Source organism: Paenibacillus thermotolerans, from assembly GCF_028745515.1.
Lineage (GTDB): Bacteria > Bacillota > Bacilli > Paenibacillales > YIM-B00363 > Paenibacillus_AE > Paenibacillus_AE thermotolerans.
The window spans coordinates 1-57,671 of record NZ_JAQZSG010000004.1 but is presented as its reverse complement, the minus strand read 5'-3'; the positions used below and the strand labels follow the sequence as shown (position 1 = coordinate 57,671).

The 57,671-nt window shown below is 53.8% G+C and carries 56 protein-coding genes, 1 rRNA gene and 1 pseudogene (1 of these 58 running past the window's edge); 5 read left to right on the top strand and 53 right to left on the bottom strand.

Annotated features, from left to right (window positions below; all coding sequences use genetic code 11):
- From PT964_RS05105 to PT964_RS04950, 32 genes are all read right to left on the bottom strand, one after another.
- Nucleotides 1-73 carry the 5' end (the start) of a hypothetical protein gene (locus PT964_RS05105; RefSeq protein ID WP_274362256.1) on the bottom strand. 1,838 nt of this gene lie to the left of the window's left edge, so only the first 73 of its 1,911 coding nucleotides appear in the window; the start codon lies at nt 71-73; its stop codon lies beyond the left edge, outside the window.
- The gene (locus PT964_RS05100; protein WP_274362255.1) at nt 70-663 is read right to left on the bottom strand and encodes a hypothetical protein; all 594 of its coding nucleotides are present in this window, start codon (nt 661-663) and stop codon (nt 70-72) included. The genes PT964_RS05105 and PT964_RS05100 overlap by 4 nt, the downstream gene beginning before the upstream one ends.
- A complete protein-coding gene (locus PT964_RS05095) occupies nt 653-3,493 on the bottom strand; it encodes a DEAD/DEAH box helicase (RefSeq protein ID WP_274362254.1) in 2,841 nt (946 codons plus the stop codon). The genes PT964_RS05100 and PT964_RS05095 overlap by 11 nt, the downstream gene beginning before the upstream one ends.
- 176 nt (nt 3,494-3,669) lie before the next feature.
- Nucleotides 3,670-4,119, bottom strand: a complete 450-nt coding sequence (locus PT964_RS05090; protein ID WP_274362253.1) for a pentapeptide repeat-containing protein — start codon at nt 4,117-4,119, stop codon at nt 3,670-3,672.
- Between the two features lie 52 nt (nt 4,120-4,171).
- Nucleotides 4,172-4,543: a VOC family protein gene (locus PT964_RS05085; protein WP_274362252.1), complete on the bottom strand. Its 372-nt coding sequence runs from the start codon at nt 4,541-4,543 to the stop codon at nt 4,172-4,174.
- Between the two features lie 29 nt (nt 4,544-4,572).
- Complete coding sequence (locus PT964_RS05080) at nt 4,573-4,857, bottom strand: VOC family protein (RefSeq protein WP_274362251.1); 285 nt, start codon at nt 4,855-4,857, stop codon at nt 4,573-4,575.
- Nucleotides 4,854-6,041 (bottom strand): extracellular solute-binding protein, encoded by a 1,188-nt coding sequence (locus tag PT964_RS05075; protein ID WP_274362250.1) that lies wholly within the window; start codon nt 6,039-6,041, stop codon nt 4,854-4,856. The genes PT964_RS05080 and PT964_RS05075 overlap by 4 nt, the downstream gene beginning before the upstream one ends.
- A 20-nt stretch (nt 6,042-6,061) precedes the next feature.
- Nucleotides 6,062-6,433, bottom strand: coding sequence for a VOC family protein (locus PT964_RS05070; RefSeq protein ID WP_274362249.1), 372 nt, complete (start codon nt 6,431-6,433; stop codon nt 6,062-6,064).
- 232 nt (nt 6,434-6,665) lie between these two features.
- On the bottom strand, nt 6,666-7,022 hold the full coding sequence (locus PT964_RS05065; protein ID WP_274362248.1) for a VOC family protein: 357 nt from the start codon (nt 7,020-7,022) through the stop codon (nt 6,666-6,668).
- 10 nt (nt 7,023-7,032) lie between these two features.
- Complete coding sequence (locus PT964_RS05060; protein WP_274362247.1) at nt 7,033-7,527, bottom strand: GyrI-like domain-containing protein; 495 nt, start codon at nt 7,525-7,527, stop codon at nt 7,033-7,035.
- Between the two features lie 59 nt (nt 7,528-7,586).
- Nucleotides 7,587-8,030: a pentapeptide repeat-containing protein gene (locus PT964_RS05055; protein WP_274362246.1), complete on the bottom strand. Its 444-nt coding sequence runs from the start codon at nt 8,028-8,030 to the stop codon at nt 7,587-7,589.
- 33 nt (nt 8,031-8,063) lie between these two features.
- Nucleotides 8,064-9,065: a hypothetical protein gene (locus PT964_RS05050; RefSeq protein WP_274362245.1), complete on the bottom strand. Its 1,002-nt coding sequence runs from the start codon at nt 9,063-9,065 to the stop codon at nt 8,064-8,066.
- A gap of 33 nt (nt 9,066-9,098) precedes the next feature.
- Nucleotides 9,099-9,860, bottom strand: coding sequence for an RNA polymerase sigma factor (locus PT964_RS05045; RefSeq protein WP_274362244.1), 762 nt, complete (start codon nt 9,858-9,860; stop codon nt 9,099-9,101).
- An 81-nt stretch (nt 9,861-9,941) separates the two neighbouring features.
- On the bottom strand, nt 9,942-10,616 hold the full coding sequence (locus tag PT964_RS05040; RefSeq protein WP_274362243.1) for a class I SAM-dependent methyltransferase: 675 nt from the start codon (nt 10,614-10,616) through the stop codon (nt 9,942-9,944).
- Between the two features lie 188 nt (nt 10,617-10,804).
- Nucleotides 10,805-12,169, bottom strand: a complete 1,365-nt coding sequence (locus tag PT964_RS05035) for a DUF6382 domain-containing protein (RefSeq protein WP_274362242.1) — start codon at nt 12,167-12,169, stop codon at nt 10,805-10,807.
- Between the two features lie 10 nt (nt 12,170-12,179).
- Nucleotides 12,180-12,716: a prepilin peptidase gene (locus PT964_RS05030; RefSeq protein ID WP_274362241.1), complete on the bottom strand. Its 537-nt coding sequence runs from the start codon at nt 12,714-12,716 to the stop codon at nt 12,180-12,182.
- A 5-nt stretch (nt 12,717-12,721) separates the two neighbouring features.
- Entirely contained in the window at nt 12,722-13,306 is a 585-nt protein-coding gene (locus PT964_RS05025) for a TadE family protein (RefSeq protein WP_274362240.1), read from the bottom strand.
- Between the two features lie 28 nt (nt 13,307-13,334).
- Nucleotides 13,335-15,266: a hypothetical protein gene (locus tag PT964_RS05020; RefSeq protein ID WP_274362239.1), complete on the bottom strand. Its 1,932-nt coding sequence runs from the start codon at nt 15,264-15,266 to the stop codon at nt 13,335-13,337.
- Nucleotides 15,160-16,179 (bottom strand): hypothetical protein, encoded by a 1,020-nt coding sequence (locus PT964_RS05015; protein ID WP_274362238.1) that lies wholly within the window; start codon nt 16,177-16,179, stop codon nt 15,160-15,162. The genes PT964_RS05020 and PT964_RS05015 overlap by 107 nt, the downstream gene beginning before the upstream one ends.
- A complete protein-coding gene (locus PT964_RS05010; RefSeq protein ID WP_274362237.1) occupies nt 16,179-16,388 on the bottom strand; it encodes a Flp1 family type IVb pilin in 210 nt (69 codons plus the stop codon). Before PT964_RS05010 ends, PT964_RS05015 begins: the two co-directional genes overlap by 1 nt.
- A 14-nt stretch (nt 16,389-16,402) precedes the next feature.
- Entirely contained in the window at nt 16,403-17,125 is a 723-nt protein-coding gene (locus PT964_RS05005) for a type II secretion system F family protein (RefSeq protein WP_274362236.1), read from the bottom strand.
- Nucleotides 17,126-17,181: 56 nt separating this feature from the next.
- Nucleotides 17,182-17,877 carry a type II secretion system F family protein gene (locus tag PT964_RS05000; protein WP_274362235.1) on the bottom strand — a complete coding sequence of 232 codons (696 nt, stop codon included), beginning with the start codon at nt 17,875-17,877 and terminating at the stop codon, nt 17,182-17,184.
- 35 nt (nt 17,878-17,912) lie between these two features.
- The gene (locus tag PT964_RS04995; RefSeq protein WP_274362399.1) at nt 17,913-19,103 is read right to left on the bottom strand and encodes a TadA family conjugal transfer-associated ATPase; all 1,191 of its coding nucleotides are present in this window, start codon (nt 19,101-19,103) and stop codon (nt 17,913-17,915) included.
- The gene (locus PT964_RS04990; protein ID WP_274362234.1) at nt 19,103-20,179 is read right to left on the bottom strand and encodes a CpaE/TadZ family protein; all 1,077 of its coding nucleotides are present in this window, start codon (nt 20,177-20,179) and stop codon (nt 19,103-19,105) included. Before PT964_RS04990 ends, PT964_RS04995 begins: the two co-directional genes overlap by 1 nt.
- 84 nt (nt 20,180-20,263) lie before the next feature.
- Entirely contained in the window at nt 20,264-21,916 is a 1,653-nt protein-coding gene (locus PT964_RS04985) for a serine/threonine protein kinase (protein WP_274362233.1), read from the bottom strand.
- Between the two features lie 118 nt (nt 21,917-22,034).
- Nucleotides 22,035-23,099: an SAM-dependent methyltransferase gene (locus tag PT964_RS04980; protein ID WP_274362232.1), complete on the bottom strand. Its 1,065-nt coding sequence runs from the start codon at nt 23,097-23,099 to the stop codon at nt 22,035-22,037.
- Nucleotides 23,060-23,842: an ABC transporter ATP-binding protein gene (locus PT964_RS04975; protein ID WP_274362231.1), complete on the bottom strand. Its 783-nt coding sequence runs from the start codon at nt 23,840-23,842 to the stop codon at nt 23,060-23,062. The genes PT964_RS04980 and PT964_RS04975 overlap by 40 nt, the downstream gene beginning before the upstream one ends.
- Nucleotides 23,843-23,913: 71 nt before the next feature.
- Nucleotides 23,914-24,747: a deoxyribonuclease IV gene (locus tag PT964_RS04970; protein WP_274362230.1), complete on the bottom strand. Its 834-nt coding sequence runs from the start codon at nt 24,745-24,747 to the stop codon at nt 23,914-23,916.
- Nucleotides 24,716-25,570, bottom strand: coding sequence for a bifunctional DNA-formamidopyrimidine glycosylase/DNA-(apurinic or apyrimidinic site) lyase (gene mutM, locus PT964_RS04965; protein WP_274362229.1), 855 nt, complete (start codon nt 25,568-25,570; stop codon nt 24,716-24,718). The genes PT964_RS04970 and mutM overlap by 32 nt, the downstream gene beginning before the upstream one ends.
- Before the next feature lie 41 nt (nt 25,571-25,611).
- The gene (locus PT964_RS04960; RefSeq protein ID WP_274362228.1) at nt 25,612-26,517 is read right to left on the bottom strand and encodes a DMT family transporter; all 906 of its coding nucleotides are present in this window, start codon (nt 26,515-26,517) and stop codon (nt 25,612-25,614) included.
- Nucleotides 26,518-26,546: 29 nt separating this feature from the next.
- The gene (locus tag PT964_RS04955; RefSeq protein ID WP_274362227.1) at nt 26,547-27,809 is read right to left on the bottom strand and encodes a ribonuclease H-like domain-containing protein; all 1,263 of its coding nucleotides are present in this window, start codon (nt 27,807-27,809) and stop codon (nt 26,547-26,549) included.
- Nucleotides 27,806-30,091: a DEAD/DEAH box helicase gene (locus PT964_RS04950; protein WP_274362226.1), complete on the bottom strand. Its 2,286-nt coding sequence runs from the start codon at nt 30,089-30,091 to the stop codon at nt 27,806-27,808. The genes PT964_RS04955 and PT964_RS04950 overlap by 4 nt, the downstream gene beginning before the upstream one ends.
- A 171-nt stretch (nt 30,092-30,262) precedes the next feature.
- Here PT964_RS04950 and PT964_RS04945 point away from each other — a divergent pair, with 171 nt between their 5' ends.
- A complete protein-coding gene (locus PT964_RS04945) occupies nt 30,263-30,607 on the top strand; it encodes a type IV pilus modification PilV family protein (RefSeq protein ID WP_274362225.1) in 345 nt (114 codons plus the stop codon).
- Between the two features lie 16 nt (nt 30,608-30,623).
- On the opposite strand, the gene PT964_RS04940 is transcribed toward PT964_RS04945, so the two are convergent.
- Both PT964_RS04940 and PT964_RS04935 read right to left on the bottom strand, forming a co-directional pair.
- Nucleotides 30,624-31,397 carry a prepilin peptidase gene (locus PT964_RS04940; RefSeq protein ID WP_274362224.1) on the bottom strand — a complete coding sequence of 258 codons (774 nt, stop codon included), beginning with the start codon at nt 31,395-31,397 and terminating at the stop codon, nt 30,624-30,626.
- Between the two features lie 23 nt (nt 31,398-31,420).
- A pseudogene (locus tag PT964_RS04935) lies at nt 31,421-31,733 on the bottom strand (ATPase, T2SS/T4P/T4SS family); the annotation flags it as partial.
- 186 nt (nt 31,734-31,919) lie between these two features.
- Between PT964_RS04935 and PT964_RS04930 the strand changes: the two are divergent.
- Nucleotides 31,920-32,234: a YbjQ family protein gene (locus tag PT964_RS04930; protein WP_274362223.1), complete on the top strand. Its 315-nt coding sequence runs from the start codon at nt 31,920-31,922 to the stop codon at nt 32,232-32,234.
- A gap of 71 nt (nt 32,235-32,305) precedes the next feature.
- On the opposite strand, the gene rnz is transcribed toward PT964_RS04930, so the two are convergent.
- Both rnz and metH read right to left on the bottom strand, forming a co-directional pair.
- Entirely contained in the window at nt 32,306-33,235 is a 930-nt protein-coding gene (gene rnz, locus PT964_RS04925; protein WP_274362222.1) for a ribonuclease Z, read from the bottom strand.
- A gap of 1 nt (nt 33,236) precedes the next feature.
- Nucleotides 33,237-36,683, bottom strand: a complete 3,447-nt coding sequence (gene metH, locus PT964_RS04920; protein ID WP_274362221.1) for a methionine synthase — start codon at nt 36,681-36,683, stop codon at nt 33,237-33,239.
- Nucleotides 36,684-36,849: 166 nt separating this feature from the next.
- Between metH and PT964_RS04915 the strand changes: the two genes are divergently transcribed.
- Entirely contained in the window at nt 36,850-37,392 is a 543-nt protein-coding gene (locus PT964_RS04915) for a 1,2-dihydroxy-3-keto-5-methylthiopentene dioxygenase (RefSeq protein ID WP_274362220.1), read from the top strand.
- Between the two features lie 48 nt (nt 37,393-37,440).
- Here PT964_RS04915 and PT964_RS04910 read toward each other — a convergent pair whose 3' ends face one another.
- The 4 genes from PT964_RS04910 to PT964_RS04895 form a co-directional block, all read right to left on the bottom strand.
- On the bottom strand, nt 37,441-38,232 hold the full coding sequence (locus tag PT964_RS04910) for an HAD family hydrolase (protein ID WP_274362219.1): 792 nt from the start codon (nt 38,230-38,232) through the stop codon (nt 37,441-37,443).
- Between the two features lie 6 nt (nt 38,233-38,238).
- Nucleotides 38,239-38,748: a hypothetical protein gene (locus PT964_RS04905; protein WP_274362218.1), complete on the bottom strand. Its 510-nt coding sequence runs from the start codon at nt 38,746-38,748 to the stop codon at nt 38,239-38,241.
- Between the two features lie 5 nt (nt 38,749-38,753).
- Nucleotides 38,754-38,939 carry a DUF896 domain-containing protein gene (locus PT964_RS04900; RefSeq protein WP_274362217.1) on the bottom strand — a complete coding sequence of 62 codons (186 nt, stop codon included), beginning with the start codon at nt 38,937-38,939 and terminating at the stop codon, nt 38,754-38,756.
- Between the two features lie 126 nt (nt 38,940-39,065).
- Complete coding sequence (locus PT964_RS04895) at nt 39,066-39,404, bottom strand: LysM peptidoglycan-binding domain-containing protein (RefSeq protein WP_274362216.1); 339 nt, start codon at nt 39,402-39,404, stop codon at nt 39,066-39,068.
- A gap of 186 nt (nt 39,405-39,590) precedes the next feature.
- Here PT964_RS04895 and lexA point away from each other — a divergent pair, with 186 nt between their 5' ends.
- Entirely contained in the window at nt 39,591-40,211 is a 621-nt protein-coding gene (lexA, locus tag PT964_RS04890; protein WP_274362215.1) for a transcriptional repressor LexA, read from the top strand.
- 95 nt (nt 40,212-40,306) lie between these two features.
- Here lexA and glnA read toward each other — a convergent pair whose 3' ends face one another.
- The 8 genes from glnA to PT964_RS04850 all read right to left on the bottom strand — a co-directional run bounded on the left by glnA (nt 40,307) and on the right by PT964_RS04850 (nt 49,746).
- Entirely contained in the window at nt 40,307-41,635 is a 1,329-nt protein-coding gene (gene glnA / locus PT964_RS04885) for a type I glutamate--ammonia ligase (RefSeq protein ID WP_274362214.1), read from the bottom strand.
- A gap of 72 nt (nt 41,636-41,707) precedes the next feature.
- A complete protein-coding gene (locus PT964_RS04880; RefSeq protein ID WP_274362213.1) occupies nt 41,708-42,127 on the bottom strand; it encodes a MerR family transcriptional regulator in 420 nt (139 codons plus the stop codon).
- Nucleotides 42,128-42,211: 84 nt separating this feature from the next.
- Nucleotides 42,212-43,465, bottom strand: a complete 1,254-nt coding sequence (locus PT964_RS04875) for a methionine gamma-lyase family protein (RefSeq protein ID WP_425262673.1) — start codon at nt 43,463-43,465, stop codon at nt 42,212-42,214.
- A gap of 40 nt (nt 43,466-43,505) precedes the next feature.
- Nucleotides 43,506-44,783, bottom strand: a complete 1,278-nt coding sequence (gene hflX / locus PT964_RS04870; RefSeq protein WP_274362212.1) for a GTPase HflX — start codon at nt 44,781-44,783, stop codon at nt 43,506-43,508.
- A gap of 184 nt (nt 44,784-44,967) precedes the next feature.
- Nucleotides 44,968-45,630 carry an HD domain-containing protein gene (locus tag PT964_RS04865; protein WP_274362211.1) on the bottom strand — a complete coding sequence of 221 codons (663 nt, stop codon included), beginning with the start codon at nt 45,628-45,630 and terminating at the stop codon, nt 44,968-44,970.
- 73 nt (nt 45,631-45,703) lie between these two features.
- Nucleotides 45,704-47,230: a murein biosynthesis integral membrane protein MurJ gene (murJ, locus tag PT964_RS04860; protein WP_274362210.1), complete on the bottom strand. Its 1,527-nt coding sequence runs from the start codon at nt 47,228-47,230 to the stop codon at nt 45,704-45,706.
- A gap of 48 nt (nt 47,231-47,278) precedes the next feature.
- The gene (locus PT964_RS04855) at nt 47,279-47,989 is read right to left on the bottom strand and encodes a response regulator transcription factor (RefSeq protein WP_274362209.1); all 711 of its coding nucleotides are present in this window, start codon (nt 47,987-47,989) and stop codon (nt 47,279-47,281) included.
- A 68-nt stretch (nt 47,990-48,057) separates the two neighbouring features.
- Entirely contained in the window at nt 48,058-49,746 is a 1,689-nt protein-coding gene (locus PT964_RS04850; protein ID WP_274362208.1) for a DUF6044 family protein, read from the bottom strand.
- Between the two features lie 167 nt (nt 49,747-49,913).
- On the opposite strand from PT964_RS04850, the gene PT964_RS04845 reads away from it, so the two are divergent.
- Nucleotides 49,914-51,776, top strand: coding sequence for an LTA synthase family protein (locus PT964_RS04845; RefSeq protein WP_274362207.1), 1,863 nt, complete (start codon nt 49,914-49,916; stop codon nt 51,774-51,776).
- Between the two features lie 74 nt (nt 51,777-51,850).
- Here the strand turns inward: PT964_RS04845 and PT964_RS04840 are convergent, their stop codons facing one another.
- The 5 genes from PT964_RS04840 to rrf all read right to left on the bottom strand — a co-directional run bounded on the left by PT964_RS04840 (nt 51,851) and on the right by rrf (nt 57,552).
- Nucleotides 51,851-52,399, bottom strand: a complete 549-nt coding sequence (locus PT964_RS04840; RefSeq protein ID WP_274362206.1) for a hypothetical protein — start codon at nt 52,397-52,399, stop codon at nt 51,851-51,853.
- Nucleotides 52,400-52,420: 21 nt separating this feature from the next.
- A complete protein-coding gene (locus PT964_RS04835; RefSeq protein WP_274362205.1) occupies nt 52,421-54,406 on the bottom strand; it encodes a TolB family protein in 1,986 nt (661 codons plus the stop codon).
- Nucleotides 54,399-54,908, bottom strand: a complete 510-nt coding sequence (locus PT964_RS04830; RefSeq protein ID WP_274362204.1) for an RNA polymerase sigma factor — start codon at nt 54,906-54,908, stop codon at nt 54,399-54,401. Before PT964_RS04830 ends, PT964_RS04835 begins: the two co-directional genes overlap by 8 nt.
- Before the next feature lie 123 nt (nt 54,909-55,031).
- Nucleotides 55,032-56,507, bottom strand: a complete 1,476-nt coding sequence (locus PT964_RS04825; protein WP_274362203.1) for a protein adenylyltransferase SelO — start codon at nt 56,505-56,507, stop codon at nt 55,032-55,034.
- Nucleotides 56,508-57,435: 928 nt separating this feature from the next.
- Nucleotides 57,436-57,552: ribosomal RNA gene (gene rrf / locus PT964_RS04820) — 5S ribosomal RNA — on the bottom strand.
- Between the last annotated feature and the right edge of the window lie 119 nt (nt 57,553-57,671).

The window sequence follows — 57,671 nt, the reverse complement described above, 5'->3', positions numbered from 1 at the left end:
TTTTGTCCATGAAGGATGCGTTTTTGTAGGCATGGATAAACCGTCGAAGCCAGCCTTCCGTGACACGGTTCAACTGGGAGACTCCCCTTTCCTGCTGCGCGTGTATATCGTTTCAAGCCACTCCGCGAACGCGACGTCCCGGTTCCAGAACGGCGGGTCCTCGGCATGCGGCGCGATCGGGGACGCTGCAGGCGTTTCCTGCCCGATGCGAAGCGGGAGCTCGCTCTCGTATTCCGGCGGCTCCGAGTGCGTTCGAATCATTGTGCGTCTTCGCTGATGTACGGCTTGCGAAGCATCCTCTAAGCTAAAGCCGCGTACGTCGAGCCAAGTCCAAGGCTTGATCTTAGCTTGCTCGCGCAAGCGGAATAGAATCGAAACGGCATGTCTGCAAGGCTGGTTCCTCCCGCAATTGCAGCTGGACTGCCAGCCGTCCTCCGCCGCTCCGGCAGCTTTCCGGTCTTGCTCCGTCATCGCGCCTGTCAACCATCGCCCGTAGAGAAACGCGTCGGAGGACAGCGAGTCAACGATGCGTTCCTTCTCTTCTGCGGTGTACTGCGGAATCGTCCACTTCGCCGTATATTTTCTTGACGGTGCGTCTTCGATTTCGCCTTCGACGATCCCGGGAGCGATCAGCAGTTCCGGTTTGACGATGTTATCTCGCATACGTGCCTCCAAGCTCCGTTTCGTCCTCGAACACGATTTCTTGCCGAAGCGTGAGCAGCTGTTTCAATTCGTCGTCGTTCCACTCCGTCAGCCAACGCTCGCCGGAGCCGACAACGCCTTCGGAAAGCCGCTCCTTCTCCTGGAGCAGCCTGTCGATCGACTCCTCCAGCGTGCCTTTCGTAATCAGCTTCCATATTTCAACGTCGGACTTTTGGCCGATCCGGTAAATGCGGTCCGTCGCCTGCCGCTCCGCCGCCGGGTTCCACCAGCGGTCATAATGAATGAGCCGGGTCGCTCTCGTCAGGTTTAGTCCGAAGCCGCCGGTTTTCAGCGACAGAACGAGGACGGCCGGGCCGTCTTCCTCTTCCTGGAACGATCGGACGATGCGTTCCCGTTCCTTGGCAGGCGTCCGTCCGGTAATAACTTCAATGCGTTCGGGACGCGTGCGCTCCAAATATTGCTTGAGCAAATTAGCCATTGCGGCGTATTGGGTGAAGATGACGCACCGTTCCCCGCTCTCTCTCGATTCGGCGAGCAGCTCCGTAAGACGCAGCAGTTTCCCGGAATCCGGCTTTCCGATCGTCGGCCGCTTCAACGCGTGCGCCGGTTCGTTGCAAATTTGCTTCAGCCGCGTAATCGCCGAAAGAATGGCTCCTCTTCGCGCCATGCCCGACGCGGTTTCCAGCGTGCGCGCCAATCGGTCCACTTCGCTGCGGTACAGCTCCGCTTGGGTTTTCGTTAAAGCGCACAGGCTCGTAAGCTCAAGCTTCTCCGGAAGATCGTTGATGACGGCAGGATCGGTTTTTACCCGGCGAAGGACGAACGGCTGAATGAGCTTGTGCAGCTTTTCCGCCGTTGCTTCGTTCCGGTGGCGTTCGATCGGCACCGCGTATTTCGACTTGAACGAGCGCTCCGAGCCCAAGTAACCGGGGTTGATCCATTCGAAGATGGACCACAGATCGGACAGCCGGTTCTCGATCGGCGTTCCGGTCATGGCAATCCGGTGAGCGCTCGCTAGCGTTCGGACGAAGCGGGCAAGCTGGGTGCCCGCATTCTTAATATATTGCGCCTCATCGAGCGTCACTGCGTCCCATTGGACGGCTGCAAACGATTTCCGGTCCCTCAGCGCGGTGGAATAGGACGTCAGCACGACGTCATGCGCTTCCGCTTTCGCTTGGAAGGACGCACCTTTCGCCCGCTGCGGGCCGTAATGCAGGTGTACCGACAGCGAAGGCGCAAACCTTTCCAGCTCCCGTTCCCAGTTGCCAAGCACCGATGTCGGGCAAATCAGCAGCAAGGGCGACGGTGTTGCCGACGTTGCTGGCGTCGTCGGCGACGTGCGGCGGCTGTAAAGCGCATAGGCGATCCATTGCACCGTTTTCCCCAAGCCCATATCGTCGGCGAGGCACGCTCCGAAGCCGAGCTCTCTCAGCCGAATCAGCCACGTAAAGCCTCTCCGCTGATATTCGCGAAGCGAGCCTTTGAGCTCCGGCGGCTGGGGCAGAACGGGGTCGCGAGCCGTTTCCGTCCCAGCGTCCGGCGTCCGAAGCGATTGCAGCGACCGAATATACGATTCCAGCCTTTCGTTTGCAAAAATGCCGGTGATCGGCATATCGCCACTGGTCGCGCTTCGTCCGCGCGTTTGGTTCGATGTCCTTGCTTCTCCCATGTCTTGGGACAGCGCCAAGTGGATCATTTCCGCCCATGAAAGCTCGCCGGCACGATCGTTGCCTGCGGCAAACCGACGAACGGCATCCTTTACCTTGGACGTAAGGCGAAACCACTTTCCGTTATGCTGCTGCATCGGCAGCGATGCGTTTACAATCGCTTCGAGCTGCCGCTCATCCGCCGCTTCGCCGCCGATCGTCAGCTCGCTCCGGTACGACAGCAGGGTGGACAGCCCCAGATGCGCGCGTGCGGCCGGGGACGGCTCGGCGGTATCGCCGGCTGCGGGAAATGCGCCGCCTGCGTTGGCCGGCGGCTCCGTCACGCGGAGCGCCACGCCGATCGGCGCAGGCTGCTTCCACCAGTCGGGCAGGAAGACGGTGAAGCCTTTCAGCTCGAGCTCATGCGCACCGTGCTCGAGCAGCTCCGCCGCCTCCTCCGGGGCGAGGCGGCAATGCTTCGGCGCGTAAGCCGGGGCTGCGCGAAGGAGCGGCGGGTACACCGCCGCCGCGCTCGCGAGCCCGGCCGCGAGCCGGGCGCTTGCCGCCGGGTACGTCCGGCGGCGAAACACCGGGTCGGCCGCCGGGGCCGACCAAACCGCCTCCGCCGGGATGAACGATCCCGGCGCGTCCTCCGGCTGCAAGCCGGGCTCGAGCAGCCATGCCGCACCGGGAACCTCCGGATCGGCCGGTTCCCGCAGCACGAAGGCGATCCGGTACTCGGCCGTCCGCCTGGATTCTACGACGGCGTCGTTCCACGCCTCCATATCCTCCGCGATCCACTCGAGACCGGATGCGTCGGCCCGCTCGTCGCCGAGCAAGCCGGCGACCCACACCTCCAGCGGCGTATGCGGCACGCCGTATCTCGGACGAAGCGCCTCATACGCTTCTTTCCTCGCCCGCTCGCCGAGACGCTCGCGAACGGCCCGGTCCACGGCGTCTTCGATCCGCCGCTTTACCGCTTCCGCCGGCAAGGAATCGGATCCGTTCCAAGTCGCCCACAGCTCCGCAACTTCCGGGTCGCCCCACAGCGGCTTCCACATCCCGCGCAGCGAACCGGAGGCCGAATCGCCCGAATCGTCGACCGACGGAACAAACAAGCCTAATTTCACAATTTGTTCGGCCAAATATTCAACTGTATGTGTATTTCGGCTAGCCGTTGGCACTGGCACAACTCCCGAAAAAAAAGGTAAAAGGTGTAACTAATAGCATACCAAACGGAAAGCCGTCCCCGCAACGCGACCGCCGCTTGCTCGTTTAATGCATAATTAAACCGCCCTCTACAGGAGGGCGGCAGTTGGCAATATATTAAGACGGTCTGACCTCGCTATTGATTTTCACTTTACTTCTTTACTGACTCCAACAACAGTTTAATATCGACTCCGTCAATTTTCAAACCTTCTATATTGCAATTGTTGATCTCGACTCCCGACAAATTGCACGAATCGAAGACGGCCGTGCTCAAATCGCTAGTTTTGAATACAACCGGCTCAACGTTCACCCATCCGTCCGTACCGGGTTCTTCGTCCAACCGGCTCGATTCCGCATCCGGTCTAATAATATTTTCAATTACGGTCCCGCCCATTTGAATCATGTTGATATGTACGTTTGAGAAATAAATGTGCTCCCACTTCGATTCTACAAAGTTCACGTGACCGAACGTAGTGTTTCTCATATCGACTCCGCCGAACTCCGCGCCTTGAAACGTTATCATTCCGAACTTTTCATTCCGATGATCCTCCAGCTCAAATCCGGATTTTCGGTCGATCATCGTTTTCGTCGTTCTTTCCATTTTACACCATTCCTCCGGCTTTCATCGCATACTTGGAACAATCTATTAACTATTAACTATGAACAAGGAACATATTGCCGTCTGCATCGTAAAACTTAAAAAACCGCGACCACTCGTCGCTTTCCTTATCGGTGACCTTCACCTGATGCGATACCATCACGGCGTATAAATCGTCGATCCTTTGGCTTGTGAAAGTGACGATTTGCTGCGGTTCGTTGTTTACGATGATGTTGCATCGGCTGCCGCTATCCGCCTTAACGAGGATAATAAACGGCCCCTCTTCGATCTCCAATCTGGCAACGCCTTCTTCCTCGTCGACAAACTGCTGCCGGAAACCCAGAACCGTAGAATACCAATCCGCAGCTTGTTTCACATCGGAAACCGGGATTTTGAAATAATGCACCTTATTAATGAGTGATTGCACATAGGTCTCTCCTTATATAATTGCAGTTATTACTTCGAACGATCGCATTGAACGTTAAACATATTCCCGTCCAAATCAAAAAAATTCAAAAATGCATTCCCTTCCCCATCGTCAACGATCGGCTCCGTTACTACAGCATGAAGCTTCAAATGGCTATAAAGCTTTTCAATATCGGCAGTCTGAAATCCAATTACATTGTGCTTTTTCCCGTTGACGGTAAAATTCGCTTGAGTATCGTCGTCCGTTTTAAACCATGCAGCCGATGTAGGGATGTTTTTCACCGGTATTTCATTATAAAGAATTCTATCGATCATACATCCACTTCCTTTTTAAGCATAAGCTCCAACGCTTTGTCCAACTTCGCTGCAAGCAAATCCAATGTTTCTTGCACGTCTGCGCCATGGAATGCGATTTGGGCCAAAGCCGGATTCACATGCTGATTCAATAGCTGGCAGTAAGCAGCAGTAGCCGCCGGCGGAAGCGGTCCGCCGTAGTCCAACTCTTTCAAAATCAGTTGTCGGAACGGATTCCGATCATGCCCGACATCCGCGAATACGGAGCGAAGCGGGGCTATAAACCCTTCCGTCACCAGTCGGGTAAGCTCATTGTTCGTACAAGCCAATTCCTTTAGCAGCTGCCAAGCAAGCTCCGGGTGCTCCGAACGTGCGGGAATGCCGAACCCGCTAACCCAAGGTTCGTTGATTCGCTTCCCTTCGCGGAACGACGGCAATCCGGCGATGCCAAGGTTGTCGTTCAATTTCGGCTCAAGCTCATGCAGCATAATATAATAATCCAAAATGATACCGCATTCATTATTGAGCAAGTCGCTGTTTTTGAAATAATCCTGCGTTGCCTGCGCCACCCGGTGCTTATGAACGAGATCCGCCGCCCAGGTAACGGCTTTTACGGCTTCCGGGCCGTTCGCATAACCCGAAGACTTTGTTCGGTTCGGATTCGTCCAATCCGTACCTGAAGTGAGCAGTAGAAGGCCGATATATTCGTGGTGGAACGATATGCGGACTGCGTACCGATCCTCACCGGCACTCACATTCGCCGATTGCAATCGTACGGCGGCGTCCTGCAAGCACTCCCAATTCCAACCTTCCTCAGGATACGGGACTCCGGCCTTATCAAACCAAAGCTTGTTATAAAATATCCCCTTCATGGTCGCATTCAGAGGTACTGCACCGTACTTTCCTCCAAATTCTACAAACCGAACAATCGACGGGTGAAATAATTCGCTCTCGGCACCCAGCCAACGATTCAAATCAAGCAACAACCCATCGCTATGGCAGTCTGCCAGATCACCGTTAAACAGTTGCACTATGTCGGCCGGTCGGTTATTGGAATACAAACAATCGCGGATTTCCCCGTTTTCCAAGACTTCTACAATGACCTGAGCTTCCGGATGGGAAGACTCGAAGCGGCGGGCGATCGCCTCTACAGCTTCACGCTGCCACGATTCGTCGATCAGCACCTTCAATTCCGTCTTTATCAAACGTATCGCTCCTATTCATGCTAATTGTCAACGATCATGATCCGATTCCCGTCCAAATCTTCGAACACGAAAAATGACACGTCGCTGAAATGTACAATGTCCCTCGCCTTTCCTCCCGCTTCAGCAACCGCAGCCTTCGCTTTTTCCAGGTCGCTTGCCTTCAATGCAAATAACGGGTGTTTGAGCGGCTCCCAGCCTTCCTCCGGGTTACTGTCCAATACGATGTTCGGAGATTGAATATCCACATTATAAAGGGATCCATAGGGTCCCGGTTTTGCGGGAAGTCCGAAAATATCGCTATAAAACCGCACGGCTCTCTCCATGTCGCTTACCGGGATAAAAACAAAGTGGATTCCGTTTTGAATCGTCGTGCCCTGTTCGGGCTCAATCATTTTTGAATCTCCCGGTGTTCGATGAAGTTGTTCCACGGTTCTCCCCCCTAATATCATCTTTAACGATTGAGGCAATGCATTAGGCCGATAGCCTTCCTCAGGCTTCTTGCGTTTAGGAAATTGGTTCATATCCGTTCCCCCGAAAAGTTCTGGATCATCCATTTGCCCCATTGTAACAAAAGCGTTGTCGCAGCAAGTGCACTTTTTTATCAGGTTTGCCTTCTTGAACCGGTTACGGTTTTAACGGACCGCCGATACAAAATCGATAGCCGTCAAGATCGTAGACAAGAAATTCCCTCATCCCGTATGGTTGGTTGACGGGCTCCGCATCGACCGTAGCCCCTCGTGCCTTGAAATCTTCATAGACTGCGTCCGCGTCATCGACCCAAATATAGGCATCCATATATCCGTTTACGGTATGGTTGGGGCGAATGATCGATTTATTTTCAGCTTGTTTCAGCAGGAAGCTGATTCCGTCTCTTTCGGCAAATTGTCCGTCAATCGTAAAGCCGAGCCGATCCCGATAATATTGTTGGGATTTTTCCACGTCAAGTACGAGCAAGCATTGCGAAGCATTGTTCAGGCGCATAAGCGGCCTCCTATTCTTTTATAGTGACGATCGGCGCGTAAATTTCAAAGTCAAAATGATTGATTTCGTCGGCCGGAATGTCAAAAGGATTCGTAGGGTTCAGTCGGTTCGCCTCAAAGCTATAGGAACCCAAACGATAATCTCTTTGGTAGGAGCTTTCCTTAAACCAGTCGTTCAGATCGGAATACGTTTTATCCATTTGTTCCCGGTCGCCGTATACGCGAATGGTTGCATACGTGCGTGCCGGCAAAGTTAAAAGCTCCAATGCGTCCGGCACCTGAACATCGGAAGCTACCTCGACGCCCACCCAAAGCTCCTTCACGCCCGTTTCCCATTGCCATTCCGGCACGAATACAATACCGACTTCGCGGTTTACCCGTTCCACGCTATTTTCTTGAATGATCCTTTGGACTTCTTTCCAGGCGGTCCGAACATCTCGGCCGTTTTGCGCGCTTTTCAAAACGACGGCTTTCACTGCAGGTCTTGTTACAATCGATACGATCAATTTCCCATCCTCCTCGGAACGAAAATAGGCTCGGCAGCTTCCCTCCGAGCCCGCATTCATTACTCTGCTTTCTGTTTCAGCAAATCTTCGATCAATACGCCGTTGATTCGCAACCCTTCGATATTGCAATCGTTCAAGTTCACATTGCTTAAATTGCAACCGGTAAACGAGCTGTTCGGAATTTGCAAATTTTCAAACGCAACAGGCTGTTCCGCCCCTGCGTTGCGGATCGTAAGACCGCTTATATTGGCCCCGTCGATCGTCAGCCGGCTTAAATTGGCGTCGCTGATCGAGCCGTCTCTCATGTTCATGTCGTTAAAGCGGCAGTTGCTCAAATCCGCATACGTAACCGAAACATGCGGCAACGAAATATCGTGAAACGTAACGTTTGCCGCGCGGCAATCGTTAAACTCCGAATGGGAAATATCCGAGTTTTTCACAACCAGCTTCTGTCTAGGTTCTCTTTTATCCGTTATCTCGATCACAGCTTCATTTTCGCTCATGGTTTATTGCCTCTCCTTCATCAACTTTTTGATTTAATGAATCCACTGCTCCGACCAATACGCTTTCATAAAATCCAGCAGCTTCTCCAATACCTGAACGCCCATTTCTTCTTCCGCTTTAGCCATCCTCAGCAGCGTAACCGCCCGATCGGCGACAGCCGGGTCATTCGGCCGGCCGCCCTCCGGAAACGGGAACATCTCCCGCAGCTCGACGAGAGCGGCGGCTGCCTTCTCATAATGCGGCGCCGCCTCCGAAGCGTGTGCTCGCACCGTTCGCTCCACAATGTTCGAGCCGTTCCAACGAATTGCGAGCTCGCACAGAAACTGAACGGCAAACTCGCGGGCATCGCTTATGACCGCCGTGTTGTATGCGTTTCCAAACGGGTCCGCCTTCCTTTCCTCCATGCAGGCAATCCAAGCATCGTATCCGGCTAAGCCGATAAAGTACTTGCCTTGGAAAACATGCTGCCATTCTCTCCCACGCGCGTGGTCGACGATCATGTCCAGCGCCATCCGCAGCGTTTCGTATTTTGAGTGGGGCAGGCTCTCGTTAATCGTCGTGACCCACAGCATATTTCTGCTTTCGACGAAATCGGTGTAGGAAATCGTGCCTTCCTTCGAGACATCCTTCGCATGAAAAACCTTGTTGTCGTCGTCGTACCCGTAGATTAAGCCGAATTCCGGGATAAACAAGTCAAAGCTGATCGCGGGAATGCCTCGGTCTACCGAGTCATGAATTAATGCGAGCACCTTTTCCACTTTTTCCGGCGTGAACGGCTTCTCCGTATCGGACAAATTGCTGATAAAGCCGAGATTGCACAAATTTCTGCGAATCAAGTAACCGCCGGGAAACATCGTAGGACCGGCGACATCGATATGATCGGGGTCGATGTTGATCCGAAACGCATGCCCGGAAATGCCCATCACGTCGACCAGCGAGTAGTGTCGCTTGTCCGTATAGGCGACCGCAGCGTGGATTGAGGCGGCGGCAGACGTATTTGTTTTGGTCCAATCCTTGGTTCGCAACCCGCTCATCCTTCTCCTCCTATCAAGATAAAAGTTAAGGTCTTACAACTGCGGAGGGGGTAAAATATGGACTCGTTTATGGCCAAGCTCCGCCCGGCGCTTCACATAGACGCTGATGGAAACTCGTATTCTCTCCTTCTGCACTTTGCCTCTGGAACGGGATAAAAGATTGTAGACGTTCGCGGTAGAGGTGCCGAACATTTCCGCAATTTCCGCGGGCGACAGCTCACCGAAAAAGTGGGCTTCAAATATAGCTCTCTCCCGTTTGCTTAGGCATTGAAGCAGTTCACGAAGATTTTCGAGCAGCTCATACCGGAGCAAGCCTTTGACAGGGTCGGCGCTTTGCTTGGCCTCTTCGGCGGCGGAACGGGATAACCGGAACAAAATACGGTCGACATTGCTCCAGTCGTCCGCGCCCGCGTCGGCAGTCCTGCCGCTTTCATTCTCCGTCCCGCCGCTCGCAATTCCGAGAGCCGTGAAAGGGCGTTCTTTCCCGTACGGTCCGCCGCGGCGAAGCTTCATATACGCTTGATTGCGAATGATTCGGTTCAGCCACGGTAAAAATCTGCCGGTATCGATTAAATTGCCGAGATGCAAAAATGCGCGGATCAACGCTTCCTGTACGATGTCCTCGGCAAGATAAGCATCCCGCGCGATCGAGTTGGCCCAGCCGAACGCCTGCGCCCGATGCCTGCGAACGAGCTCGCTGAAGGCGTCTTGGTCCCCTTTGCGGGCACGTTCGACTAGCTCGTTATCGGTTTCCGGGTGTGAGTGAGCAACATCCGGCATTAGCTCCAAAACCATAAATCCGCATAACCTCCTCCTGACCCTCTATCTACTGGATGCCGCAAGCGGTAGATATCTATCATTTATTCAATAATTTATTTATTTTTTATAACCTAGTGCACCGAAATGACTGATTACCGAGTGATAAGCTGTTTCATAGCCGGGCTCGAGGACGCGTTTTAATTCAAACCCGGTTTTCATAAAATCATTCAAATATTGCGCAACGGACCGGTGATACGCCCCTAATGTAGAGCGAAGGGTTCCGCTGCCGTGCGATTTCCAAAACTGAGGGGCATATTGGTACACTTTCCTAGCCCCATCTTCAAGCGGATGACTGAAGGGAGATTGGAAGCACGGATGCATAACGATCCAGATCATGATCCCTCCGCTTTTCAGGATGCGGTAGCTTTGATTAAATACCGCATGATGATCGGGAACGTCCATTAGCATGACGCTTGAAGTCACGATATCAAAGGATTCGTCCGGGATCGATTGAAGTGTCATAGCGTCGTCATGAATCCAGTTCACTTCGCCGGTAAGCGATTTAGCCAGCGATAATAATGCTTTGCTGTAATCGACGCCTGTAAGATACGCCCCCCGTTGGCTTAAAGCATGTGCGAGCTCCCCTTGCCCGCAGCCGAGATCGCAAATTGTTTTGTCTTTCAGTTCCGTTTCAAGGCTAAGCTCATGAATAATATAACCGTATACTTTTCGCGGGCCGCCTTGCTTCACCATAGCATCGTACTGTTCGGCAAAACCATCGTAATGAATCATCTGACATCGCCCCCAAACGGTGTTATCGTCATGGTAACTATTGTAAATGAAGGGGATGTCTACGAAAAATATAGTTATTCGAATAATATGTTCTCTTTTTTAGATGATATTTCCTTTTTTTATCGAAAAAGGACCGGCGCATTAAAGGTAAAAGCACAAAAGCCGCATGCGATTGCGGCTTTGTACCTTCACATATCGCGAAACAGCAGTTGAGCTCCGGGCAATCGAAGCGTATCTCCCGGTTTTAGCGGATACGGACGGAAGGCAATCATCGGCTCTTCGTTATAGTACGTACCGTTCATCGAGCCGACATCCAGAGCGCCATACCCTTCGTCGAGCTTGCGAATTTCCAGATGCACGCGCGATACGCCGGGCTGTTCCACCAGCAAATGTACGCCTTGAGGGCCTCTTCCGACCAGCAGCGGCTCGTCCGCCAGCGAAATCATTTTCACATCCGATTTGCCGTCCGACCGGACCTCAAGCCATGCCTCCTTTCGATCGGATCCGTTCCCGCCGGATGACAACAGCATCGTTTCATCGGTTTTGGGAGCTAACCATGTCGTTCGCTCCACCAGAGGCGGTTCCAGAAACTTGGGTTCCGTTTCCAGAGCATGCTTCGCTTCAACATCGCTGCCATGCTCCGGCATGCCGCTCGAAACAAAGTCGGTCATTTCGCCGCTCGTTTCCTTGCCGGTCCTCTTCCTTGATGTCAATATGGTCAGACGCTTTCCCTTGATGAATATCGGTACAGACGAAAATAACGAGCCGATGAGCCAAATCCATTCCCAGGTTGCCAAGAAGGCTAATAAACAAACGGTTCCGAACACGATCCAAAGCTTTCGGATGTCAAGCAGCTGCGGCTTTTGAAATCGCATCGTTTCCCCGTCGTCCGTTAGCGGCGCCTCTCTTTCAACGTCTAGTTTCCCTTCAACAATATCAAGCTTCGGGTCCCGTTCCTCGGAAATCGTAGAAGCGGCCGGAGCATCCAGCACTTCGACCAGCTGTTGAAACGAAAAGCTCTCCGGTTCCCAGATGCCGGGCTCCAGGTCGCACAGTGCCGCTTTGGATACGCCGCATCGGATCAAGGCTGCGTACAGATCGTTCCAATTCCGCCACTGCACGGATTCCTTGCGTTCCGGACGCAATGGTACGTAGAGGAGGTATACTTCATGCAAATCCGAACCTTTGGCAATCCATATATAATCGGGATGAATGAGGAAGCCTTCCTCATCAAGCAAGTACTGTTTGTGGCTCTCGATTAGCAGAAACAGCTGCAGCAGCCAGCCTCTGATCGCCTCGTCGCGCATTGTTGAGTTCCGCAAAACAGGCTCAAATTTCCGTAAACCCGACAGGTCGTAACGAAAACGGTACTTCCCGTCGACCTTCTCCGCTTGAAAAGGAATCAATCCCCGAATCGAGTTCGCCTGAAGCATTCCGAGCTGCGACGGGATGACCCGCTGCGGCGAAAACCCTTCCTTTAATCCCATCAACAGCTTCGGTCCGTTTTCCTGTACATAGGTGATTTGATAAAGCTCTTCAAAGGGTAGTTTCATAATAACGCTCCTATATGGGAATCCACCGAGCAACATCCAAATGAAGCATCGTCAGTGCCGCCAGCACGCAAAGCATAAACGGGAACCGAAAGCCCGGTACTTTCTTAAGCGTACAGAAAGTGGAGAGGGTCGGCACAGCAGCTGCAATAAACAGCTCTATGGATAAAAAGCGGACGCTGCGGCGGAACTGTTCCGAGCATACGTATGCAAAGCATCCCGCGATTCCGCTGACGAATACGGACGTTACTAGAAGAATGGAAATCGGATACGATCCGGCAATCGCCCCGGCGGCTGCAAACCATTTGACATCTCCCGCTCCGACCGCTCCCAGCATGTGTAGCGTTAAAGATAGCAGAAAGCCGGCCGCCATGCCGCCGACGGACGCCGCGACTCCGATCCATCCGCTTGTCAGCAGTTGAAGAGCACAGCCGTAAGCCGCCCCCGCCGCACAAAGCGCATTAGGAATTCGCAAGCGGGATACGTCCGTAATCGCTCCCGCGAGAGCGAACAGTATTACACTTGCATCCGTTATGTTCGTTGGAATCACCCTCTCTATTTGTCTCCGACCCAGCATCGTTCGTAAGCCGACTCAATCAATGTAATCTTCTTATTGATGAACGGAATCGGAAGCGGTATGTCGTACTCCGCCGTAATTCCGAAATAAGAGCTTTCCTCCTTCGAGAAATTCGGAATCGTCACGCTGCGGATTATAAGCTTGTCCCCCGAAAGCCGTTTTCTTCCCGATGGTGATTCATCCGCGTACGATAAAATGATCGGTTTAAGCCAAGCTTCAAACATTCGCGCCTTCTCGCCGGAATAAACGGTTTTCTCTTGTCCTTCGTCCTCCTTCCGTTCTTTATTCCACCCAAGCAGCATCTTGATTTCATAAGGAAGAAACCGTTCGATCGCCGCCTCGACCTCGCTCGTCCTGGAACGATCGCGATAGGTATGTACTATCAAATCGATCGGATAGGCGTGTGCCGCGGACGATTTGACCGCCTCATCGACCGCATCCCTCAAAGCGGTCTTCGTTTGGGCGACGGATAGGAAAAACAGAAAAACAAGAACAAAGGAGACGAACAGCGGAAGCGCAATCGCCGCTTCAAGGACGACAGAGCCCTTCTCATTGCCGGCCATCCCGCTGCGCTTCAAAAGAATCGGAGCATTAATAAGAAACGACCGCCTCTCTCCCTATTTCCGCGATCCCTTTCAACACCCATACATTCGGCGAAGACCTCGCCTTTATTCGAACGGCCGTATAATGCTTCATTAAGTCGGCCGTCGTATTCAATTCGATTAAAGCCTGCATCCGGGATAATACGGAAGCGTCGCGGCTGTGCAGCATATAAAACAGACGGAGATGATCCTTGTAGCTCATGACAACTCCGGGTAATAACGGTAAATCTACGTATTCCCCCGACAGCAGCTTAACCGTATCCGCGTGTCCCCGCTTCGCTCCTTCGGTCATAGCCGCAAGCAGAACCAAAATCGGGGAACCGGCGGCCGCCTGCTTCGGCTCCATCAGCGCCTCTATGGTTCGAATCGCCATGCGCAGTCCGAACACCTCGGTATGCGCGGCGCTCAAATTCAACATGCAGTTGGGAAAGCCGTAGAGGATGTACTCCGCTTCTTGATTTTTCAGTACATGGCTTGCGCGGTCTCCGATATCCGGTGAAATTCGAAGAGGATATTTCATGTTGTCCCATGTGCGGTGCGTAAAAAAAGTTAATGCAAATTCGTTTACTAGCACTTCGTCCCTTATGTCCTCAGCCATTTCGCTGATTGTGCTTAGCATCGTTAACGACTGAAGACCGAACGTTTGCCCGTCATCCCATTCCATCTCGGTAATCCCGCCGGAAGAAAGGTGCTCGTTGTATTCCTTGTATTTTTGATACAACCCGGCTTTGCCCTCCAGCTTACGGTATGCCTCCGTCACATTGGCGTATTCCGTCGTGCCCGTCGGCAAACAACCGTCCTTGATCAGCTCCGCCGCTTGCTTTACTTCACGATCCATTTTGTTTTTTTCATCGGCTTGCAGCTGCCTTACTTTGCTTTGTTCCCGTTGGCGTTTCTCCTCCTCTTTCGCTTTCACGGACAACCAGCCGCTTGCGAAATCCGCAAGCCTTGCCCTGGCGGCTTCCGTCCCCTCGCCGTCGCCGTTTCTAGCCGCCGTTGCCGCCGCTCCGAATAGCGAAACAACGGAGCCGGCTTTAACGAGATACTGTCTGAAGTAATCTTCCGGAAGCACGCTGACGTGAGGAACAACGGCATCCTCCGCCGGCGGCCGGCTTCCTTTCGACTGCGATTGGCTCAGTTCAAGCCGCAACCGGTCGTTGCTTTCTTGAGCTTTGTGCATGTGATCGGTAAGCGCGTTTAGCAGCCGCTGCAATTCGGCGGTATCGCTTTCTTTCATTTCATCGTTTCCGGATGTAAGCAGGGCGGTTTGCACCAGCGTTTGGGCAATTTCCCATGCGGAATCAAGCTCCCGCTCCCGTTCCTTAAGCAAAGCCTCGAGCCGCTGGGACAGCTGGGCAAATTGCTGCGCCTGGGCAATTTGCTGCTTGCTGCGCGATATTTTGTCTCTTACTTCCCTAGTAAACTCGATTCCCGCCAAATACTTCATTTTCTCAAGCACTTGTCTTCGAAATACGGTATGATCGCCCAAATGGTAAAGCGGCTCCGCAACGATCCGATCTTTGCGCACCTTTCCGTCAAACAAATCCGATGAATCGCTCCTAATCACGGCCTTGAGCGTTTGGTCCAGCTGCTGCTCGGTCCAGCCGCTTCCGAACAAACCGTAGGTAAGCAGCTGCGGATTAAACCTGGACAGCAACGACCGGCCGGATGCGCGCGCGGCTTCCTCCGTCTCCGCTTGCGCCATCTGCAGCCTCACGATATCAAGAAGAAGCGCAAAAAATAATAGGAGCGAAACCATGACGATCAGCAAATATACCGAGACTCCGCCTCGCTCATCGAGGCGCTTCTTTCCGTTATTCGTGAACGATAATTGCGATGCCGTATTTTTCGAGCTCTTTTCGCAAAGCGGCGTTCGGGCCGGCCGAATCGGTTCCCGTTCTTCGGAAGAAATGCCACACAACCCCCTTTACTTTTCCTTTGCGCAGCAACTCCACATCCTTCAAAAGCTGTGTTCGCATATCCGTGTTTAGGCTTTTCGCCCCTAGGTACGCCTGATGCGCTATGCCCTGCCCGTCGAGCGCATCGACCAGACGCCAAGTTCCGGTTTCCCCGGTCGTAAATCTTGATTCCCTCCCTCGGACAAGCGTTCTGAGATAACGGACCGCTTCCGCATGAACGGAGAAATGCAGCTCTCTGCCCTTAGCGGGCGAATCGTTCGTACGATCCAGAAACGGAGACAATGCGTTGCGAATCGTCCCCATGTCCCACTTCTGCTCGATCATCATCAAATACGAGCGCACAAGTTCAATATTTCGAATGTATTCCGCCGGCTCAACGATCGTTTCCTCCGACTTTCCGGCCGTCAGCCGGTTCCACCGGATGCCGAATAACGTCGGCGCACGAAACGGGTGAGCCGTTTCAACGATTGCCTTCCTGCTCCAGCCTTGATTCAAATACGAGACGCTTCCGTAAAGCTCGCCCGCGAACACCTCGGCGCTCCTCGCCAGTTTCTTCTGGGTCAGCGACGACGCTGCTTGTACGCCATCAGGAAAATCAACGCTTGCGGTATACTCGGCATCGCTCGGATAAAACCAGCTTTCCGCACCGTCATGTAGCAGCCGCCAATACAGCGGATCTTGCTGGAGCGGAACATACATCCCGGTAACGGCGTGCTTGTAGCTGTTATCCCAAGCGTGCGCCGTCCTGTCCGCCGCAATCGCTGCGGAGGAGTACGTCCAGCCGCTTTGCATGGCGTAAACGGCACCCAGCATCAACAGTAACGTAATAAGGAATAGACTCGGCAGCACGAATACGGATTCGATCGAAGCGCTGCCCCGTTCGCTGCGCAACGGTCCGGCGACACGGAAGCCCATTACGGAAGCTGAATCGTATTGTCGTTGATCGTATTGGTGACTTGCCCTTGCGTCTTTTGGAATAAATCGTTCACCCACTTCATAATCCATTTGCGAAACGCTATCGCAATAACGAGTATAATGGCAACGATCAGCAGCATTTCCAGAGTACCGATGCCTTCTTCATCCTTCCAAAACCGGTTGCCCCAATTCCGAACTTTGTTCATCATGCTTTTTTCCTCCCTTATAATGAATTGCCCATCAACATGACGGCCGGCGCGGCGACCACGCACATCATCGCCCCAAAAATAAGCACCATCGGAAACACCATTTTGGTCGACGCCTCTTCACCCATCGTCTTCATTAGTGCGCGTTTCTTCTCAATCATCGTTCTGCCCGTTTGCTGCAAAACGGCGGCAAACGCCTCGCCTCCCCGTCTATAGTTCATCAGCGTAGTCGTTACCAGGAAACTGACTTCCGGAATGCCGCATCTTTGAGAGAATAGCTCCAGCGCTCTTGCGAACGGGACCGATTGGTTCAGCTCGTTGCGCATCCGCTCCAGCTGCTCGTACAGCGGATGAGCCGAATGCCTTACGGACGGCAGCGAAGCGCGAACCCAAGCGCCCTGCACCGTTTCTCCCGCACCGATCAGCAGCGACATCTTATGAACGAAAACCGGAAGCTCCGAGACGAACGCTCTGTGGCGCTCTTTCGTCCTCCGCTCCAAATCCTTCCACATCAAGAGCGGTACCAACGCGAAAAATGCAGCACCGAACCAAGAAAAGGCCGCATCCTGAAATAGGAGAGACGCTCCGATTGCAAAAAGAAGACCGCAGCCGCAAGCCGCCGTAACCGTTGCCGTCCAGCGCTGCAGCGGAGCGCCGCCTCTTTCGCCTTTGCCGTATAAAATCGTTACCGATCGCACGATTCCCGGCGCGTGTACGGCGATGGCTTCCGTTATTCTCAAACGTTCATTTACCCGCATGCTTATCGCTATCATTGCTTCTGCCACAGACTGCATGTTCATAGCTCGAACCTCATAAATCTTCTAGTCAAATAAAAGCTGAATAAAAGCGTCAATAAAGCGCCTGTCATAATGAATCTGCCGGCGCCTTCGTAAAGCGGCGCCATATAATCGGGCGAGCCGAGTTTAAGTCCGGCCAAAAGCAGCAGCGGGACGACCGCGAGCACATTCGATTCGAAGCGTTTGCCCGCCACCATGACGGCCAGCTCCCGCTCTAAATCCATTTTTTCGCCGATCGCTCTGGATGTATGGCGCATAACCGCGAGCAGGTCGCCTCCGGAACGTTTGGCCGTGCGAAACACATCGATCCAATCCGCAATATCCGCAATTTGCAGCCGTCTTCCAAAATCATCAAGCGCTTGCTCGATCGGAATGCCGTGTTCCAGCATACGCTTGATTCTTTCGAGCTCCACGACAAGGTATGGAGATTGTCCGGCATACATCAGCCGTAAATCGAGAGCTGCGCTCGCGATTGCATTCTCCATCGATTTGCCGGCAAACAAATTCGACGAAATCGACTGCAGCGCGTGTTCAAATTGCGCGGCGAGCAGCTTTTTCCTGGACGTTACATGCCGGGTGCCGTCTCTCGAAACGAGAAAGCCCCCGATCACCGACAGCGCCAGGGAAAATAAAACAGAGTCGTAGAACAGCATTCCGATCGTAAAACCGATCGCTGCACCCGTTCCGCAGGACACCGCTCTCCGCCGCAAGCCGTAATGATAAAACGAAATTACTGGAACAACCTTTTCACTCGATTTCCTGTCGGCTGTAATGTTTCTTTCCTCCCTTCAGGCGAATCGGTTTCCATCAGCCGAAACAACGGATTGAGCACATAATCTCCGCCCATGAGCCCCTCAAGCTCTGTAACTTCGATCACTTTACGGGAGTAATCGCTTCGTCTCCCCAAATGAACGATAACGTGCAGGGACGACGCAATCTGGCTTCTGATCACCTCAAGCGGCAGCTCGGCCCCGCTCAGCACCATCGTTTCCAGCCGGCTCAGCATATCGCGGACCGAATTGGCATGCCCCGTCGATAAGGAGCCTTCATGACCCGTATTCATCGCTTGCAGCATATCGAGCGCCTCCGCTCCGCGAACCTCTCCGACGATAATCCGGTTCGGACGCATGCGAAGCGAAGCTCGAATCAATTGGCGGATGGTGATTTCCCCCTTGCCTTCCGTATTCGGGTTGCGGGTTTCCATCGAAACGACATTTTTCACCGTTCGCAGCTGCAGTTCGGCGGAATCCTCAATCGTGACGACTCTCTCCTGCTCCGGAATCCATTGGGCGAGCACGTTGAGCAGCGTCGTCTTTCCCGAGCCGGTCCCGCCGCTGACAAATATATTGCATTTCCGTACGACCGCCCGCTGAAGAAAAGCGGCACCTTCCTCGGTAATCGCCCCCATCCCGATCAAATCCGCCATCGTCAACTGACGCTCCGGAAATTTGCGAATCGTCAGAGCGGGCCCTTTCAGAGCGACAGGCGGCATAACGACGTTCACTCTCGACCCGTCCGGCAGCCTTGCATCCACAATCGGCGACGATTCGTTCACCGTTCGGTTCACCTTCGATACGATGCCGTGGATGATGTCCTCCAAGCGTTCCCTCGATTCGAACCGATGCGGATACGCATGCATCACCCCGTTGCGCTCGAAAAATATTTCATCATGAGAGTTGACCATAATTTCCGTTACCGTCGGATCGTCCACCAAAGCTTGAATGACGTCCAATCCGCGAAACGTATGAAACACGCGCCTGACGACGCCGAGCCGCTCTTCCGACGTCCAAAGCTGCACTTTTGCGATCGAAGAAACAACCCGCTCGATCTCTTCCATGAGCTCCTCTTCGGGAACATGCTCGGCGAAATCGAGCGTGCTCCTTATTTCATCCCGAACGCTGCGAATCCACTCTTCCGAAATCATACGCCGCCCCTGCCGCCCCCGAATCGGAGCACCAGCTGTCTCAATATTTGATGGTACGACGGATACCGATGGACGGAACGGTCTGCCGATTGCTTCCACTCCGGGATATACGGAAGATCATATCCGCTTCTCGGTTCTCGCAATGCGGCGCCGGGCAAAACCTTATTGTTGACGAAAACCGCTTTCCTTCGGTAAACGCCGGTTTCCTGCCAGCCCGGCCACTCCCGCAGCCACTTGTTCGTCTTCGCCGAACAAACAGGCTCGTCATTCGTTATGCAAACGATAAAGTCGCACTCCTCCCATGCGGCTTCGTTTCGCCCGCTCCAGCCGTGGTCGCAATCGATGAACACCGCGCGGCAGCCTTCATGACCCGTTAAGAAACGAATTAATGCTGAGGCGTCTTGCTTCGCCATCTGAGCGGTTTCCCGAAGCAAGCCGTCGCTGCCGAAATGCTCCACTCGTCTCCAAGCGGCGCCGTCCAACGCGTTCTTCAGCCGATCCTGCCGGCCGCTTTTCAGCTCGTATAGCCATGCGGACATATCATGCCGTCCTTCGTCTTGAAGCCACGTCGAAACGGAAGCGCCCGCTTCCAAGCTTAGGCAAAACACTCCTCCTCCCGCGGACCGAAGCCATTCCTCCGCCAGCAATGCCGTAAGCGTCGACTTTCCCGTTCCGCCGCCTGCGGACCAGACCGCTACCGAAACGCTCTTCCGGCCGGCTCCCTCGCCTGAAGACAAGTCTTCAATCCCTCCGGCTTTGCACAAGGCGTCGATTAACTCGGGTACCGCTTGGTACTTGAACACAACCGCTTCCGCGCTTCTTAAAGCGGACTTGCTTTCCGACAGCCATACGACAGGGGCCAATGCGATCGCCTCATTCACGGAATGCTTCCACAGTTCGTGAACGGCTACTAGCGACGGCCGTTCCTGCGAGCCGTATTCCCACAGCGCCTTTGGGTCGCCGAATGCGACGACCTCGACATTCCTCCTCCCTTCCGCCCGGTTGGCGGCGTTCGCGACTCTTACCGCATAATCCAAATCAGGGTCGCAAATGGCGATGATCCTTCTGGCCAAGCTTGCCGTCTCCTCCTTTCCGTACAACAAAAAAAGCACACGCAGACCTAAAGTGGTCAGCGGTGCTTCCGCATTCACATCATATTAAGATTTGTGTTTATTATAGTCCATTCGCCATCCGTTGACAAGCCACTTTTTGGCAGACGCGGCAAAGCCTTCTCTTCTGCCGTCGTGCGGCGCTATTGAATCCGCCAACGGCTGCAGCGCATGCTCGAGCGCCGGGCGCACCGCCGGATCCTCTTGCGCCCACCTGCCCTTCCATTTCGCCGAAACGACCAGATCATATGGAAATTCGGCTATCGTACAGTCGGGCTTTTGAGAAAACAAGCGATAAAAATCGGGGATTCTTGCCGTTCCCGGAACGCGGTTCGCCACCCAACGGAGCCGGCCGCTCGAGCTCTTTTCTTTGATTCTGCTCCAGTTTTCCGTTGTTTTCGCTCTGCGGAGCAATGAAGGATCGGGAGCCACGACGGCCACCGTTTCGTCCGCCATCTCGATAATCGTCTCCATCGCCTGCTCATCCGCTTCGGACGACACATCGATTATGTACAAATCCGCTTTCATCTCAAATAAAAGCTTGTATATGCTTTCCGGCGAATGCGGCCTTTGGCCCGGCTCATACCGCTCCGCAGTCAAATTCCAAGTAAGCGTCCCCTCCTGCCAGCTGCTTCCGGTGCCTTGGGCTTCGCTCCGCATCGCAAGCATTGCGTCCCCCTTTTGCCAAGGGCATTCGACGTACGCGACCCGGAGGCGGCGTTCCGCCAGCAGCTTGGCAAGCGCCACGGATACAAAGGTCGCTCCGGCCCCGGGAAAAAGCCCGCACACGGCTACGACCGTTCGCTTTCCCGATACGGAGGCAAAACGAGTCCCGTCATGTAAAGCCGCATGCTTCATACCGTCGTTCTCTTCGGAAAAGGTGAGCCGCTCATACTCGGCGAGCACCTCGGCTAGCGCCCTCTTGGCCGCCAACGCATCGCTATACCGCCCGTCGGGATCTTCGTCGAGCAGCGTTCGAACGACGACGGCCAGCTCGGACGGGATCGAATGCGCAGCCTGCTCCAGCGGAATTTTCGTAAAATTATAATACTGGCCTCCGCAAAGCAGGAAATACATCAGCGAGCCTAGCGAGTACAAGTCGGCCCGCCGGTCCGTCTGGCGGTTGGCGAGCAGCTCCGGAGCGGCGAAGCCGACCGAGCCGATATGTACCGTATCCGTTTCTTTACCGGCTTTATACGTTCGCGCGATGCCGAAATCGACCAGCTTCACGCTGCCGTCATGTCCGACGATGACATTGGACGGCTTTACGTCCCGAAACACAATGGGGGAGTCCAGACTGTGCAAATAATGCAACAGATCGCAAAGCTGCACAGCGTATTCGGCGACCGTTTGCCACGGCAGCGTATGTCCGCAGGAAGCCGATCGCGCCAGCAGCGTCTCGCCCGCCAAATAGTCCATTACGAGGCAGCAGCCTCCCTCCTCCTTCATCGGAATAAAATCAACGATTCTGGGGAGAGAAGGATGCTGCAAATCGATCATCATCTTCGCTTCCTTCAGCGGCTGATCGGGGTCGTATTCGTCCCACGGAATCCACTTCACCGCCCACCGCTGACCGGACAGCCTTAAATCTTCCGCCAAATATACGCGTCCCATTCCCCCTTCTCCGATCGGTTTGAGGATCCGGTAACGTTCCTCAATGCAATCTCCCTCAGCAAACCTCCGTTCCCCGCTCTTTTCCATGTTCGGCCTCTCATATCCTCTCGAAAAAAATGAAAAGCAAACAGCAGTGTGGTTCGCACACTGCGGTCTGCTTAGCCAAAGTATACGTTTCGAAAAGGGATACGGTCAAGGAAAATTTTTACTGCTTCACCCAAAGACAGGTCAGCTCTTCCCGGTTGTGGAACAGCTGTCTTGCGCCTGCAAGCTTAAGCAGCGGTACAAATGTCTCCTCGATGGTTCGCAGCGTGGCGAACGGTTTGCCGTGCATCAGCTTTACCGTTGTTACCACGGTACCGCCGCTTGCGACGGCCGGCAGCAAAGCCTTGACAAGCTGAGCCATTCGGCGCGGCTCCCAGCTCATGTCGCAAACGAGCAAATCGGCCGAGCCTTCGGGCAGCCGAGCCTCGGAAGCGTTCACGCGCAGATGCTTCAAGCTCCGGTTCGCAAGCAGCGACGGATGCATGGCGGCCGGGTCGATCGCGGTAACCGCAAGACCGCGTTCAAGCAGGAAGGACGACCATCCGCCCGGCGCCGCCCCGACATCGATGGCGGTGCGAAACGACGAAAAGTCGATTCCGAAAACTTGCTCCGCCTCCATCAGCTTAAATTTTGCCCGGGATATATCGCCGTCTTCCTTGCGGAAATGAACGGCGCCCCCCGACCAAGAGGACAACGACTCCTCCGGCGTAGAGCAGCCGATCAAAGCGGCATCCGAAGTCAAGAAGACGGAGATGACGTAATCCATTTCCTTCACCGACGGCTCCGCCGAATAGACGGAACTCAACACGTCGTCGATCGCTTGTTTCACATCTAGCATACAATATGCCGTCTTGAAGCCTTCGGCTTTGCGCGCTTGTACGGCAACACGCTTCCTGTTAAGCTCGCCCCAGCCCGCATTCCTTACAAGCTCCTGTATGCGCAGCAGATCGTCAGCCGTCCCGGCCGCAGCCGCTTCAAGCTGAACGGGGAATACATGGCGCAAAAAAATCGGAGGCTTGCGCCGAATCGCTTCAAGCGTTTCTTCTTCGGAAACGGAAGCATCCCATCGAAACACATCGCCGTCCGTCAGCTTCGCGACGCGAACCGAACCAAGCAGCCGCTTCAGCTCCTCGGACGCATACGAATAAGACCCGCGGTTGGTCGTCCCGACCCACGAAGACCTTGTTACTTCATTTTCGGGGGAAATCCCTTCACCTTGCCCCACGGCCGTTCGTCCTCCCATTCCAATTGTACTGCGACGCCGAACGTTCGCTCCATATTTGCGCTCGTCAGCACTTCCTTCTTGCCGCCCGCCGCCGTAATGTCGCCGGCGCGAATCATCGCCACGTGCGTAAAAATAGGGATGATTTCTTCGATATGGTGCGTCACGTAAACGAGAGTTGCGTCCGAACCGAGCCCGTTCACCACTTCCAAAAACTTTTCGCGTTCGTAAATATCCAGGCCGGAGCACGGCTCGTCCATAATGAGCAGCTTCGGGCCGGCCATCAGCGCCCGGGCAAGCAGCGCTTTCTTTCGCTCCCCTTGGGACAACGTGCCGATCGGATGCTCAGCGTGCCGAATAAGCCCGACCTGCTCCAATCGGGCCATCGCGCGCTCCTTCAGCTCATTGCTAATCTCCGTATAAAATCGGAGAAACGCGCTCTCTCCGGTCGCGACGGCCTCCCACAACGGATCGCGCGGCGTCAGCTTTTCGAACAGCGATTGGCTCAAATAGCCGATTTCCTTGCGCACCTCCCGCAAGTCCACTTCGCCATACGTGTGGCCGAGCACTTCGACCTTTCCCTTGCTGGGAAACTGATACCCGTTCACGATTTCCAGCAGCGTCGTTTTGCCGGAGCCGTTCGCTCCAAGAAGCACCCACTGTTCGCCTGCATTAACGTTCCAATTAACGCCGTTCAATATCGTTTTCTCTTCCCGGATAAAACTTACGTCAGATATGCGGATCATAAGCGCACTCCCCCACTCCATCTACCTGTTCGTACAATATCGTTCTCTTGGGAAGTGTACTTTTTGGCTTATCAATTTGCAAGTGTCCGGACGAAAGAGATTTCTTCTTGATGGGATGAGCCCGGCGGAACCGGCGTTTCCAGGACGACGGGAATGCTGCGGATCTCCTCCGTGCGCAGCACCTCAGCGAGCGCGTCCGCTCCGATGTGCCCTCCCCCGATATTCGCGTGGCGGTCGCGCCGCGAGCCGGAAGGATAAACCGAATCGTTCAAATGAAGCGCGCGCAACTGCTCGAAATATCCGAGCTCTCGGCCTCTTTGCACCAATTCCCCCAAGTTTCCGCCGTTCCAAACGCCGCTGGCGAACAAATGGCACGTATCGAGGCAAAAGCCGATTTTCTCCGGAAATTCGGACAGCTGGCGAATGCTCGCAAGCTCTTCCAGCGTCGTGCCTATACTTGTTCCTTCGCCGGCTTGATTCTCGATGAGCAGCAGCGCGCTTCCTTCATAACCTCGCAGCGTTTCATTAAGCGCCGATAAGATCACCTTGTAGCCTTCCAGCGGATCGGCGCCGCCCTTCCATTTGCCGAAATGGACGACGACGCCAATGGAACCGCACGCGTCGGCGATTTCGAGATCGTTGCGCAGCGAAAGCACCGTCGGCTCCCGCAGTGCGCCTTCCGCCGCCAAATTGGTGGCGTAGGTCGTATGGGCGATGCTTTGAATTCCGTGCTCGGCGCAGATGCTCTTGCATTCCGCCGCGTCGGCAGGACTGAATTTCTTAATGCTCAATCCGCGGGGATTTTTAGGGAAGTATTGGAAGGCGGTTGCGCCGATGGCCGCGGCCGTCCGTGCGGCGCCCGAAAACCCTTGTCTAATGCTGATGTGACAGCCGACGTACTTCATCCCGCACTCCCGCTTGGCATTGCTCGCAATAAAAAACTTTCCGCCCCGCCAGCTCCGACTTGACAATGGCCGCGCCGCATCGGAAGCAAGGCTCCCCTCCGCGGTCATATACTTTGCATCGGTCGTTGTAGCCTCCGGTATGCGTATCGCCCGCAAAAAACGGCGTCTCCATATACCCTCCGTACCGGATCGCCTCGGCGAACGTCGAATGCATCGCCGTATAAAGCGCGCCCCAATCCGCCGAATCGAGCGAAGCCACCGTCCGCAGCGGCTGAATGCCGGCCAAAAAACAAAGCTCGTCGCTGTAGCAATTTCCGATGCCCGATATGACGCTTTGATCGGTTAGCGCGCTTTTCAGCGCTCCTCTCGTTTTCCTGATCCTGGCGGCAAACGTTTCCGCATTCATCGACGGAGCGAGCGCGTCGGGTCCCAGCTTCGCAAGCTTCCTGGCAAGCTCATCCTCTTGATAGAGGTGAAGATATCCGAGCCGAAGCCCGTGAAAAAACAAACGCCGGTCTTCCCGGACAAAGACCAGCTTCACCTGCGCCGTCCGGTCCGGAGCCTCCTCCTCCGTCCCCCAAAACATAGAGCCGCCCAGCATCAAATGAAGCAGCAGCGTAGCGCCGTTATCGAGCCGAAACAGCAGCATCTTCGCCCTTCGATCGATTCGGTCGATGCGGCTCCCGGATACCGTCTCTATAAATTCCGCAACAGGCACGTTAATCGTTTTTTCCCTCGTCACTTCCGCCGTTTCAATCGTTCGCCCGGCCACCGCGTTCGTCAGCTGCATCCGGTACGTTTCCATCTCAGGCAGTTCAGGCATGTACAAGCCCTCTTTTCAAGAAGAGTTTTGCCTTAGATTTCCTATGATGGAGTAGATTTATGCTTTACGCTAAAGAGGAGCGCCCGTTTGGAGGAGAACACGTATACCCCGCAAATGACAAGCGCCGTCCCCGCCCACTGGGCAAAGCCCATCCGCTCGCCTAAAATCGGAAACGCAAGGATGGCCGTAAAAATCGGATTGAAGTTCAAAAACATGCCCGAATGCGTCCCGCCGATCTTTTTGACGCCCGCATTCCAAAACACCATCGCAAGCACCGTTCCGCCTACGGCCAAATATCCCGCCGAAAACCAAAACGAAGCCGAACTTCCTGTCATCTCCCAATGGGAAGGCAGCAGCGGAATCATCATAACGCCGCCGAGAATGCCCGCCCAGAGCGTAGAAGCGTAGGAAGACATGTTCTCCATCGCCCGCTTGGAAACGACCGAGTATACCCCCCACGTCAACACCGCCGCCAGCATATACAAATCCCCAATATTAAAACGGATCGAGGCGATGGAAGCCCAGTTTCCTCCCGACAGCACGACGATCACCCCGATGAGCGAAACCACCATCCCCGCCGTTTGCTTGATTGACAACCTCTCCCGCAGCACAATGGCCGAAACGAACGCAATCGCAATCGGATTCATTGCCGACAGCAATCCGACATTGACAGCGGTCGTATGCTCGAGCGCCAAAAACATGAAATAATTGAAAAGGACGACGCCCGTCGCCCCCATTCCCGCAAGCGGCAGCCACGCGGATTTCGGAGGAAGGATTCGCTTCTCCCGGATCCATACGAACGGCAGCAAAATGCCAGCTGCGATCACCCAGCGCAGCACGATCAATGTAATCGGCGAAGCGTCGTCGACCACCCATTTGCCCGCGATAAAGTTTCCTGCCCAAAGCATGCTCGTCAGCAGAAGCAATACATAATAAAGTGAATTCATGCTCTGATCGTCGTCTCCCGTCTTTCCCGTTAAAACAGCGTGCGCTGCTTCTTCAGCAGACGCTCCCGCCGTTTGTTCAAATCCGCAATCGCCTCTCGCAGCCGTGTCTCCGCCCCGCTTCCGGACAACGACAATCTGGTTTGTGCGCTGCGAAGCGCTTCCTCCGTCCAATACAGCGCCTCATCCGCATTCTTGTACCGATGCTCATAGATCATCGCGAGCTCGATATACGGCTCGATCGAGGACACGCGAAAGCCCCTTCCCGCTTCAACGGCCGTCTTCCAAAGCTCAGCGGCGAGGCCCCACTTTTTATGCTTTTTGTAAAACAATGCCGCGTCGTGCAAATAAGGGTGCGTATCGGAGACGGGCCTTTCGGCGAGCGCCTCGTAAACTCGCTGCGCATCCTCTTCAAACCCAAGGCGCTCATACCATAGCCCAAGCCGATGCAGCTCGGGCGTCTTCATCCGCTCCAGCTGCATGCCGCCGTCCAGCAGCTTGCCGAAATGGACGGCCAGCGTCAGCAGCGTTAAAATATCCGTTTCATTGTGGCGAACGACGCCTTCGAGCACCGACGGGTCGTTCTCCGCCAAGTATTGAAAGTAAAGAGCCGGCGCCATCGAGCCTGGCACGTCGTCGCGCCGGAATACGCCGAGCTTGCCCTCCTCCACTGCTCCGAGCCGGACCGACGGCATCGTGGTGCGCCATAAGCTGCGCGAAGGGTACAAAAAATCAAAATGCCCCGGCTCCTTAGGTGCGGAAAGCCGGTTCATGACGAATCGATTTTTGATGAGCGGCCAATCGAACGAACGCCCGTTATAGGTAACCAAGTGGCTCGCGCTTGAGAGCATTTCGCGCAGCGTCTCCAGCATCGCCGCTTCTTCGCCCGGATGCCGGATAACGAACTGACGCACCGTAAAGCCCCGTTTCGTCCAATAGCCGGCGCCGATCATGAACGGAATGTTGCCCGCGCCTTGGCCGAGACCGGTCGTTTCCGTATCCAAAAACAGAAGCCGATGCGGCTCGAGCTCCCGCCCCGACGGATCGAGCCGGGAAAGAGAGGCGGCGATGGAGCTAAGCTCCCCGACCGAGAAGTGGCCGTGTTTATGATCCGACGGGAACAGCACCTCCCGAATCAAGCAGCTCCCGCCGGCCGCCTCTTGTAGCTCGAAGCCGAGCGCCGCCCACCGGACGTCGTCCGCCGCGCTTCTCCCGGACGGCCGCGTCTCTTGCTTGGGCGAAGCTGCTCCGCTCGAACGGGTCAATCTGCCCAGCCGTTCCTTTAACCCGCTCATCGACGCCCCGCCATCCGGTCGACGAGCTCGAGGGCCAAGCTCTTGCCGAGCAGCCCGACCTCTTCGATCGGACCGACGCAAGCCGGACAGCCGCTTAAGCAGGTACAGCCCGCAATGAGGCGCCGGGCTTCCTTCAGCAGCTCATCGTGCAGCTCGTATAAACGCTCGCTTAGCCCGATGCCCCCCGGATAACGGTCATAGAAAAAGATGGTCGGAAGCTTCGACTGAACGGCTTTTACCTGAGGATAAACGCGAATGTCGAGCGGGTCGCACATTAAATACAGCGGGGCGATATGGATCAGGACGTTGGCGAGCCCAAGGAGCGCGAACTGAAGATCGTTCGCGGATTTCATGCCCGCCAGCTCGTCGTGGAACGTAATCCAATAGGAGCTGGTGTGCAGCTCCTCCTCCGGCAAATGGATCGGCCCGGAGCCGATGTTTTCGTGCGTACGCAGCTTAATTTTTTTGAAGATGGTTGCTCTTGCGTTTACCGTCACTTCTCCGAAATTACGGCTGTACGCCGCTTCCTCCCCCTCTTTGTCGCAGTGAAGAATTTTCAGCTCCACCGCCATATTCGCGTCCGTATAATAATCTACGCTCACTTCGCGCACGTAAGCCTTCTTCTCTTCATAATCCAGCTTTTCGACCTGATACTGGACGCCTTCGTGAATATAAATCGCCTCTTCGTGAACAAGCGTGTGCGCACTGAACCGGTCGACCTCGCCGATCACCTTGCTGCCGTTCGACGTATCGATGATGATGATGTTTTCTTGTGCCGCCGACCGCAGCGAGATGTTGTTGGCCGGAAAATTTTGCTCCATCCAGTACCACCGGCCGTTATTGCGGTGAAGCACGCGCTCCTCCACAAGAAATTCGAGCACGTCGACGATATTTTCTTCCCCGAACCGGTCCCCTTCCTGAAAAGGCAGCTCATATGCCGCACACTTCACATGATCGAGCAGCACGAGTAAATTGTCGGGGTGAATTCTTGCTTGCTCCGGCGAGCGCCCGAAGAAATAGTCCGGATTCGATATGACGTATTGATCGAGCGGATTGCTGCTTGCGACGAGAAAGGTGATGGCCGTTTCATGCCGCCGTCCCGCGCGGCCCGATTGCTGCCAAGTGCTCGCGATCGTCCCCGGAAAGCCGTTCATGACGCACGCCTGCAGCTGTCCTATATCGATGCCGAGCTCCAGTGCGTTCGTCGACACGACGCCGCGAATTTCTCCGTTCCGCAGCCCTCTCTCAATCTCCCGGCGCTGCTTCGGCAAGTAACCGCCGCGATAGCCTCGGATCGTCTTCGGTCCGAGCTCGTGCTTCACCAAATCTTGCAAGTACGTGAGCAAGATTTCCACTCTGACCCGGCTTCTGGCGAACACGATCGTCTGGATTCCTTGCTTAAGCAGCAGGCCCGCCACCTTGCGCGTCTCGAGCACGCTCGATTTGCGGATGCCGAGCTGCTGGTTGACGACGGGAGGATTATAAAAGACGAAATGCTTCTCGCCGGAAGGCGCGCCGTTATTATCGATCAGCGCCGTCTTCTCTCCGATCAGCTTCTCCGCGTGCTCCTTCGGATTGGCGATCGTCGCGGAAGCGCATATAAACTGCGGATTGGAGCCGTAAAAACGGCAAATGCGCTTCAATCTGCGGATGACGTTCGCCACGTGGCTTCCAAAGACGCCGCGGTACGAATGCAGCTCGTCGATGACGATAAATTTGATGTTTTCGAACAGCTTGACCCATTTCGTATGATGCGGCAAAATCGCCGAATGCAGCATATCCGGGTTCGTGACGACGATATGCCCCGCGTTGCGGATCGCCTGCCGAACGGTCGGCGGCGTATCGCCGTCATACGTATGCGTCTTGATGTCGACGCCCATTCTCTCCACCGTCTCCTGCAGCTCCGCCACTTGGTCCTGCGCAAGCGCCTTCGTCGGAAACAAGTACAGTGCGCGGCTGCTGTCGTCGGTAAGCAGCTGCTGCATCACCGGCAGGTTATAGGTGAGCGTCTTGCCCGAAGCGGTCGGAGTAACGGTGACTACATGTTTCCCCGCCTGGATCGCCTCGAACGCAGCCGCTTGGTGCGTGTACAGCTTTTCGATTCCTTTATCCGTCAGCGCCTTCCTCAGCTCCGGACGCAGCGAGTGCGGAAATTCCGCGTAGCGCGCTTCCTTCCCGGGAATCGTTCTCCATTCCGTAACGTTCTCCATCAATTCCGGCGTCGACCGGATCATATGTATGAGCTCCTCCATGGAGGATACTTTACCGGTTAATCGATTCATTCGTTCGTCCCCTCTAGCCTTCGTTCCTTACTTCCATTGTACAGAATATACGTTCGGGTGTGAAGATGGAAACAAGTTGAAAGTTCAATCGTTCGCCCTTCATCACCGCCTTATCCGCTTTTTCCGTGTTATAATGCTAGAAAATGAATTCGATAGATTAGGAGTCGATATATGCGCCTAATGAACAGGCTGTCGAATGAGCGAGGGTTTACGCTGCTTGAGGTACTGGGATCGCTTGTCGTCCTGACGATCTTCATAGCGGCAATCGTTCATTTGTTCGGATATTTGCGGCTGGCCGATTCTGCGGGGGATCGGCTGCGGGAGGCGCTGCTGCATGCGGAAAGAATCTCTAACGAAATACGCGCGGAAATTCAGGCGCTTCGAAAAGCGGGTGTGACGATCGATTGGGCTGCGCTGGGATATTCGTCGATTCCCGCACCGAACGGCTTCGCCGTTACGGCGAACCGTGCGACAACGGCATTAACGCCGCCATCTATGACAAACGGGGTATCTTAAACTGCCTAGCACTAATTTATATGCTGCCTGCGAACAAGTTTAGATAACTATCAACCCACGTATCTCCGTATAGAAAAGATAAAAACGACCCTGCCGCAATAAACGGGCCGAACGGAATCGGTTTCCGCCTCTTTTGCGGATCGAGCAAGCTTGCGGAAATCCCGTACACCATTCCGAAAATGCTTGCCAGGAATAACGACAGCAGCGTTAACTTCACACCGAGCAATAACCCGACAAACAAGTATAGCTTAATGTCTCCTCCGCCCATTCCTCCTCGGCTGAGTTCCGCCAGAAGATACAAGAGCGCAAAGCCGATCGCCGCCGCGGCCGCATAATTCCAGAATGACAGCGGATGCCATAGGACGCGAAGCGCCAGCGCCAGGGCAACGCCGGTAAATACGACCGAGTCGGGTATCGTCATTGCTTTCAAATCCGTGTGCGTAATCACCGCAAGTACCGAAACAAGCAGTAGCCCCGCCGTCCACTCGAGGTCAAGGGGATTGAAATGCCAACCGGTCCAAACGAACAGTAACGCGACGGAAGCTTCCCCGATTGGATACACAGGCGATATGCGCTGTCCGCAATAGCGGCACTTGCCGCCCAGCAGCAGATAACTTAATACTGGGATCAAGTCCCAAGGGGAGAGTCTATGCTTGCAGTGCACACAGTGCGAAGGCGGGTAAACGATCGATGCCTTGGCAAGGCTGCGGATGGCCGCCACGTTAAGGAAGCTGCCTATGAGGAGGCCGAGGATCGCCAATGCCGAAATGAAAAGTTCGAAAAGATTCATGCAATTCACCTGTATAAAGAAATTCAGGCTGTGCCATTAAGTAGAATACTACCTAGGGGCACAGCCCGCATCGTCCGCATTCCGAGCGCCTTGCCGGTTTGCATGATAGACCGGATCTGGTGCGTCTATTCGCTGTGGATTAAGTTGGCGATCGACGGCGTATTTACCATAAGCTCGATCGCGGAAACACGTCGATTATCCGATCGATCGTCTGCGTAGCATCCGCCCTATGCAGCGTCCCGAATACGAGATGCCCGTCTCCGCGGCGGTAATTGCAGTCGCAATCGTCTCCAGATCGCGCATTTCCCCTACCAGAACGACGTCGGAATCTTGTTTGAACTAAATCTATTATACTACATAAGCAGTTTACGATAGAATAATAAATCTTATATTCGACAGTAAACGACAATTATTATTATTGATCAAGTCCCAAAAATGACAAACGGTCAATTCCGATTGAAACGCACGAACGCTGGGTAACGTATTAGTAGGGAATGTATTCCGCCAAGGAGGCCGATTTTTTTGATTATTACGACTACGAACACGATTGAAGGTAGCAAAATTTCCCAGTATTTGGGCATTGTTAACGGCGAAGCGATCATGGGTGCGAATATCGTCCGCGATTTGTTCGCATCGATTACTGACATCGTAGGCGGCCGCTCCGGCGCTTACGAACAGAAGCTCAAAGAGGCGAGAGAAATCGCCATTCATGAAATGAAAGAGCATGCGAGATACCTTGGCGCCAACGCCGTCGTAGGCATCGATATCGATTATGAGGTCGTACGGGAAGGAATGCTGATGGTTACGGTCAGCGGCACGGCGGTAAAAGTCGAATAGTTTTGAAGAAGAAAAAGGTTTCCCGTTTCGCATTCGAGCGAAGGGAAACCTTTTTTTGTCGGGTTATACGGCTATTTGCGGCGGTGGATCGGAAACGACCAAAAATCTTCGGCGACATGCGCGTTCGGGAATATGTTGCGCGCCTCATCGAGCAGCTCATGGGCCTGTTCGTCCTGATACCGGGACGAAAGATGCGTCAGTATGAGCGAGCCTGCCCCCGCCTTCAATGCAAGCTCGGCGGCTTGCACGGCCGTCGTGTGGTAGAAGGCGGCCGCCTTGTCGAGCCGATCGTGCTTGAACGTCGCTTCGTGCACGACGACGTCGCAGCCGCGGGCGAGCTCGAGCGAGCTCGCGCAGGGGCGCGTGTCGCCGAAGACGGCAAGCGTGCGCCCTTTCACCGGCGCGGACACGTAGTCCGCGCCGCGAATCACGCGCCCGTCAGGCAGCGTGACGGTTTCGCCGCGCTTTAAGCGCGCGTACACCGGGCCGGGCGGAACGCCGGCCTTGGTGAGCCGGGCGCTGTCGAGCGCGCCGGGAATGTCCCGTTCGGCGATGCGGTAGCCGAACGACTCGACGCGGTGCTCCAGCCGCACCGCCGACACCGTGAATTGGTCGTCCTCGAACACGACTCCCTCATCCTCGATCTCCCGGATCCGGAGCTCATACTCGAAATGCGAGTCGCTCACGTCAAGCGTCGTTTCGAGGTACCGCCGGATGCCCGGCGGCCCGAACACCGTCAGCGGCGTTTCGCCGCCCTGGTAGGAACGGCTTGACAGCATGCCCGGCAAGCCGTAAATATGGTCCCCGTGCAAATGCGTAATGAAGACGAATTCAAGCCTGCCGGGCTTCAGCGGGGAGTTCAGCATCTGATGCTGAGTCCCTTCCCCGCAATCGAACAGCCACATCGTCCCGCGCTCGGGAAGCAAATTTAATGCGATTGAAGTGACGTTCCGTTTGCGGGACGGCATTCCCGCTCCGGTGCCAAGAAAGTACAGTTCCACGTTACTCCGCCTTGTCTACGTTGAAATACCGCGCCTCCGGATGCGCGAATACGATCGCGGTGACGGAAGCTTCCGGCTCCATCATGAACGAATCGGTCAGCTCGATGCCGATATCCTCCGGACGCAGCAGCGAGAACAGCTGCTGCTGGTCCTCCAGGTTCGGGCACGCCGGATATCCGAACGAGAAACGCTGCCCCCGGTACTTGGCGGCGAACATCTCCGCTATGCTCAGGTTCGCCGGATCCGGGATTCCCCATACGTCGCGCATCAGCTGATGAATGCGTTCCGCGAACGCTTCCGCAGTCTCAAGCGCCGCGGCTTGCAGCGCGTGCGATTTCAAATATTCGCCGGCATTTTTGTACCGCTCCGCCCTGTCGCGAATCCCCTTGCCCGCCGTCACGGCCAAAAAGCCGACATAGTCCATTTCGCCGCTGTCCTTCGGCTTCAAATAATCCGCAAGGCACAAATACGGGGCGACATCTTGCCTTGGGAACGTGAACGTTTGCAGCACGCGGCTTTGATCCTCGGGATCGTACACGATGACCGTATCCCCGTCGGATTGCGCCGGGAAAAACCGGTACATCCCGCTCGGGACGATGGTGCCGTCACGGACGGCTTCCGCAAACAGCTCGTCGACGACTCGCTTCAGCTCCGTCGCCTTCGGGTCTCCCTCCGCCAGCAGCGTCTCCACTTTTCCCTTCAAGCCGAGATGATGCCCGAGCAGCATCTGCATATTCACATAAGGGAGCAAATGAGTGATCGGATAGTCTCTAAGGACGTGGCGCTCCAAATCGTTCGGCTTCTGGACAGGGACATCTCGCGACACCTTCGAAACCTTCGGCTCGCCGGTTGCGGCTGAGGCTCCCTTCCTTCTGCCCGACTCCATCACGAAGCTCTCCTTCGCCTCGCGCATTTCCCGAATGAGCCGTTCCTTCTCTTCCCGGTTCGTCAATTTATTCGCCAAGTCGAGGCCATCCATCGCATCCTTCGCGTACAGAACAAGACCGTCATACTCAGGAGCGATTCGGGTTTTCGTAAATTTCCGCGAAAGCGCCGCTCCGCCGACGAGAATCGGTACGTCGATGCCGGCCGCCTTCAAATCCTGAGCCGTCGTGACCATCTGCTGCGCCGATTTGACGAGCAAGCCGGACAAGCCGATTGCGTCCGGCTTTTCTTTGCGGAACTCCTCGATGAGCCGCTCCGGCGGCACCTTGATCCCGAGGTTGATAATTTCATACCCGTTGTTGGAAAGAATAATCTCGACCAAATTTTTGCCGATATCGTGAACGTCGCCCTTTACGGTCGCCAGCATGATCCGCGCCTTCACCGCCGACTCGGTCTTTTCCATGAACGGCTCCAGATGCGCAACCGACGCCTTCATCACCTCGGCGCTCTGAAGCACCTCCGCGACGATCAGCTCGTTGTTGTTGAACAGCCGACCGACCTCGTCCATGCCTGCCATGAGCGGACCGTTAATAATTTCAAGCGGCGAATATTTTTTCATCGCTTCGTCCAAGTCCGGAATGAGCCCTTCCTTCGTACCTTCCACGATGTAAGACGCCAGCCGCTCTTCAAGCGGGAGGTCGGACGCCTTCTCCTTCTTGACAACCTTCTTCTCGCGGAAATGCGCCACGAAGGCGGCCAGCGTCTCATCGCTCGTGTGGAAAATCAAATCCTCGGCAAGCTTCCGCTCCTCCTCCGGAATGGACGCATAGCGCTCCAGCTTCTCCGTATTGACGATCGCGTAGCCGAGACCCGCCTTCGTATTGTGATACAGGAACACCGAGTTAAGCACCTCGCGGCCCGCATCGGGCAAGCCGAAAGAGACGTTGCTGATGCCGAGTATGCTGGAGCATTCCGGGAAGTGCTCCCGCAGCAGCGCAATGCCGTCGATCGTCGCTTTGGCCGAGCCGATATACTGCGGATCGCCCGAGCCGACCGGGAATACGTTCGGATCGAAAATAATGTCCGCGGGGTTCACGCCGTATTGATTTACCAAAATATCATACGAACGCTTGGCGACGCGCAGCTTGTCTTCCGGCCATACGGCCATACCTTTCTCGTCGATCAAGCCGACGACGACGGCCGCGCCGTATTTGTGAATGAGCGGCACCACCTGATCGAACCGCTCCAAACCGTCCTCCATGTTGATGGAGTTAATGATCGCTTTGCCCTGCGAATATTTTAAACCGATCTCAATGACCTCGGAGTACGTCGAATCGATCATGAGCGGCACTTTTACTTTCTTGGTGACGAGCTGCAAAAACTCCGCCATCACCTTCGGCTCGTTCAGCTCCGTATCCTGCAAATTGATGTCGATAATATGCGCGCCGTTCTTCACCTGAGCCCTCGCGATTTCGGAGGCCTCCTCCAGCTTTCCTTCGAAAATGAGCCGTTTAAACTTACGCGAGCCGATGACGTTCGTCCGCTCGCCGACCATTAACGGGCGGCTGTCTTCTTCCATGTAGACCGTCTCGATGCCCGAAACCGCAGGCGGATGCTGCCCGTCCCGCTCCCGCGGTCTATATCGGCTTAGCTCGTCTGCAATCGCGCGAATGTGATCCGGCGTCGTTCCGCAGCAGCCTCCTGCAATATTGAGCCACCCGTTCGCTGCAAAATCGCCCAGCTTGCGCGCAAGCGATTCCGGCGTCTCGTGGTAATGCCCGTCCTCATCGGGCAAGCCCGCGTTCGGATAACAAGAAACCGCAGCTCCCGTCAATTGGGAAAGCGTGCGGATATGATCCTTCATGAACTCCGGTCCCGTAGCGCAATTCAAACCGATCGATACCGGCCGCAGATGCTCCAGCGACACCATGAACGATTCGATATTTTGCCCCGCCAGCGTCGTCCCCATCGGCTCGATCGTGCCGGAAATCATGATCGGAAGCGTGATGCCGGAAGTTTCGAAAGCGTTCCGGATTCCGATGCTTCCCGCTTTCACATTGAGCGTATCCTGGCTCGTCTCCAGCAGCAGCGCGTCGACTCCGCCTTCAATAAGCGCCAGCGCTTGCTCGTAATAAGATGCAATCAATTCCTCGAACGTAACGCCGCCCGTTACAGACAGCGTCTTCGTCGTCGGTCCCATTGCACCCGCCACAAACCGGGGCCGCTCGGGCGTGGAATATTTCTTGACAGCTTCGACCGCCAGCTTCGCTGCCGCAAGGTTCAGCTCCCTTGCCATATGAGCAATATCGTACTCGGCCAATACGATGCTTGTAGAGCCGAACGTATTCGTCTCGATAATATCGGCCCCGGCTTCGAGATATTGCTCGTGGATGGAGCGGATCAGCTCCGGCTTCGTCACGCAAAGCATCTCGTTGCAGCCCTCGAGCGATTCACCGCCGAAATCGTCAGCCGTCAAATCGGCTTGTTGTATCATCGTTCCCATGGCGCCGTCAATAATTAATATCTTTTTCTCTAATTGCTGCTCCAGTATGGTTTTGACCATATTTCTCTCACGCCCCATGTACGTATTGCTCAATAGTTTACCAAATTACTCGGAATAGGGAAAGGTAGTTGAAAAGTTGCGGCAGGTGTGAAAAAATAAATGATAATCTGCATCATAGATTAGCGTCATTCAAAATCGAACATTGATTAAGAAAGAGGGAATTTCCATGGCAGAAATTCGCATTCGCAATACGAATGAACGGATTACCGGCGAAGAGAACGTCAAATCGTTCCTTGCAAACCAAGAAGTACTGTACGAGCACTGGAACCCGGCGAAGCTGCCGGCCGAGCTGCAAAATAAATTCGTTCTCACGGACGAAGAAAAGAATACGATTCTTTCCACGTTCGATGAGGAGATTCGCGATCTGGCAGCACGCAGAGGCTACAAAACGTGGGACATCATCTCGCTCTCCGACGCTACTCCGAACCTCGACGAGCTGCTCAAAAAATTTGAAGCCGTCCATACCCACACGGAGGACGAAGTTCGCGCGATTACGGCGGGTAAAGGAATTTTCATCATCAAAGGCTCGGACGACGTAGGCTACTTCGACGTCGAGCTGGAAGCCGGCGACGTCATCTCCGTACCGGAGAACAAGCCGCATTTCTTCACGCTGATGGAAAATCGCCAAATCGTAGCGGTGCGCTTGTTCATCGAGCCCGCAGGCTGGATTGCTCAGCCTTTCGACGACCCTTCCTTCCAAAAAGCATAATCGTATTTACAACGGCCTGCTCCTTACGGAACAGGCCGTTCTTCATTCTTACGATCGATCGATGATTGCAAGCAATTGCTCAAGCTTCGTAATGGCATGGACCGGAGGAACATGGTCGCCGACGGACGCTCCGTGATGGTTAATCCATACGTTCGGCATACCGATGCGGCTCGAACCGAGAATGTCGGTCGTCAGTTTATCGCCGATCATAAGACCTTCATTAGGCTGAATGCCGAGCAGCGACACCGCATGCTCAAAAATCGCCGGGTCGGGTTTGCCCCGGCCGAACTCGCCGGATATGACAATATGATCGAAATACGGCGCAAGAGAGGGGACGCCCGCCAGCTTCTCCTTCTGCAAATCCGGCGAGCCGTTGGTTAACAGAAGAAGCTTATATTTCCCCTTCAGCGCATTCAATACATCGAACGTTTCCGGATACACATAAGCGCGTTTGCGGCGTTCCGCCGGAAACAATTCGGCCAATTCCGCTCCAAGCCGCTCGTCCTCGATTCCAACGGAACGCAGGCCCCTCGTCCACGCCTCCTTGCGGTACGCCGGCGCCAGTTCATGAAGCTTCCGGAAATTCGGGTCTTCCCCCTCGGTGAAGTTTCCCCATAGCGCCTCGAACGGATTAATGCCGATCATCTGCGTGAACGGAAACGTTTCGTAGCTTTGATACAATGCTCTTGCTTCCGTATGAACCGCTTCTTTCAATGAAGCCGCATCGACGCCGCAGCGCTCCGCCGCAAAACGGCAGGTCGCCTCGAACGCCTCTTCGACGCTTCGGTCGTCCCATAATAAAGTATCGTCCAAATCAAATAAAACCGCGCGCAATGCCACCGATCCTCACCCTCGCTTATTGTCTGCTAACGTTACGTGATTGCTTTCGGCAAACTGCCGCAAAGCGGCCTTCAGCTCGTCCAGCGGGAATAAATCCATCACTTTGGTAAAGGTGCGCCGAGTTTTTCCGTCCTTCCCTTGTACCAAAACCGAGCCTGGCGCGAACGAGATCGTTCCGATTTCGGAAGCGGTCAGCGCCTTCTCTCCGGTGAAGGTGCGCCAGCTCAGGCGCGATTTGCCGATCTTCAAATAAGGTCTGCGGAGAAAAAAATGAAACATCGCAAGCACAAAGTACAAGGCGACCGTAATCGCATTGAACGTCGTCAGTCCCCCTGTAGGCGCAAGCGTCAGCGCGAACATGATTCCCATAATCGTCAACACCAGCGGGAAAAACCAGCTCCTTCCGCGAACAACGGTCTCCTGCTCCGCGGCTAACGGCGTCTTTCCTTGCTTCTGGCGTTGTTTGTTGATCTTTTCTTTATTTTTTTGGACCATTCGCTCCCATTTGCGGGACATTGCACTCAATCCTTCTTTTCTTTGTCTTCTACAAATTCAATGGAATCCAATTGAAAACGGAGAGATTCTTTTAAATTGTCAATATACTCTTTCCTTAATATGGCCTGCTCCGCCTTCTCTTCTTCCGATAGACCGACGGACTTCTGTTTGCGGGCCAGCTCGTTAATTCGCTTCACGCGTTCCGAAATCATCAACATACCCCTTTCTGTGCGTACATTTAACTTTTACATAGCATCGCGCAGAAAGTCAAGGAAACGGAAAAGAACCGCCGCATCCCATAGGAGCAGACGGTTCTTCCGTTCAACATGATATATACATTATGGCAAAAGGATGATTTGCCCTACTTGTAAGTTGGAGGATTCCAATTGATTCAGTTCCTTCAGATCATGCACATAAGCGCGAATGTCGCAATCGGGATCCCCATATTTCTTTGCGATGGACCAAAGCGTATCTCCGGATTCAACGCAAAGCTTCTTATACTCCTTATGATCCTCGGCAACGTATGAAACTTCCGGCTGCCCGTCCGCACGTTCGTTGGCGTTAGCCTGCAGCATGGCGCCGGATGAGGCGCTCACAATAATAATAAATAGCAAAGCGCACATTCTATTCAGTAATTTTCTACGTATGTAAATATTCGTTGAGCGATGAGTTCTCATTCCCGCATCCTCCAAACACTTGTTCTGTTTCGTATATCGATAATTTATCACGAACAGATGTTTGTGTCAACACAAAATAAGAACAAATGTTTGATAAATTCAAAAATACTCGAACTTATGTTTGTGCGAACTCCGGTTCTATGGTATACTTTTGTTAAAATATTCCCCATCCTGGAGTGATCGCTCTTGACGAAGTTATCGAATCGTCAGCAAGCCATTTTAGATTTCATACGCAGTGAAGTTCGGGAGAAGGGCTACCCTCCGTCCGTAAGAGAGATCGGGGAAGCTGTCGGACTTGCTTCCAGCTCTACGGTTCACGGCCATCTGGATCGGCTGGAGAAGAAGGGCTTCATCCGCAGAGACCCGACCAAGCCGAGAGCTATCGAGCTGCTGGGCGACGATGAGGAACGCGAGCTTGTCGGACTAGCCGTATCCAAGGTTCCGCTCGTCGGCAAAGTAACTGCCGGACAGCCGATTACGGCTATCGAGAACATTGAAGAATACTTCCCGCTTCCGGCCCATATGGTTCGCGACGACGAAGTATTCATGCTTTCGGTTATGGGCGAGAGCATGATCGAGGTCGGCATCAACGACGGCGATTACGTCATTGTCCGTCAGCAGCAGACCGCCAACAACGGCGAAATCGTCGTAGCTATGACCGAAGACGATGAAGCGACGGTGAAAACCTTCTATAAGGAACGCGATCACATTCGCCTGCAGCCGGAAAACTCCTCCATGGAGCCGCTTCGGTATAATCATGTGAAAATTCTCGGCAAGGTTATCGGCCTCTTTCGCGAAATTCATTAACCCGCATCCCGCATCAAATCATCGAACAAAGAAAGCCGCCTCCGCAGATCGAATCTGCTGCAAGACGGCTTTCTTTGTTGCACTCCGTATGCGAATTAGTACAGCGTCAAATATTGATCCCGCTCCCATTGGTGAATCTGGGTACGGTACATTTCCCATTCGATTTCTTTCAGTTCGATGAAGTGAGCGAGCGCGTGATCGCCAAGCGCGTCGCAAATCACTTTGTCGCCGAGCAGCTCGTTGATCGCTTCGCGCAAATCGGAAGGCAAGCTGGGAATTCCCGCTTCTTCCCTTTCTTCGTCCGTCATGATGTAAATGTTGCGGTCCACCGGTGCCGGCAATTCGGTCTTGTTCTTAATGCCGTCCAATCCGGCCTTCAGCATAACCGCCAGCGCCAAATACGGGTTGGCGGAAGGATCCGGGTTGCGAACCTCGACCCGGGTGCTCAAGCCGCGCGACGCCGGAATGCGGATCATCGGGCTGCGGTTGCTCGCAGACCATGCCACGTACACAGGCGCTTCGTATCCCGGGACCAAACGCTTGTAGGAATTGATGGTCGGGTTCGTAATCGCCGTGAAGGAACGCGCATGCTGGAGAATGCCCGCCATGTAATGGTAAGCCGTCTCGCTGAGACCGAGGCGGTCGTTCTCGTCATAAAAAGCGTTCGTATTGCCCGTGAACAGCGATTGATGCGCGTGCATCCCGGAACCGCTAAGGCCGAACAGCGGCTTCGGCATGAATGTGGCGTGCAAACCGTGCTGGCGTGCGATCGTCTTGACGACGAGCTTGAACGTCTGAATTTGGTCCGCAGCTTTGACGGCGTCCGCGTATTTGAAGTCGATTTCGTGCTGTCCGGGGGCGACCTCATGATGCGACGCTTCGATTTCAAAGCCCATCTCCTCGAGCGTCAGCACGATTTCTCGGCGGCAGTTTTCGCCAAGGTCGGTCGGCGCCAAATCGAAATAACCGCCCTGATCGTTCGTTTCAAGCGTCGGGTTGCCCTTCTCGTCCGTTTTGAACAAGAAAAATTCCGGCTCCGGACCTACGTTCATCGAAGTATAGCCCATCTCCTCCGCTTCACGCAGCACCCGCTTCAGAATGCCGCGGGGGTCGCCGGCGAATTGAGTGCCGTCCGGCATATACACATCGCAAATCAATCGGGCGACGCGGTCTTGATGAACCCATGGGAATACGACCCAAGTGTCCAGATCGGGATACAAATACATGTCAGATTCTTCGATCCGAACATAACCTTCGATGGAAGAGCCGTCAAACATCATCTTGTTGTCGAGCGCCTTCTCCAGCTGGCTGATCGGTATTTCCACATTTTTAATGGAACCTAATAAGTCCGTAAATTGCAAACGGATAAAGCGCACGTTCTGTTCTTTGGCGATTCTTGTTATATCTTCTCTTGTGTAACCCAAAACCCATCTCTCCTATCGCGACAATGATTTGCTGCTATTGGTCAAGTAAGCGATTTAGAAATATAGCGAGATTTATACTTTCTGATCTCTTAAGAAGCGCGACAGCTCGCCTTGAATGAGCGATACCTGGCCGCGGCGTCCGCCTGCAATGAGCTGCTGCTTCAATATCCGGTGAATTTGCTTGTCGTCCATTTCGCGCCGTTTCACTTCCGTCTGTTCGTTGATGACGGTCGCTTCCGCGGAGTCCTTGGACATCGGCGACAATACCTGCTTGATGCCGGCAATATTTACGCCCTTCTCAATAAGCGATTTGATTTCCAGCAATCTTTCCACATCGTTGAACGAGAACAAGCGCTGATTGCCGGAAGTACGGGCAGGCACAATCAGCTCATGCTGTTCATAATAGCGAATTTGACGAGCGGTCAAATCCGTCAGCTTCATTACGATTCCGATCGGAAACAACGCCATATTGCGGCGAATTTCATCACCCATCCTTCATCAACCTTTCAATCATAATGAGTGCTGAATCTATTGTAACGGATCTACCCTATAAGTGTCAAAGGATGTAAGATTTCGTCACAATAATTGTTCATTGATCATCGTTTGCAGAGATGCGATGACGCCGAGCTTAACGTGCGAATACGTCAGACCCCCTTGCATATATGCGGTATACGGCTCCCGAATCGGCGCATCCGCGGACAGCTCCAAGCTGCCGCCTTGAATGAACGTTCCCGCAGCCATGATGACCGGATGCTCGTAGCCCGGCATCGCCCAAGGCTCGGGGACGACATGGGCGTCGACGGCGGAAGCTTTTTGGATGCTTTGAACGAACGATATTAATTGCTCGGCATTATGAAAGCGGACCGCCTGAATAATGTCCGAGCGCTCATCGTTCCACAGGGGATGCGTAATCATGCCGAGCTGCTCGAAGAGCGCGGCGGCGAACACCGCCCCCTTCAACGCTTGTCCGACCGTGTGCGGGGAAAGGAAAAAGCCCTGAAACATGGCGCGCACAGCGCCAAGCATCGAACCGACGTCGGATCCGATGCCGGGAGCGGTCAGCCGATAGGCGGCCAGCTTAACGAGGCTTTCTCGGCCGACGATATACCCTCCGGTCGGCGCAATGCCGCCTCCGGGGTTTTTGATCAGGGAGCCGGCCATCAGATCGACGCCGACTGCGACGGGCTCCCTTTCCTCCGTAAATTCCCCGTAGCAATTATCGACGAACACAAGCACGTTCGGATCCCACTCTTTAACGGTTTTCACCATTCGGCCGATGTCTTCCACCGAGAAGGAGGCTCTCCATTCGTAACCCCGAGAGCGCTGAATGGCGACCACCTTAACCTTAGGGCTCCACATCGCTTTCGCCGCCGCATAATCCACCCTTCCGTCCGGAAGCAGCGGGACGAATTTGCTCGTTATGCCCCAATCGGCCAAGCTGCCCGTTCCGTCTCCCTCCTCGCCGATCACCTTGTGCAGCGTGTCATAAGGCGATCCGGTCAGAAAAAGCAGCTCGTCGCCGGGGCGAAGCAAGGCGAATAACGCCGTTGCAATCGTATGCGTCCCCGAGGCGAAGTGCGGCCGGACAAGCCCCGCCTCCGCACCGAACGCTTCCGCATATACAGCGTCCAGCGCCTCCCTCCCGACGTCGTTGTAGCCGTAGCCGGTCGATCCGGCGAAGTGGAAGTCGCTGACTCGGTTTTTCTGGAACGCGCGAATCACTTTCCATTGATTGATATCAATCATCGCATCGATGTTCCGCAATCGCGGGGAAATTCTCTCTTCTACGGCTTCTACCGCGGTTTTCAATCTTTCATTCATTTCAATCACATGCTGTCTCTCCCGTAAGCTTATCTGTAAAACATAACTTTTATTCTACGTAAGGCTCCAGCGCTTTACCCGATTGCTCATACTGCCTGGCAAGCACCTGTACCTGCAGCGTAACATCCTCTTCCCCGGTTTCGGATTGAAGCACCTCGCCGATCCGATAGGCAAGCGCGATCAAATCCCCCCGATGGGCCGGAACCCGAAATGTTTTCACATCGCCAAGCAGCCGGTCCTCCAAGACGGTTTTCAACCGGTGGAGATCGCTGTCCGAGAATGCGGATATTTGAAGATGGTCTTTCCCGGCGGGCAGCAGCGCAAGCTCAGACGGTCCGCACGCATCGATTTTGTTAAATACGGTAAACCGCTCCTTCGCGCCGGCTCCGAGTTCGGAAAGCACTTCGTCGACGACGCGCATCTGTTCGTCCCGCACCGGGGACGAAGCATCCACAACGTGCAAAATCAAATCCGCCTCCAGCACCTCCTCCAGCGTGGCGCGGAACGCTGCGACAAGATCATGCGGCAGATCCTGAATAAAGCCGACCGTATCCGTAATAATGATGCTGCCTCCCGAAGGAAGCTCCAAATGGCGGGAAGTCGGATCGAGCGTTGCGAACAACTGATTTTCCGCATATACGTCCGCGTTCGTCAATCGGTTGAGCAGCGTCGATTTTCCCGCATTCGTATAACCGACCAACGCAACCTGCGTAACGCCCGTTTTTTTCCGGCGCTGCCGGTGAAGCTTTCGATGCTTGATCACTTCGTCGAGCTGCCGGCGCAGCTCCGCAATCCGGTTGCGGATATGTCTGCGATCCGTTTCCAGCTTCGTTTCACCGGGTCCTCTGGTGCCGATTCCGCCGCCGAGCCGGGACAAGTTGATGCCGTGGCCGGACAGCCTGGGCAGCAAATAATTCAGCTGGGCGAGCTCAACCTGGAGAATGCCTTCCCTTGTTTTCGCGCGTTGCGCAAATATATCAAGAATGAGCTGTGTCCGGTCGATGATTTTCGCATCCAGTGCGTCTTCCAGATTGCGCACCTGACCGCCCGACAATTCCTGATTAAAGATGACCGTATTGGCGCCGCCCGCATCCGCGAGCTCCTTGACCTCATCTACTTTTCCTTTGCCGATGAACCATTTGGTATCGACGGTGCTTTTGCGCTGTACGACCGAGCCCGCCACCTCGACCCCCGCCGACTCGGCAAGTCTGACCAGCTCCTCCAGCGAATGTTTCGCCGATTGTTCACCGATCCCTTCGGTGATCAGGCTGACAAGAACGGCGCGGTCGCGTGCGTTCGCTCCCGTATCGTGCATTACGGTTTTCATTGAAACACGGCACCCCCTAATCCAAAGTATTTCCACAATCACCATAACATCAAAGCAGCATGAAAACCAGATATAACCACTAACCTTCAAGGATAAACCTGCTTTATTCCGCAGGATGAACTTTCTGAATCGTCAAAGAAAAAACGTCCGGTTACCCGAACGTCATCCGTATGCCGGCTAAGCATCAAGCTTCTCCGTTCCACTCTTGCTCAAAGCGCTTTAGAAAGTCAAGCATGTATCGATGCCGTTCCTCCGCGATCCGTCTCGCTTGCGGCGTGTTCATCAGCGCGGCGAGCTTGAGCAGCTTCTCATGGAAATGGTTGACCGCGGTGCTTTTTTCATTCCGGTATTGCTCTGCGGTCATCGTCTGTCTTGGCGGCAAATCCGGATCATACATCAGCTGTCCCTTCCATCCCGAATAGGCGAAAGTCCGGGCGATGCCGACGGCGCCGATCGCATCGAGCCGATCCGCGTCCTGCACCGCTTTTCCTTCCGGCGTCGCCGCGGGGGGCTTCCCTCCGCCTTTAAACGACATGGTGGAAATAATGAGCATGATATGCCGAATGACGTCCACGTCCAAGCCATGCGTACAAAGCCAATCTTCTACAAGCTTTAATCCTGCCTGCTCGTCTCCCGTCAGCTTCTCGTCGGGAATATCATGGAGCAGCGCCGCCATTTCGCAAACAAACTCGTTGCAGCCCGTCTCGCGCGCAAGCCGGACCGCCATATTTCTCACTCTATGGATATGCCACCAGTCGTGGCCGCTGCTGTCCTGTCCCAGATGCTCTTTCACCCATCGCTCCGTATCGGCGATGACGTTTTGCAGCGGGTTCCCCTGCTCCTTCATGCTTAAACACCTTCTATATAAAGTCCGGTTTGTTCAAAAAGCCCACATTAGCATACCACAGCCCGAAGGCATTTCACCACTCCCGCGACAAGCCTTTCGCAAGCGACAAGGCGGTTTTCCGCACGATGACCGCGTAAAGACCGAATCCCGCAGCCAACGTAAGGAATAAAAATACGATTCTCCAAAGCTCTTCCGGCGCGATGAAAAATGTTTCCCACATCGACCGGCCCGCCGCCATAACCAAAGTAAAGCACAAAGCCGCCGCAAACACCTTGCCCATCCCTTGCGCGTGCAAAGATACGATCTGCCTTCTCAGCAGCGGCAACGCCAGCAGTGCCGCTTGCAGCGACGCCCCGGCGGCGGAACCGTATGCGATACCGGGCGGTCCGAAGCTTTGGGCAAGCGGCCATTGCAATCCGATCGTCGCAGCCGTACAGAGCAGCACAATCGCCGCCGGCTGCACCGCCTTCCCGAAAGCGAGCCAGCACCGAATAAAGATTGCCGAGAGCGAGTAACCGACGATGCTTAGTGCATATCCGCTCAAAATACTTGACGTGAGCGTCACCGAATGCCATGTAAACTGGCCGCGATAAAACAGCACGGCGGTGATCGGCTCGCTGAGCAGCCAAATCGCCAGCGTAACCGGCAATACGGCAAGGATAACGAGCTGCAGCAGACCGCCTGTGAACCGTTTCGCGTCGGACAAGCGTCCGCCGGCAGCCATAGCCGACAGCTTCGGCAGAAGGATGGATGCGGCCGCGGAGGCGACGACCCAAACGGGAACTTGAGAGATGCGGTAAGCGTAATTCACGGCGGATACGGTGCCGACGCCCAGCGTCGCGCCTAAAGCCCGCTCCCACAACAGAATCGCTTGTCCGCCGATGGCAAGCAGAGAGTATGTCCCGAATATTTTCCAGATTTCGCTCATGCTTTGCGATACTTGTTCCTGCCGAAACGGCTTGTCCGGTTCGGCATTGCCGTACGTTTGGCCGCGCATGCGTTGTTCGCGCATATACGGCAGCGCAAGCAGGAGCATCGCAAGCGCACCGGCCGGTACGCTCCCTGCGATCATTAACAGCCCCCGCTCGACGGGGAGCTGCGACAATGCGGCGAATGCGGCGGCCGCAATAAAGAAGCCGTGCATTAGCAAAGGAGCGGCCGCGGGAACGACGAACCGGTTTCTTGACTGCAAATAAGCCGTCACCGTAGCAAAAATCGCCAGCAGCAATACGATCGGCGACATCAGCGTTAAGGAGCTTTTCAGCAGCGCGTTCCCGGGCAGCATCCGGCCAAGGAGCGCCAAGCAAACGGCCGCCATCGCCGCAAATAACGAAAAAACGGCCGTCGAACGCCTCCATATACGGCGAAGCCCCGATATCCCGTAGGAAGCTTCCGTCTTCGCGTATATGGTCACCGCCGCTACCGCGAGCGAGGCGGAAAGCCAATTTCCTCCGATCGTATCGGCAATAAAATAAGCGAACGTAAAATCGTCCGCGGCAGCGCTCGTTCCGGCATACGAGGCGATAATAACATCTTTCAAGAACGCCGCGACAGCGACTAGAGCGTTGCAAGTCATGAGCAGCACGATGATCCGGTTCAAGTTGAGGTACTCCCTTCACAAGAAAAAATCGGGGCGGATGCTCCCGATTCAATCCAGGCTGCCTGTAAATTTGTATCCCGAACCCCATACCGTTCGAATGAGCCGACTGCCGGCGGACAGCTTTGAACGTAAATTTTTAATGTGGACCGTTACCGTATGAATATGCACAGGATCTTCCGAGGCCCACACCCGGTCGTATATTTGCTCTCTCGATATTACTTTGCCTGCATTCTCGGCCAGAAACGACAATATTTGAAACTCCTTCGTCGAAAGCTCCAAGCGCGAACCTAGCAGCGTCACTTCGTTCGTCTTCGTATGAATCGTTAAAGAACCGTTATTGAACGACATCAGACCGGCATCCGGGCGGAGCCGCCCCAGCTTAACCCGCCGCTCCCTTCGCAGATGCGCCTTAATTCGGGATACGACCTCGTTGACTTGAAACGGCTTCGTAATATAATCGTCGGCCCCGTTCTCAAGTCCTATTATTTTATCGTCGGACCGGTCTTTGCCGCTCAGCAGCACAATCGGGCCTTGGAACTGCAATCTGATCTGCCGGCATATTTCCAATCCGTCGATCTCGGGCAGCATGACATCCAGAAGGATGAGCGTGATCGGGAGCTGGTCCAATTTTTCAAATAATTCCGAACCGTTGTAGGCTTTTTCCACTTTAATGCCTTCTAGCTTCAGCGTTTCGGAAATGAGATGAACTACAGCCGGATCGTCGTCAACAATAAGAACAAGAGAATCTCTCAGTGGCAACAGCAATCGTTCCTTACATTTAATTGGAATAAGCTTATTATAGCAGAGTTCCAAATAAAGGACGAGAACTATTTAACCTCGTAAAGAAAAATTTTCCATGCGGAATGCGGATGAACGAACGATTTGCGGAATATAAGCCCGTTCTCGTCCGCGTTTGCAATCGGAACCGAAGACAACAAGTAAGTTCCTCCCATCCGCTTGAAAACGTCCGTATTCAGCGAAAGCTTCCGAATTTGTTTCTTCGAATCGCGGCGGTAATCGTATTTTTTGCCTAATTCGGAAACAAAGACGTAGCATCTTCCTCCCCATGTGTCGAAATAGATGCGCAGTTTTTTATTTTTCGCCAGTTCGTTCGCTATGATCTTTCTGAACTCATGCTTGTACTGCAGCGAATAAAAGTTGTTATACGAATCCAAAGTATAAAATCCGTTATATTGAGAAACGGCGGGATGCAGCCCGATGCTCGCAATACGGTACGATTGTTTGGGCCGCCCGATATATGCATCGATTTCCGCGAATTGCTCGACCGCATAAAACTGCCGGAAGCTCGGCGCGTCCTTTATTCGATACACGATCTCATCATTATATAAAAGCAGAACGGCGATCTGCCCGACGACGGCCGCTTGCGCGAGAATGCGGCCTTTACGGCCTCCGTTCCTCCAAAGCAGCATGCAAGCGACCGCAAAGCCGAGATAAATGACGAGCGGCCGCAAAAAATGAAACCGCGCAAAATTAAACGTATTCAGCAGCCCGAATCGCTCTTTCAAAGGCTGCCACGCTTCATGGAACCAAAAAGCGTACCAGACGGAGAGCAGCGCATTAAGCGCGAACAGAAACAAAAAAATTCGGCTGAATTTGTCATTTCTCCAACTTTTACATCCCAGACATAAATAAAGTACAATAATCGTTGCGGGCAAAATGACGACCGTATGAAGCGTCATGACGTGATTATGCCCGAGGACGAAATTTTTGATCATCAACCTTACGGTATGCCACAAATCCAGCCTGGAGGAAACAAATTCGTTACGGCTTGTCGGCTCGTCGGTTAAGACAAGCGATAGCAGGAGCCTATACTCCGTCAGCAAGTAGATCGCAGTCATAAAGACGATGCTTGCCAAAAATCGCCAATTCCATCTCCGCTTGGAAAGAACATCCCATATCCATAGGATGCAAACGGCTGCCAAGAAAAAGAAAAATCCTAACACAAGGCTGGAGTAAAAAGGCAACAGAAATAGGGTGATCCAATGAATCCATGAATCCGTTCGATTTCGGACGTGCAGCATCGCCCATAGCGCCAGCGGATGGCCGAGCGTGCTCAGCATCCCGGAAGGCCAAAACGGCGTTAAAGCGAAACAAAGCGCGACGCCGACTCGTATATAGCACAAAGACGGCTCTTTAACGAAATGATCTTTCAAGAGCATGTACATGCCGATGAACGCAAAGGCTCGCGATAACGTCTGACTTAACGCGTATGCCGTCATCGAAGGAAAGAGCGCGTGCAGCAGCACGATGCCGCTGAATTCGGTGCCGAACGCATTGCGGTTCAACCCGTTCATAATTTGCGGGATGACCGCATGATATGGACCGAACCATTGCCCGCTGCGCGTCAACACTTTGTACCAAGCTATATTGGAGTCCAAAATATCATGCACGCGGATATGAGCGTCTTCCCCCAACAAAAACAGAGGAGAAACATATGCGGCTGTCACAACGACGGCCATCCAAATCGCACGTTTCTCGACGGAATGCACGTTCATTTCCTGCTCCTCGCTTGATCCGTAAATGTGTTTTTTACTATTCCAAATCAAGCGCCCATTATTCCCGTTTGTACGAGGGGTCTTAAAAAGAGAGATACAAGAATGTTTTAGAGAGATAAAGGCAACGATAAATTTCAGTTGCCCGCTTTCATCGGAGGGGATCGGTCTTGAGAAAGTACAATCTGATTTACACTGTCGTTTTGCTGCTGTGGCTGAAGACGTATATCGTCCAGCGGTTTTATTTGGACCTGCCCGTCAAGGGATGGAACCAGGAATTCATCATGCTTATTAATCCTTTAAGCTCGGTGCTTGTCGTCATTTGCATCCTGCTGCTGGCGGTCCGAAAGTATCATTCGTTCCTTTCGGTGGTCCTTAGTGTTGTTTCATCGTTTTTATTGTTTGCGGATCTTATATATTACCGGTTTTTCAACGATTTTATTACGATTCCGGTGCTGCTGCAGGGCGACAATATGGGCGACCTATGGGGCAGCGTGTTTACGCTCGTTCAGCCGCGGGACGCCTTTATTTTTGCGGATTGCGTGCTGCTTATCGGGTTGCTTTATTTCAGGAAGCTAAAGTTCAGTCCGTTAAGCTCCTTTAAAAAAGTGACCGCCTTCGGGTTGGCCGCAATCATCTTCGTTGTAAATTTGTCGATGGCCGAGCAGGCTCGCCCTGAGCTGCTGTCGCGCACCTTCGACAGACAAATCGTAGTGAAGAGCCTCGGAACGTACAATTATCACGTGTACGATGCCATTATCAGCGCGAAAATGGGCTCGAAAAAAGTGTTTGCCAGCGACGACGATTACAATACCGTGAAGGAGTTGGTCAGTGACGATTCCAAGCCCGATGCGGATCCGCAAATGTTCGGAGCCGCCAAAGGCCGCAACGTATTCCTGATCTCGATGGAATCGCTTCAGGGCTTTGCGCTTGAAAGATCGATCGACGGTCAAGAAATTACTCCTTTCCTGAACGATCTGCTGAAGGACAGCTTTTACTTTGAAAATTTTTATCACCAAACCGGGCAAGGCCGGACATCCGACGCGGAATTTCTGATCGACACATCGCTCTATCCGCTTCCAAGCGGCGCCGTATTTTTCACGCATTCCCAAAATACTTACGAAACGACGCCGAAGACGTTGAAGGAAAACGGATATTATCCGGCGGCGTTCCACGCGAACGACCGGTCGTATTGGAACCGCGGCAACATGTACCCGAGCCTCGGTTATGAGCGTTATTTTTCCGTCGAGGATTACGTCGTTAACGAGGAAGACAAAATCGGCTGGGGCTTGAACGACATTTCGTTCTTTAAACAAACCGTGGAGAAAGCCAAAACGCTGCCTCAACCCTTCTATGCTAAGTTAATAACGTTAACGAACCATTATCCGTTCGAGCTTCCGGAAGAGGACCGTATGATTCCGGAATACACCTCCAAGTCAAGAACGTTAAACCGTTATGTTACAACCGTTCGTTACTTGGATGAAGCGTTGAAATCGTTCTTCGACGAGGTGAAGAAGCAAGGCTTGTACGAAAATTCGATTTTCGTGCTGTATGGCGATCATTACGGCATCTCGGAAAAGCACAATAAATCGATGGCTCAGCTGCTGGGCATCCCGAAAATTACGCCTTACGATCACGCTCAGCTGCAGAAGGTTCCGTTGATCATACACATTCCGGGCATGAAGGGTAAACGCATGGATACCGTATCGGGCCAAATCGATGTGAAGCCGACGCTGCTGAACCTGCTCGGAATCGAGCATAAGGACAGCCTGGAATTCGGCCGCGATTTGTTTGCGAAGAATCGCCCGGAGCTTGTCGTATTCCGGGACGGAGGGTTTGTGACGAACCGGTATGTCTACGCGGATAACGCATGCTACGTCAGAGCCACCGGCGAGCTTGCCGATGCCGCTTATTGCGAGCCGTATCAGAAGGAAGCCGCGGATCAGCTGCAATTTTCCGACAGCATCATCTATGGGGATTTGCTGCGCTTCTCCATTCATGAGAAGAAGCAGTTAGAGCGGCGGAAGCTATAATTAAAAAAAGAAGCATGAGCTTTGGAAGGCTGGGGCTGAACCTTCCCGATGCTCATGCTTCTTTTTTGCGCGATTCATTTGATTTCGGCGGTTTTCACGATTTCGAGCGCATACTGTTCATCTACGCTGGCCGGATCGAACCGGATGTCGTATACGACTTTCTGTTCCTCCAGAAACAAGAATATGTGCATCGTTTCCGGCGCGTCCTCCGACTCCGAACCGTTCACATCATCGGTCGTGATTACCTGTACGGCTTTTACGGGCAACCCCTGCAGCTCCTTCGAGTCCTTAACGATGCTGTGGTTCGGGACAAGACTATCGACCGAATCCGCATAACCGAGACCGTCAATTCCTCCGACGGTGTTGTCCCCGCTTTTAAACGCCACGGAATCGGCGCCTTCCAGAACGGTCCATTCCGAATCCACCCGTATGCGAAGATGATCGAGCTCCACAGCTTGGTTCAGCTTCGGCGCCGTTTCGGCTTCATCCTTCGATTGCTCCGAATCGAAAGCAGCCTCACGATCGGGCGCATGCTCTGCCGGCTCCCGGGCGACGCTTGAGCATCCGGAAGCAAGCAGCACCAAAGCCGCTAACATACAACTTGTTACTTTTTTTATCGTCATTTTCTCCACTCCACCTTGTCTTTACGGTCTTTCGATACGCTTCTGCGCCGCATCCCACTTGTAAAACATCGTCTCGCCTTCGCTTAGCAGCGTGAAATGCAGCTCATCCCCATCCCAGTAATAAGAATAAGTTGCAGAGACTTGCGTATTCGTTATTTGTTCTTCAACACGCGACTGCAGGTTATTTTGCAAATCAAGCACGAGCAGATGGCTTCCGAACGCCGGATCGTCGTCCGAAAATAAATCCAATGCGGCGTATCCGCCGCCGGGAGGCACGATCATATTCGAGATCCCGATATTTTGCATTCCATTCACGTCCGTCACATGGGCAAACGGCTGGAACGTACGTTGAGACGCATCGAAGCCGATCACGCGAACGGACGCCTTCTGGTTGTGCGACGGGTCCTGCAGCGCCTGCACGGTAAAAATAAGCCGATTTTGCTTCTCGATATATGCAAGCGATGCAAACCGAAACTCTCCTTCAGGCAGGAGCTCTTTCGGAATATCTTCTTTGGCGAACAACGATCGTTTGTTTTCGCCCTCTTGAACTTGGATGGAGCCGTCAGGAGCTTCCATGACGCTGAGCCCGCCGACCTTTTTCATTTCATCGATCAAATAGCCGTCCTCCGAATCGGATACGTAATAACGGATGCGCTCAATGAAATATTCCGGGTTGGCCGTGTAAGCCCAATACTCCTCCACATCGACGTATTCCCTTTCCCCTTCCTTGCCCGAACCGAGCACGGCATAGCTTACTTGATGCGGGTTGGACACGATCAGAAAATCTTGGTCGTTCCGAAGCAAGCTGCGGGCAAAATCCAGATCGCGACGAATACGCGCCTGATTAAACGCCTTTACCGTTTCCTCCGCCTCAAGCGTCTGCTCCGAGAAGTCGATGCGCATAATCCGTAAGCCCGAGCCCTCCTGATTCACGTCCTTAAGCACGTACAAGCTTTGGGAATCCGAGCCCCAGGACGGGTTATAGTAGCTGTATAGCCCCGAAAGCTGCAGCACTTGCGCTACATTTTCCGATTCCGTTTGGTTTAGCCATTCGGTCTCATCGATCGTCTTATTCGGAATGTTCCTCGTTACGGCCCGTTTCGTGTTTCCGTCCAAATCGGAAATCCAAACCTGATCGACATTTTCCTCGACAAATACGTTCGATTTCGGTTCCCTTCTCGTCTGCTCCGATTTGACGTAAGCAATGTACGCGCCGTTTCCGGATACCGAAGGAAACCTGCCTTCGTCAATTACCGTTTCCTTTCCGTTGGACAAATCGAGCGCCACCACTTGGTGCACCGAATCGTGATCCCTTTGAAATACGAGAGAACGGCTTTCCTTCGAATAAGAAGGGAATGACCCCTCCGTGATTTTTACCGATTCCCCGCTGTTCAAATTCAGTTCGTTGATGCTGGATTGTTTTACGTCGAAGCCGTGCGTTTGCCGAAACTCGATCACCTTTTCAACATATAGAATCGTATGATTGTCCTTCCAGGACGGCTGTTCATAGATGCGCTCCGTCCCGTTCCCCCGCAGCAGTTCGGTATATTCCTTGCTTTGCAAATCGTATATGCCGATGCTCTCCCCGTCCGAAAGCAGCAGCCTTTCGCCGGCGGGGTCCGCCTTCACTTCAATCACCGCCCGATCGGTTACCCGGTGAAACCCTTGGTCGTCATAAACATATAACCCTTTTCCCTCCACAGGGATATAGACTGCTCCGCCGCTTTCCGAAACGCCAAGCGGATGCCCCGATCCGATATCGACGAACGATACCTGGTTTTGGATTTTGAGCGAAGCGGCTTCCACCTTTTGAATCCCGGCAGGCTGAAACAGAAACACAAATACTAAAGCGACGGCGGCGGCTGCGCTGATCCAGGCGCTTCTGCGAAGCCTGCGGCGCCGTTTCCACACACGGAACGAAGATCTTAATTCGCGCTTTAACGTTTCGTTAACCTCCATCTTGCCTTTCAGACGGAGTATAGACTCTTCGACTTCTCTTTCATTCATGCTCCTTCACTCCCTCTAAGCACTTCGTCACCAGCACGCTCATCTTTTTGAGCAATCGAAACACCCTGGTTTTGATCGCTTCCTCCGACTTTTGCAGCACTTCCCCGATTTCCCGGTTTTTCATGTCGGCAAAATACCGCAAATTCACGACTTCCCGATCCTCCGGCGATAAAAAGGCGAGCGATTTTTGTACACATTCCAGATCATCATCCAGCTCAAACTGCTCTTCGAATGCACCCGGCTCCTCCAAGTCGCCGATATGTTCGGTAGATACCGTTACTTTGCGTTTCCGGTAAAAATCAACGACGGCATTATGCGCGATCGTTACGAGCCAAGCCTTCGGATTGGAATTGTCCCGTATGGACGATTGCTTTTCGAACGCTTTGCGGAACACGTCGCTGACGATATCGTCCGTGTCCCATTTGTTGCCGATCTTGTAGTAAACATACCGATACACGTCGTCAAAATATTGATCGTATAATTCGAGAAATGAATTTTTCATGAAAAGGGGCCCACCTTTCAAAACAAATAACGGAACAGCAATTTAAAAAGTAACATACTTGTTTGAAAAAACAAAAACGCCGTTGGCCCTGATCGGGACAACGGCGCAGTTTTATCGGACTTTTTAAGTTCCGCAGAAGGTCCGGTAAGGACGATTCGTTACCGGAGCCGGCGCACAAAACTCAGCCTGCTTGGGCATGTGCGCGTAAGGCTTCGACAGCGCTTGAAGAAGGCGCTCCATCACACTGTAGTCCCCGTCGTTCACTGCGGCTTCCAAAGCTTCTTCCACCCGGTGATTGCGCGGAATGACGGCGGGGTTGCGGCTTCGCATCAAATCGCCGGATGCTTCTAACGGTTCTTGCTGTCTGCTTAGTCTCGCCTTCCATTGCTCGCGCCACTTTGTAAATTCGGATGTTCCGTACAGCGGCAATTCCTCCGGCTTATCGAAGGTTAATGCGCGAAACGTATTGGTGTAATCCGCGCGATACGTTTGCATGATGCTAAGAAGGTCTTCAATAATGCTTTCGTCGTCTTGCTCCTCGTTAAAGATACCTAATTTGGCTCTCATGCCGTTAAGCCAATGACGGCGGAATAACTGAGAGAAGCCGGATAACGCATCCTGAGCCAGTTCCACTGCTTGATCCTCATCGTCGTGGAAGAGCGGCAGCAGCGCTTCGGCAAGTCGGGCGAGATTCCACGCGGCAATCGAAGGTTGGTTGCCGTAAGCATAACGGCCGTGCGTATCGATGGAGCTGAACACCGTTCCCGGGTCATACACGTCCATAAAGGCGCAAGGGCCATAGTCGATAGTTTCCCCGCTAATCGTCATGTTGTCGGTGTTCATGACTCCATGAATAAAACCGACGAGCTGCCATTGAGCGATCAGCTCGGCCTGACGTGCGATGACTTCTTTATAGAAGGCAACATAACGGTTGCCGTCCGTTTCGATATGCGGATAATGTCTTTGCAATGCATAATCGGCTAGGGCCTGCAGGTCTTGGGGCGTTCCCCATTGTGCCGCGAATTGAAACGTGCCGACGCGCAGATGGCTGGAAGCGACGCGAGTCAAAACCGCCCCAGGCAGCTCGCTTTCCCGTATGATCGTCTCGCCGGTTGTGACTACCGCCAAGCTTCGTGTCGTCGGTATCCCTAACGCATGCATCGCTTCGCTGATCAAATATTCGCGAAGCATCGGCCCGAGCGCGGCCCGGCCGTCGCCCCGGCGCGAATACGGCGTTCGCCCGGAGCCTTTCAGCTGAATATCCAATCGATCTCCGGTCGGAGTGATATGCTCTCCGAGCAGTATTGCCCTGCCGTCCCCCAGCATGGTGAAATGCCCGAATTGGTGTCCGGCATACGCTTGCGCAATCGGTAATGCTTCTTCCGGAATATGATTGCCTGCGAATGTGTTTATTCCGTCTTTGCTCCGCAGTTCCTGGACATCCAGCCCTAGGGAAGCAGCCAACGCTTCGTTCAAGACGGCCATTTTCGGCGCTCGCACCGGATTTGGCTGTTGCTCGGAATAAAATATTTTCGGCAAACGGGCATAACTGTTGTCGAAGTTCCACCCTGCTTTGCTAATCGTCGGTATCGTGGTCATGGCAGCTCCTTCTTTGCTTTGATGCTTGATCCGCATTCAAATGCCATTTTTATTATTTGTTATTAAATTATAATGCACGCTCGAATCCGTTTGCCATCTTTTGTTGACCTTTCTTATTGTGTCGCGAACCGGACCGGCTCGCCGTCCCATTTGGCGACTCTCCCGGGACCTGTTCTCGTTTTGGGACGATTTGGCGCTGCGATCTTGCCGGTCCGAATCGGCACGCGTTCAGGAGTAAAGGCCCCATTACGCTCGTGAAGTATTGTGATTGAGCGACATTTGCGGCAGACTTCAAGTTACCGGCTAAGATGGCCGCTGACATACGTAATGATTTGCTGTGCGCCAAAGGTGTTTTTTCTTAGGTATGCGGTTTCGAGGAAATTTAGCGGAACACATTGTCCGCTAATTCGCGGCAAACGGCGGAATTTTACGAATTAACGGAAAGGGATGTCCGCTAATTTGTTGTAAAGCGGGAAAATTGCGAGAAAAAACGGTGTTAGCGGACAACGCGTTCCGTTACATCGCCGAATTATGTAAACTTGCCCATTTTAGCGGACATCCGTTTCCGTTAGCTCCTGTTCGTCACCTTGTTCTAGATCGACACGAAAAGCGCCCTTGATCGTTGATTGGATCAAGGGCGCTCTGTTGTCGGCTTGGCGGCGTCTTGCCCTCCCGGGCTCTTCTCCCGCACTTTAGTGAAGTTTCACCGTCTTATTCCCGGGCTTTGGTTGTTCATCCTCAAAATAGTGAGGTCAGACCTCCTTATTCGGATGAATTTAATGCATTCGGACAACAAAACGGTCGAATAAGAAAGTTTCACCTCACTATTGCGGCTCTTCATTGAGAAAAAAGACTACATAGTGAAGTTTTACCTCACTATGCAAAAACGCCCTTGATCGTTAGTTCGATCAAGGGCGCTCTGTTGTCGGCTTGGCGACGTCCTACTCTCCCGGGACCCTGCGGTCCGAGTACCATCGGCGCTGGAAGGCTTAACGTTCGTGTTCGGGATGGGTACGCGTGGTTCCCTTCCGCCATTATCACCAAACCAATATATGGTTCAAGGGATTGTGCCTTGAAAACCGGATGCGAAACGTTTGAGACATCATTCCGTGTATTGCTTATAGGATAAGCCCTCGACCGATTAGTATTCGTCAGCTGCACGCA

Coding starts and splice junctions, on each gene's coding strand:
- PT964_RS05100 (WP_274362255.1), bottom strand. CDS start 663: ATGCGAGATAACATCGTCAAACCGGAACTGCTGATCGCTCCCGGGATC.
- PT964_RS05090 (WP_274362253.1), bottom strand. CDS start 4,119: ATGGAAAGAACGACGAAAACGATGATCGACCGAAAATCCGGATTTGAG.
- PT964_RS05080 (WP_274362251.1), bottom strand. CDS start 4,857: ATGATCGATAGAATTCTTTATAATGAAATACCGGTGAAAAACATCCCT.
- PT964_RS05070 (WP_274362249.1), bottom strand. CDS start 6,433: ATGATTGAGCCCGAACAGGGCACGACGATTCAAAACGGAATCCACTTT.
- PT964_RS05065 (WP_274362248.1), bottom strand. CDS start 7,022: ATGCGCCTGAACAATGCTTCGCAATGCTTGCTCGTACTTGACGTGGAA.
- PT964_RS05055 (WP_274362246.1), bottom strand. CDS start 8,030: ATGAGCGAAAATGAAGCTGTGATCGAGATAACGGATAAAAGAGAACCT.
- PT964_RS05050 (WP_274362245.1), bottom strand. CDS start 9,065: ATGAGCGGGTTGCGAACCAAGGATTGGACCAAAACAAATACGTCTGCC.
- PT964_RS05045 (WP_274362244.1), bottom strand. CDS start 9,860: ATGGTTTTGGAGCTAATGCCGGATGTTGCTCACTCACACCCGGAAACC.
- PT964_RS05040 (WP_274362243.1), bottom strand. CDS start 10,616: ATGATTCATTACGATGGTTTTGCCGAACAGTACGATGCTATGGTGAAG.
- PT964_RS05035 (WP_274362242.1), bottom strand. CDS start 12,169: ATGAAACTACCCTTTGAAGAGCTTTATCAAATCACCTATGTACAGGAA.
- PT964_RS05025 (WP_274362240.1), bottom strand. CDS start 13,306: ATGGCCGGCAATGAGAAGGGCTCTGTCGTCCTTGAAGCGGCGATTGCG.
- PT964_RS05015 (WP_274362238.1), bottom strand. CDS start 16,179: ATGGGCTTCCGTGTCGCCGGACCGTTGCGCAGCGAACGGGGCAGCGCT.
- PT964_RS05010 (WP_274362237.1), bottom strand. CDS start 16,388: ATGATGAACAAAGTTCGGAATTGGGGCAACCGGTTTTGGAAGGATGAA.
- PT964_RS04985 (WP_274362233.1), bottom strand. CDS start 21,916: ATGGAAAAGAGCGGGGAACGGAGGTTTGCTGAGGGAGATTGCATTGAG.
- PT964_RS04975 (WP_274362231.1), bottom strand. CDS start 23,842: ATGATCCGCATATCTGACGTAAGTTTTATCCGGGAAGAGAAAACGATA.
- PT964_RS04970 (WP_274362230.1), bottom strand. CDS start 24,747: ATGAAGTACGTCGGCTGTCACATCAGCATTAGACAAGGGTTTTCGGGC.
- mutM (WP_274362229.1), bottom strand. CDS start 25,570: ATGCCTGAACTGCCTGAGATGGAAACGTACCGGATGCAGCTGACGAAC.
- PT964_RS04960 (WP_274362228.1), bottom strand. CDS start 26,517: ATGAATTCACTTTATTATGTATTGCTTCTGCTGACGAGCATGCTTTGG.
- PT964_RS04955 (WP_274362227.1), bottom strand. CDS start 27,809: ATGAGCGGGTTAAAGGAACGGCTGGGCAGATTGACCCGTTCGAGCGGA.
- PT964_RS04950 (WP_274362226.1), bottom strand. CDS start 30,091: ATGAATCGATTAACCGGTAAAGTATCCTCCATGGAGGAGCTCATACAT.
- PT964_RS04945 (WP_274362225.1), top strand. CDS start 30,263: ATGCGCCTAATGAACAGGCTGTCGAATGAGCGAGGGTTTACGCTGCTT.
- PT964_RS04940 (WP_274362224.1), bottom strand. CDS start 31,397: ATGAATCTTTTCGAACTTTTCATTTCGGCATTGGCGATCCTCGGCCTC.
- metH (WP_274362221.1), bottom strand. CDS start 36,683: ATGGTCAAAACCATACTGGAGCAGCAATTAGAGAAAAAGATATTAATT.
- PT964_RS04915 (WP_274362220.1), top strand. CDS start 36,850: ATGGCAGAAATTCGCATTCGCAATACGAATGAACGGATTACCGGCGAA.
- PT964_RS04905 (WP_274362218.1), bottom strand. CDS start 38,748: ATGTCCCGCAAATGGGAGCGAATGGTCCAAAAAAATAAAGAAAAGATC.
- PT964_RS04900 (WP_274362217.1), bottom strand. CDS start 38,939: ATGATTTCGGAACGCGTGAAGCGAATTAACGAGCTGGCCCGCAAACAG.
- PT964_RS04895 (WP_274362216.1), bottom strand. CDS start 39,404: ATGAGAACTCATCGCTCAACGAATATTTACATACGTAGAAAATTACTG.
- PT964_RS04880 (WP_274362213.1), bottom strand. CDS start 42,127: ATGGGTGATGAAATTCGCCGCAATATGGCGTTGTTTCCGATCGGAATC.
- hflX (WP_274362212.1), bottom strand. CDS start 44,783: ATGAAAACCGTAATGCACGATACGGGAGCGAACGCACGCGACCGCGCC.
- PT964_RS04865 (WP_274362211.1), bottom strand. CDS start 45,630: ATGAAGGAGCAGGGGAACCCGCTGCAAAACGTCATCGCCGATACGGAG.
- PT964_RS04850 (WP_274362208.1), bottom strand. CDS start 49,746: ATGAACGTGCATTCCGTCGAGAAACGTGCGATTTGGATGGCCGTCGTT.
- PT964_RS04840 (WP_274362206.1), bottom strand. CDS start 52,399: ATGACGATAAAAAAAGTAACAAGTTGTATGTTAGCGGCTTTGGTGCTG.
- PT964_RS04835 (WP_274362205.1), bottom strand. CDS start 54,406: ATGAATGAAAGAGAAGTCGAAGAGTCTATACTCCGTCTGAAAGGCAAG.
- PT964_RS04830 (WP_274362204.1), bottom strand. CDS start 54,908: ATGAAAAATTCATTTCTCGAATTATACGATCAATATTTTGACGACGTG.
- PT964_RS04825 (WP_274362203.1), bottom strand. CDS start 56,507: ATGACCACGATACCGACGATTAGCAAAGCAGGGTGGAACTTCGACAAC.